Origin of the sequence: Mycobacterium sp., from assembly GCF_019247615.1 — a bacterium.
In the GTDB taxonomy this organism is placed as follows: domain Bacteria; phylum Actinomycetota; class Actinomycetes; order Mycobacteriales; family Mycobacteriaceae; genus Mycobacterium.
In genome coordinates this window covers 1-48,440 of sequence record NZ_JAFBAT010000112.1, presented here as the reverse complement: position 1 = coordinate 48,440, position 48,440 = coordinate 1, and the positions used below count along the sequence as shown (strand labels likewise).

Annotated in this window: 50 protein-coding genes; 26 read left to right on the top strand and 24 right to left on the bottom strand. The window is 67.4% G+C overall.

Annotated features, from left to right (window positions below):
• The coding region (locus tag JO059_RS07845) for an NAD(P)/FAD-dependent oxidoreductase (protein WP_293315522.1) at positions 1-1,005 on the bottom strand (1,005 nt) is incomplete at its 3' end.
• A 179-nt stretch (positions 1,006-1,184) separates the two neighbouring features.
• Positions 1,185-1,862 (bottom strand): SDR family oxidoreductase, encoded by a 678-nt coding sequence (locus tag JO059_RS07840; protein WP_293315529.1) that lies wholly within the window; start codon positions 1,860-1,862, stop codon positions 1,185-1,187.
• A gap of 201 nt (positions 1,863-2,063) precedes the next feature.
• Between JO059_RS07840 and modA the strand changes: the two genes are divergently transcribed.
• From modA to JO059_RS07810, 6 genes are all read left to right on the top strand, one after another.
• Complete coding sequence (gene modA / locus JO059_RS07835; protein ID WP_293315521.1) at positions 2,064-2,840, top strand: molybdate ABC transporter substrate-binding protein; 777 nt, start codon at positions 2,064-2,066, stop codon at positions 2,838-2,840.
• A gap of 137 nt (positions 2,841-2,977) precedes the next feature.
• The gene (locus tag JO059_RS07830) at positions 2,978-3,769 is read left to right on the top strand and encodes an ABC transporter permease (RefSeq protein WP_293315528.1); all 792 of its coding nucleotides are present in this window, start codon (positions 2,978-2,980) and stop codon (positions 3,767-3,769) included.
• 1 nt (position 3,770) lies between these two features.
• Positions 3,771-4,868, top strand: coding sequence for an ATP-binding cassette domain-containing protein (locus JO059_RS07825; RefSeq protein WP_293315520.1), 1,098 nt, complete (start codon positions 3,771-3,773; stop codon positions 4,866-4,868).
• Between the two features lie 108 nt (positions 4,869-4,976).
• Entirely contained in the window at positions 4,977-6,176 is a 1,200-nt protein-coding gene (locus tag JO059_RS07820; RefSeq protein ID WP_293315519.1) for an alanine and proline-rich secreted protein Apa, read from the top strand.
• A 144-nt stretch (positions 6,177-6,320) separates the two neighbouring features.
• Complete coding sequence (locus JO059_RS07815; protein WP_293315518.1) at positions 6,321-6,620, top strand: GlsB/YeaQ/YmgE family stress response membrane protein; 300 nt, start codon at positions 6,321-6,323, stop codon at positions 6,618-6,620.
• Positions 6,621-6,663: 43 nt separating this feature from the next.
• Positions 6,664-7,689 carry a zinc-binding alcohol dehydrogenase family protein gene (locus tag JO059_RS07810; protein WP_293315517.1) on the top strand — a complete coding sequence of 342 codons (1,026 nt, stop codon included), beginning with the start codon at positions 6,664-6,666 and terminating at the stop codon, positions 7,687-7,689.
• Positions 7,690-7,691: 2 nt separating this feature from the next.
• Here JO059_RS07810 and JO059_RS07805 read toward each other — a convergent pair whose 3' ends face one another.
• The gene (locus JO059_RS07805) at positions 7,692-8,432 is read right to left on the bottom strand and encodes a CPBP family intramembrane glutamic endopeptidase (protein WP_293315516.1); all 741 of its coding nucleotides are present in this window, start codon (positions 8,430-8,432) and stop codon (positions 7,692-7,694) included.
• Between the two features lie 44 nt (positions 8,433-8,476).
• The gene (locus tag JO059_RS07800; RefSeq protein WP_293315515.1) at positions 8,477-9,034 is read right to left on the bottom strand and encodes a CGNR zinc finger domain-containing protein; all 558 of its coding nucleotides are present in this window, start codon (positions 9,032-9,034) and stop codon (positions 8,477-8,479) included.
• Between the two features lie 90 nt (positions 9,035-9,124).
• Here JO059_RS07800 and JO059_RS07795 point away from each other — a divergent pair, with 90 nt between their 5' ends.
• On the top strand, positions 9,125-9,292 hold the full coding sequence (locus JO059_RS07795) for a hypothetical protein (protein ID WP_293315514.1): 168 nt from the start codon (positions 9,125-9,127) through the stop codon (positions 9,290-9,292).
• A 131-nt stretch (positions 9,293-9,423) separates the two neighbouring features.
• Here JO059_RS07795 and JO059_RS07790 read toward each other — a convergent pair whose 3' ends face one another.
• Together JO059_RS07790 and JO059_RS07785 are read right to left on the bottom strand one after the other, a co-directional pair.
• Complete coding sequence (locus tag JO059_RS07790; protein WP_293315513.1) at positions 9,424-11,832, bottom strand: phosphoketolase; 2,409 nt, start codon at positions 11,830-11,832, stop codon at positions 9,424-9,426.
• Between the two features lie 45 nt (positions 11,833-11,877).
• Positions 11,878-12,726: an SDR family oxidoreductase gene (locus tag JO059_RS07785; RefSeq protein ID WP_293315512.1), complete on the bottom strand. Its 849-nt coding sequence runs from the start codon at positions 12,724-12,726 to the stop codon at positions 11,878-11,880.
• A 276-nt stretch (positions 12,727-13,002) separates the two neighbouring features.
• Here JO059_RS07785 and JO059_RS07780 point away from each other — a divergent pair, with 276 nt between their 5' ends.
• A complete protein-coding gene (locus tag JO059_RS07780; RefSeq protein WP_293315527.1) occupies positions 13,003-13,482 on the top strand; it encodes a CAP domain-containing protein in 480 nt (159 codons plus the stop codon).
• Positions 13,483-13,623: 141 nt separating this feature from the next.
• Here the strand turns inward: JO059_RS07780 and JO059_RS07775 are convergent, their stop codons facing one another.
• Complete coding sequence (locus JO059_RS07775; protein WP_293315511.1) at positions 13,624-14,532, bottom strand: undecaprenyl-diphosphate phosphatase; 909 nt, start codon at positions 14,530-14,532, stop codon at positions 13,624-13,626.
• A 174-nt stretch (positions 14,533-14,706) separates the two neighbouring features.
• On the opposite strand from JO059_RS07775, the gene JO059_RS07770 reads away from it, so the two are divergent.
• The 3 genes from JO059_RS07770 to JO059_RS07760 all read left to right on the top strand — a co-directional run bounded on the left by JO059_RS07770 (position 14,707) and on the right by JO059_RS07760 (position 20,840).
• On the top strand, positions 14,707-17,100 hold the full coding sequence (locus JO059_RS07770; protein WP_293315510.1) for a CoA transferase: 2,394 nt from the start codon (positions 14,707-14,709) through the stop codon (positions 17,098-17,100).
• A 41-nt stretch (positions 17,101-17,141) separates the two neighbouring features.
• On the top strand, positions 17,142-18,626 hold the full coding sequence (locus JO059_RS07765; protein WP_293315509.1) for an acetyl-CoA acetyltransferase: 1,485 nt from the start codon (positions 17,142-17,144) through the stop codon (positions 18,624-18,626).
• Positions 18,627-18,734: 108 nt separating this feature from the next.
• Positions 18,735-20,840, top strand: a complete 2,106-nt coding sequence (locus JO059_RS07760) for an NAD-dependent epimerase/dehydratase family protein (RefSeq protein ID WP_293315508.1) — start codon at positions 18,735-18,737, stop codon at positions 20,838-20,840.
• Here the strand turns inward: JO059_RS07760 and JO059_RS07755 are convergent.
• From JO059_RS07755 to JO059_RS07740, 4 genes are all read right to left on the bottom strand, one after another.
• A complete protein-coding gene (locus JO059_RS07755; protein ID WP_293315507.1) occupies positions 20,837-21,562 on the bottom strand; it encodes a DUF72 domain-containing protein in 726 nt (241 codons plus the stop codon). The two genes, JO059_RS07760 and JO059_RS07755, sit on opposite strands and share 4 nt — an antisense overlap.
• Positions 21,563-21,659: 97 nt before the next feature.
• Positions 21,660-21,992, bottom strand: a complete 333-nt coding sequence (locus tag JO059_RS07750; protein WP_293315506.1) for a TfoX/Sxy family protein — start codon at positions 21,990-21,992, stop codon at positions 21,660-21,662.
• A gap of 236 nt (positions 21,993-22,228) precedes the next feature.
• Complete coding sequence (gene lon, locus JO059_RS07745) at positions 22,229-24,562, bottom strand: endopeptidase La (RefSeq protein ID WP_293315505.1); 2,334 nt, start codon at positions 24,560-24,562, stop codon at positions 22,229-22,231.
• Positions 24,563-24,646: 84 nt separating this feature from the next.
• Positions 24,647-25,891 (bottom strand): alpha-hydroxy acid oxidase, encoded by a 1,245-nt coding sequence (locus JO059_RS07740; RefSeq protein ID WP_293315504.1) that lies wholly within the window; start codon positions 25,889-25,891, stop codon positions 24,647-24,649.
• Between the two features lie 18 nt (positions 25,892-25,909).
• On the opposite strand from JO059_RS07740, the gene JO059_RS07735 reads away from it, so the two are divergent.
• Positions 25,910-26,350, top strand: a complete 441-nt coding sequence (locus JO059_RS07735) for a DUF1810 domain-containing protein (protein ID WP_293315503.1) — start codon at positions 25,910-25,912, stop codon at positions 26,348-26,350.
• On the opposite strand, the gene JO059_RS07730 is transcribed toward JO059_RS07735, so the two are convergent.
• From JO059_RS07730 to JO059_RS07720, 3 genes are read right to left on the bottom strand one after another with little or no spacing between them, the layout of a single operon-like run.
• Positions 26,337-27,611: an alpha-amylase family glycosyl hydrolase gene (locus JO059_RS07730; RefSeq protein ID WP_293315502.1), complete on the bottom strand. Its 1,275-nt coding sequence runs from the start codon at positions 27,609-27,611 to the stop codon at positions 26,337-26,339. The genes JO059_RS07735 and JO059_RS07730 overlap by 14 nt on opposite strands.
• A gap of 3 nt (positions 27,612-27,614) precedes the next feature.
• Positions 27,615-28,151, bottom strand: coding sequence for an alkyl hydroperoxide reductase (locus tag JO059_RS07725; RefSeq protein ID WP_293315501.1), 537 nt, complete (start codon positions 28,149-28,151; stop codon positions 27,615-27,617).
• Between the two features lie 14 nt (positions 28,152-28,165).
• Entirely contained in the window at positions 28,166-28,753 is a 588-nt protein-coding gene (locus tag JO059_RS07720; protein ID WP_293315500.1) for a peroxiredoxin, read from the bottom strand.
• Positions 28,754-28,856: 103 nt separating this feature from the next.
• Between JO059_RS07720 and JO059_RS07715 the strand changes: the two genes are divergently transcribed.
• From JO059_RS07715 to JO059_RS07700, 4 genes are read left to right on the top strand one after another with little or no spacing between them, the layout of a single operon-like run.
• Positions 28,857-29,792 carry a hydrogen peroxide-inducible genes activator gene (locus JO059_RS07715; protein WP_293315499.1) on the top strand — a complete coding sequence of 312 codons (936 nt, stop codon included), beginning with the start codon at positions 28,857-28,859 and terminating at the stop codon, positions 29,790-29,792.
• A gap of 27 nt (positions 29,793-29,819) precedes the next feature.
• Positions 29,820-30,521: an EthD domain-containing protein gene (locus tag JO059_RS07710; RefSeq protein WP_293315498.1), complete on the top strand. Its 702-nt coding sequence runs from the start codon at positions 29,820-29,822 to the stop codon at positions 30,519-30,521.
• A gap of 13 nt (positions 30,522-30,534) precedes the next feature.
• Positions 30,535-30,975 (top strand): TIGR03618 family F420-dependent PPOX class oxidoreductase, encoded by a 441-nt coding sequence (locus JO059_RS07705; RefSeq protein ID WP_293315497.1) that lies wholly within the window; start codon positions 30,535-30,537, stop codon positions 30,973-30,975.
• 27 nt (positions 30,976-31,002) lie between these two features.
• Positions 31,003-31,755, top strand: coding sequence for an enoyl-CoA hydratase-related protein (locus JO059_RS07700; protein ID WP_293315496.1), 753 nt, complete (start codon positions 31,003-31,005; stop codon positions 31,753-31,755).
• Positions 31,756-31,811: 56 nt separating this feature from the next.
• Here JO059_RS07700 and JO059_RS07695 read toward each other — a convergent pair whose 3' ends face one another.
• Entirely contained in the window at positions 31,812-31,997 is a 186-nt protein-coding gene (locus JO059_RS07695; RefSeq protein ID WP_293315495.1) for a (2Fe-2S)-binding protein, read from the bottom strand.
• A gap of 245 nt (positions 31,998-32,242) precedes the next feature.
• Between JO059_RS07695 and bfr the strand changes: the two genes are divergently transcribed.
• The 7 genes from bfr (at position 32,243) to JO059_RS07660 (ending at position 39,275) form a co-directional block, all read left to right on the top strand.
• Complete coding sequence (gene bfr / locus JO059_RS07690; RefSeq protein ID WP_293315494.1) at positions 32,243-32,722, top strand: bacterioferritin; 480 nt, start codon at positions 32,243-32,245, stop codon at positions 32,720-32,722.
• A gap of 162 nt (positions 32,723-32,884) precedes the next feature.
• Complete coding sequence (locus JO059_RS07685) at positions 32,885-35,017, top strand: MDR family MFS transporter (RefSeq protein WP_293315493.1); 2,133 nt, start codon at positions 32,885-32,887, stop codon at positions 35,015-35,017.
• Positions 34,992-35,486, top strand: coding sequence for a carboxymuconolactone decarboxylase family protein (locus JO059_RS07680; protein WP_293315492.1), 495 nt, complete (start codon positions 34,992-34,994; stop codon positions 35,484-35,486). The genes JO059_RS07685 and JO059_RS07680 overlap by 26 nt, the downstream gene beginning before the upstream one ends.
• 7 nt (positions 35,487-35,493) lie before the next feature.
• Positions 35,494-36,858, top strand: coding sequence for a glutamine synthetase family protein (locus JO059_RS07675; protein WP_293315491.1), 1,365 nt, complete (start codon positions 35,494-35,496; stop codon positions 36,856-36,858).
• A gap of 62 nt (positions 36,859-36,920) precedes the next feature.
• Positions 36,921-37,976 carry an amidohydrolase family protein gene (locus JO059_RS07670; protein ID WP_293315526.1) on the top strand — a complete coding sequence of 352 codons (1,056 nt, stop codon included), beginning with the start codon at positions 36,921-36,923 and terminating at the stop codon, positions 37,974-37,976.
• Positions 37,977-38,007: 31 nt separating this feature from the next.
• The gene (locus JO059_RS07665) at positions 38,008-38,841 is read left to right on the top strand and encodes a lysophospholipid acyltransferase family protein (RefSeq protein ID WP_293315490.1); all 834 of its coding nucleotides are present in this window, start codon (positions 38,008-38,010) and stop codon (positions 38,839-38,841) included.
• Positions 38,841-39,275, top strand: coding sequence for an SRPBCC family protein (locus JO059_RS07660; protein ID WP_293315489.1), 435 nt, complete (start codon positions 38,841-38,843; stop codon positions 39,273-39,275). The genes JO059_RS07665 and JO059_RS07660 overlap by 1 nt, the downstream gene beginning before the upstream one ends.
• A gap of 173 nt (positions 39,276-39,448) precedes the next feature.
• On the opposite strand, the gene JO059_RS07655 is transcribed toward JO059_RS07660, so the two are convergent.
• Complete coding sequence (locus tag JO059_RS07655; protein ID WP_293315525.1) at positions 39,449-40,330, bottom strand: CoA ester lyase; 882 nt, start codon at positions 40,328-40,330, stop codon at positions 39,449-39,451.
• Positions 40,331-40,370: 40 nt separating this feature from the next.
• Positions 40,371-40,841 carry a nuclear transport factor 2 family protein gene (locus JO059_RS07650; RefSeq protein WP_293315488.1) on the bottom strand — a complete coding sequence of 157 codons (471 nt, stop codon included), beginning with the start codon at positions 40,839-40,841 and terminating at the stop codon, positions 40,371-40,373.
• A 208-nt stretch (positions 40,842-41,049) separates the two neighbouring features.
• Here JO059_RS07650 and JO059_RS07645 point away from each other — a divergent pair, with 208 nt between their 5' ends.
• Positions 41,050-41,238, top strand: coding sequence for a hypothetical protein (locus JO059_RS07645; RefSeq protein ID WP_293315487.1), 189 nt, complete (start codon positions 41,050-41,052; stop codon positions 41,236-41,238).
• Between the two features lie 20 nt (positions 41,239-41,258).
• Here the strand turns inward: JO059_RS07645 and JO059_RS07640 are convergent, their stop codons facing one another.
• The 6 genes from JO059_RS07640 to JO059_RS07615 form a co-directional block, all read right to left on the bottom strand.
• Positions 41,259-42,590: a cytochrome P450 gene (locus JO059_RS07640; RefSeq protein ID WP_293315486.1), complete on the bottom strand. Its 1,332-nt coding sequence runs from the start codon at positions 42,588-42,590 to the stop codon at positions 41,259-41,261.
• Between the two features lie 64 nt (positions 42,591-42,654).
• A complete protein-coding gene (locus JO059_RS07635) occupies positions 42,655-43,068 on the bottom strand; it encodes a lipoprotein LpqH (protein WP_293315524.1) in 414 nt (137 codons plus the stop codon).
• A 4-nt stretch (positions 43,069-43,072) separates the two neighbouring features.
• Entirely contained in the window at positions 43,073-43,195 is a 123-nt protein-coding gene (locus JO059_RS07630) for a hypothetical protein (protein ID WP_293315530.1), read from the bottom strand.
• A 27-nt stretch (positions 43,196-43,222) separates the two neighbouring features.
• Positions 43,223-43,705, bottom strand: a complete 483-nt coding sequence (locus JO059_RS07625; RefSeq protein WP_293315523.1) for an SRPBCC family protein — start codon at positions 43,703-43,705, stop codon at positions 43,223-43,225.
• 59 nt (positions 43,706-43,764) lie between these two features.
• Positions 43,765-44,178 (bottom strand): resuscitation-promoting factor RpfC, encoded by a 414-nt coding sequence (rpfC, locus tag JO059_RS07620; RefSeq protein ID WP_293315485.1) that lies wholly within the window; start codon positions 44,176-44,178, stop codon positions 43,765-43,767.
• A 130-nt stretch (positions 44,179-44,308) separates the two neighbouring features.
• Positions 44,309-44,911: a chorismate mutase gene (locus JO059_RS07615; RefSeq protein WP_293315484.1), complete on the bottom strand. Its 603-nt coding sequence runs from the start codon at positions 44,909-44,911 to the stop codon at positions 44,309-44,311.
• Between the two features lie 75 nt (positions 44,912-44,986).
• Between JO059_RS07615 and JO059_RS07610 the strand changes: the two genes are divergently transcribed.
• Positions 44,987-45,610 carry a hypothetical protein gene (locus tag JO059_RS07610; protein WP_293315483.1) on the top strand — a complete coding sequence of 208 codons (624 nt, stop codon included), beginning with the start codon at positions 44,987-44,989 and terminating at the stop codon, positions 45,608-45,610.
• Positions 45,611-45,668: 58 nt separating this feature from the next.
• Here JO059_RS07610 and ag85B read toward each other — a convergent pair whose 3' ends face one another.
• Positions 45,669-46,658: a diacylglycerol acyltransferase/mycolyltransferase Ag85B gene (ag85B, locus tag JO059_RS07605; protein WP_293315482.1), complete on the bottom strand. Its 990-nt coding sequence runs from the start codon at positions 46,656-46,658 to the stop codon at positions 45,669-45,671.
• A gap of 660 nt (positions 46,659-47,318) precedes the next feature.
• On the opposite strand from ag85B, the gene JO059_RS07600 reads away from it, so the two are divergent.
• Positions 47,319-48,434, top strand: a complete 1,116-nt coding sequence (locus tag JO059_RS07600) for a hypothetical protein (RefSeq protein ID WP_293315481.1) — start codon at positions 47,319-47,321, stop codon at positions 48,432-48,434.
• Positions 48,435-48,440: the final 6 nt, after the last annotated feature.

Here is a 48,440-nt window from a genome sequence, read left to right as displayed (position 1 = left end):
GCCCTGCGCCACCCCGGGCACGCCCTCGACGGCGGCCATGTCGCCGATCACGAAGACGTTCGGGTGGCCGGGTATCGACAGATCCGGCAGGACCTTGACCCGGCCCGCCCGGTCGAGTTCGACAGACGACTGTTGGGCGAGGTCCCGGCCCAATCCGCTGGCCTGGACGCCCGCGGACCACACCTTGCAGGCGGACTCGATGCGCCGCACTGTGCCGTCGGAGTCCTTCACCGTGATGCCGTTGCGGTCCACGTCGGTGACCATCGCGCCCAGCTGAATCTCCACGCCCAGCTTTTCCAGGCGGGCGGCCGCCCGCTGTCCCAGTTTGTCGCCAAACGGCGGCAGCACCGCGGGCGCGGCGTCGAGCAGGATCACGCGGGCCTTGGTCGAGTCGATGTGCCGGAATGCGCCCTTCAGGGTGTATTCGGCGAGCTCCGCGATCTGTCCGGCCATTTCGACGCCCGTGGGCCCGGCGCCCACCACCGTGAACGTGAGCAGCTTGCGTCGGCGCTCGGGATCGCTGGACCGCTCGGCCTGCTCGAAGGCACTCAAGATCCGGCCACGCAACTCCAGCGCATCGTCGATCGACTTCATGCCCGGCGCGAACTCGGCGAAGTGGTCGTTGCCGAAATAGGACTGGCCGGCGCCGGCGGCGACGATCAGGGTGTCGTAGCGCGTTTCGTAGGTGTGCCCGAGCAGCTCCGACACGACGGTGCGGCCGGCGAGGTCGATGTGGGTGACGTTGCCGAGCAGCACCTGAACGTTGCGCTGTTTGCGCAGCACCACTCGGGTGGGTGGGGCGATCTCGCCCTCGGAGATGATCCCGGTGGCGACCTGATACAGCAACGGCTGGAACAAGTGGTGTGTGGTGCGGGCGATCAGCTTGATGTCGACGTCGGCATGCTTGAGTTTCTTTGCCGCGTTGAGTCCGCCGAAGCCCGACCCGATGATGACGACTTGATGTCGACGCCGCGGCCGAGCTGTGGTTTCTGGCAGGTGGGTCATGTTTTCGGCTGCTCCTGATCGGGGCTCTGGTCGCGCGCAGTCGGTTAGCTACCACGCTACTAGGTCCAGTACCCGCAAACCCACGTCGTCAGGGTGTGTAATCAAGCACACCGTGGCATAACCCCTGGTCACGCAGCGTGATACGCGTCATGCCTGGCGTTCGAGTGGGCGAACCGCGCTCAGGCGAAGTGCGCGAGCGCCCCGTGGCTGACGTGCAGCGTTTGGCCGGTGATGTGGCGAGCCGCCGGGGTGGTGAGAAACAGCGCCAGCCGGGCGACCTCCGCTGCGACCGGCGCCGGCGTGCGCGACAGACCGTCGTAGCCCGCCTGCACACTGCGTCCGGTGGCCACCGCGTTGACCGTGATTCCGCGAGTGCCGAAAATGCCCGCCTGCCCTGCTATCCAATTCGAGAGGGCGGCTTTGATGGCCGCGTCGATGCTTCCGGCCGGCGGATTCTCGGCCACCACACCGATGACGGAGCCACCGGAGCACAAATGGTCACCAACGGCCTGCACCGTGAGCACCGCCGACAGCACCGTGGCGTCCAACGCATTGCGCCAGGCGGTGGCGGTGTCGGACAGGGAGTACATCCGGGGATCGCCGGCGTCCCACGACGGGGCCGGCACGTTGACGATGGTGTCGAGGTGGTGTGGGAAGGCGCCGCGAGCTTCCCAAACGCTGGCCGGGTCGGTGGTGTCGCAGACGATTGCGTCGACGTCGAGCTCCTTGGCGGCGACCTCCAGATCGCTGCGGCGCGCGCCCACGAGGGTCACTTTGTGACCGTCATCGCGAAAACGTTCGGCTACCGTACGCCCAAGCTCGGTGTCTCCTCCGGTGACCAGCACCTCCACTGCTATGACCTCCCTCGTGCCGGGCAACGCCTGGGATCTCAGCGTCTCCTGGCGTCAATTTCGGTTGATGTTACTGGACGGTAGCTAGTCGGCGAAATTCCGCCTGACACGACGCGCGGATCATTTGCATAACTATTCGGCGGTCACTTTTTTGCGGCGCTTCAGCCGCCCAACGGTCCGCAGACGCGGCCGGGTTATGGTTCAGCCATGCGTCGGATCGCGTTCCTGGCCGGTGTGGTCTCGACGATGATGGCGGTGGTTGCGACCGGATGCACTGCGAGAACGCCGCCGGGGCCCGCCGATTCCGCCTCCGGAAAGATTGTCGTGTTCGCCGCGGCGTCGCTGAAGCCCGCGTTCACACAGATCGGTGAACGATTCCAGGCCGAAAACCCCGGCGCGAGCGTCGAGTTCGACTTCGCCGGTTCCTCGGAGCTGGCAACCCAGTTGACCCAGGGCGCGACGGCCGACGTGTTCGCATCGGCGGACGTCGCGCAGATGGACAAGGTCGCCACGGCGGGTTTACTGGCAGGCGATCCGCGAAATTTCGCATCCAACACCTTGGTCATCGTCGCCGCACCCGGCAACCCGAAGAAGATCGGCTCATTCGCCGACCTGGCCAAGCCAGGCATCACCGTCGTGATCTGTCAGCAGCCGGTGCCCTGCGGATCGGCGACGCAACGAATCGAAGACAGCGCACGGGTGCACCTCAACCCGGTAAGTGAGGAACTCAGCGTCACCGATGTCCTCAACAAGGTCACGACCGGGCAGGCCGATGCCGGCCTGGTGTATGTCACCGATGCTCGCAGCGCCGGAAGCAAGGTGAGCACGGTCAACTTTCCCGAGGCCGGCGGCGCGGTGAACGTCTATCCCATTGCGGTGTTGAGGAAGGCGGCGCAACCAGCGCTCGCGCGCAAGTTCGTGGCCGTGGTCACCGGCGGCGACGGTCAGAACATTTTGGCCGAGTTGGGTTTCGCCAAGCCTTGACACGCACTTCATTGGAGCCTGGTCGACTTGGTCGGAGCCGTAGGTGCGCGAGCGATTCGTAAGCCTCCTCGCCGAGGACACCGCGGTTAGGTTGAGGCGGTGTGAAACTCCCGATCATGGTTAGGGGACGTATCAGCATGCGTCGCACCCATCTCCCGCGCTGGGTGTATCTGCCGGCAGGCGTGGGGGCGGCGTTCGTCGTGCTGCCGCTAGTGGCGATCGCCATGAAGGTTGACTGGGCCCACTTTTGGCCGCTGATCGGCAGCCCATCGTCGCGGACGGCGTTATTCCTGAGCCTGAAGACCGCCGCCGCCAGCACCGTTCTGTGTGTGCTGCTGGGAGTGCCGATGGCGCTGGTGCTTGCCCGCAACGAGGGACGGCTGGTCCGCGTGCTGCGGCCGCTCATTCTGCTGCCCTTGGTGCTGCCGCCGGTGGTGGGTGGGATCGCCTTGCTCTACGCGTTCGGCCGGCTTGGACTGGTCGGGCGATATCTGGAGGCCGCCGGCATCAGCGTCGCGTTCAGCACCACCGCCGTGGTGCTGGCGCAGACCTTCGTCTCGCTGCCGTTTCTGGTGATTTCCCTCGAGGGTGCCGCCCGCACCGCGGGCACCGACTACGAGGTGGTGGCAGCGACGCTCGGGGCACGACCCAGCACGGTCTGGTGGCGGGTGAGCCTGCCGCTGCTGCTGCCGGGAATGACGTCCGGGGCGGTGTTGGCGTTCGCGCGATCACTGGGGGAGTTCGGCGCGACGCTGACGTTCGCAGGTTCCCGGCAGGGGGTCACCCGCACTCTGCCGCTCGAGATCTACCTGCAGCGGGTGAGCGACGCACACGCCGCCGTGGCGCTGTCGATCCTGCTGGTGGCGGTGGCCGCGTTGGTGGTCGTCGGGCTGGGCGCACGCCGGCTCACCGGGCTGGACGCGAATTAGCGTGAGCGAGTTACAATTCCGCGCCGTTGTCGAGGAACGCCAGCTGGACCTGGAATTCTCGGTTTCCGCGGGCGAGGTTCTCGCCGTGCTCGGACCCAACGGCGCCGGAAAGTCGACCGCGCTGCACGTCATCGCCGGGCTCGTTTGCCCGGACGAAGGGCTGGTGCGGCTGGGCGATCGGGTGCTCACCGATACCGCGGGCGGGGTCCACGTGCCCACCCATGACCGGCGGGTGGGGCTGCTCCAGCAAGACCCGTTGCTGTTCCCGCACATGACCGTCGCCGCCAACGTCGTCTTCGGATCGCAGCGCCGCTTCGGATTGTCCGGCGCGAGCAGGGAAGCGACTGCATTGCGCTGGCTGCAGGAGGTCGACGCCGAGCGCTTGGCCGACCGAAAACCGCGGCAGCTGTCGGGCGGCCAAGCCCAGCGGGTGGCGATCGCGCGCGCGTTGGCGGCCGACCCCGATGTCTTGCTGCTCGACGAGCCACTCAGCGGGCTCGACGTCGCCGCGGCCGCGGGCGTCCGCACCTTGCTGCGCACCATGGTCACCGGAACGGGCCGCGCGGTAATTCTGATCACCCACGACCTGCTGGACGTGTTCACGCTGGCCGATCGTGTCCTGGTGCTCGAATCGGGCAGGCTCGCCGAGATCGGCCCCGTGCCGGATGTGCTCACCGCGCCACGCAGTCATTTCGGTGCGCGCATCGCCGGCGTCAACCTGGTGAACGGGACGATTGCGCCGGACGGGTCGCTGTGCGCCGCCGCGGGTGCTCGCTGGCACGCGGCTCCGGCGCGGCAGCGCGGTGACCAGCCCACGCCCGGGGCTGACGCCGTCGCGGTGTTTCCGCCCACGGCTGTAGCCGTTTACCGGGAACAACCACACGGCAGCCCCCGCAATACGGTCGAGGTTACGGTGGCACAGCTCGATGTCCGCGGGTCCGCCGTTCTGGTGCGCGGGCGCGAACAGCCCGACGGCGCCCCGGGTCTCGCCGCCGAGATCACCGCCGAAGCCGCCGCGGAGCTGCGGCTGATGCCCGGGGACCGGGCGTGGTTTGCCGTCAAAGCCCACGAAGTCACGTTCTACCCCGCGCCTCGATGACCTGGGTCGACACGAGACAGGTTGCGCACCGGCAACATCCGAAAAACTGCATGGCATCGGCCGCACGGCATCCTTGCGTCACAGCGGTAACGGGGTAGGTTCGTCGCCATGGATCAGGTGGACCCGAAGTTGAGGCGTCGCGAAGGGCCGCGGGCGGCGCTGACAATTGCCGCGGTGACCAGTGCCTTCGCCGTCGCCATCGCATTACCGGCGACGTCCAAGGCGGATCCGCAGCCCGTCCCCCCTGCGCCCACGACGACCGCCGCACCGGCCGCACCGCAGGGTCAGCCGGGCGCTCAGCCGGGCGCGCAGGGTCAGCCGGCCGCGCCGCAGGGTCAGCCGGGCGCGCCGCAGGGTCAGCCGGGCGCGCCGGGTCAGCCGGCCGCTCAGCCGGGCGCGCCGCAGGCCCAGCCCGGCGACCCCAACGCGGCCCCGCCGCCACCGGCCGATCCGAACGCACCCCCGCCGCCGACCGTCGACCCGAACGCGGGCCGAGTCAACAATGCGGTCGGAGGGTTCAGCTTCGTGCTGCCCGCCGGCTGGGTGGAGTCGGACACGTCGCACCTCGACTACGGGTCGGAGTTGCTCAGCAAGACCACCGGCCAGCCGCCGGCGCCCGGGCAGCCGCCGCCCGTCGCCAACGACACCCGAATCGTGATGGGCCGGCTGGACCAGAAGCTCTACGCGAGTGCCGAGGCCAACAATGCGCAGGCCGCGGTCCGCTTGGGTTCGGACATGGGTGAGTTTTTCATGCCCTATCCCGGCACCCGGATCAACCAGGAGACAATTCCGCTGACCGCCACCAACGGAATCACCGGAAGCGCGTCGTATTACGAGGTGAAATTCAGCGATCCCGCCAAGCCGAACGGCCAGATCTGGACGGGCGTCGTCGGCTCGTCGGCGACGAACGCCGGACCGCCGCACCGGTGGTTCGTGGTGTGGCTCGGTACGTCCAACGACCCGGTGGACAAGGGGGCGGCCAAGGCGCTCGCGGAATCTATCCAGCCCTGGGCGCCGCCGCCCAACCCCGCTTCGGGTCCCGACGCCTCCGCGCCGGCTGCGGGGGCGCCTGGTGCGGGGGCGCCTTATCCGGCGGCGCCGGCCCCGGGAGCTCCTTCGCCTACCCCGGCGGCGCCGGCCCCGGGAGCCGCGTCGCCGGCGCCGGCGGCACCGGCGCCGGGAGCCCCATCGCCCACCCCGGCACCGGCTCCTGGAGCCGCATCGCCCTCCCCGTCACCCAGCCAGGCGCCCGCGGGAGACGTCGCCCCGGCGCCGACCACGGCGCCACAGCGGACGGCACCCGCCTGACACCGGAAGAGCACTCGGCCGGAGATCGCCGTGCGTTAACCCCGGCGTGGCCCACTGGGCATCCGACGCGGCCGTCAAAGCGGGTATAGGGTGTCCGGGCCCGGCGCGCGCTGGGCCTTGACCTGCGACTGCAAGGAGACCCGTATGAACCTCATGGCGGCAACCGAGTACCTGGCCCGCTCCACGACTTTGACGAGCGTCGGTTGGATCGGCTACATCATCATCGGCGGTCTGGCGGGCGCACTGGCCAGCAGGATCATCAAGGGCAGCGGCGCCGGCATCCTGATGGACATCGTGATCGGTATTGTGGGCGCGTTGATCGGCGGCTTCATCCTGAGCTTCTTCGTCAACACTGCGGGTGGCGGCTACATCTTCACCTTCTTCACGGCGCTGCTCGGCTCTCTGCTCCTGCTCTGGGTCATCGGCATGCTCCGACGCACCTAGTCGGTGACCGTCGCCACCCAGCACATACCGGCAAAATGGACTGATGGCCTCACCGGCGACCACAACCATGCGCGCCTGGCGAGTGCGCCGGCCCGGCCCGATGGATACCGGACCGCTCGAGCAGGTCACCGCTGAAGTACCACGGCCGGCCCCGTCGGAGTTGCTCGTTGGCGTGCGCGCGTGCGGCGTATGCCGCACCGACCTGCACGTCACCGAAGGCGATCTCCCCGTGCGCCACAACCGGGTGACGCCCGGCCACGAGGTGGTGGGTGAGGTCGTCGAATTGGGAACCGAGGCAGGTGACGAGTTCAAGGTCGGGGATCGGGTGGGCATCGCCTGGCTCCGCCATACCTGCGGCGTGTGCAAATACTGCCGTCGATGCGACGAGAACCTGTGCCCCGACTCTCGCTACACCGGCTGGGACGCCGACGGCGGGTACGCCGAATTCGCCACCGTCCCAGCCGCGTTCGCGCATCACCTGCCGAGCGGTTACAGCGATAGCGAGCTGGCGCCGTTGCTGTGCGCCGGCATCATCGGGTACCGCTCGCTGCTGCGCGCCGACCTGCCCCCGGGCGGGCGACTGGGCCTTTACGGCTTCGGCGGTAGCGCCCACATCACCGCGCAGGTCGCGTTGGCGCAGGGCGCCGAGGTGCATGTGATGACGCGTGGAGCCCAGGCGCGCAAGCTCGCGCTGGACCTGGGGGCCTCGTCGGCTCAGGGCGCCGCCGACCCACCGCCTGTGCCGCTGGATGCCGCGATTCTGTTTGCGCCCGTTGGGAAGCTGGTGCTGCCGGCGCTCGAGGCGTTGGACCGCGGCGGCACCCTGGCGATCGCGGGCATTTACCTGTCTGACATCCCGCCCCTGAACTACCAGCGCCACCTGTTTGAGGAGCGCCAGGTCCGCTCGGTGACGTCGAACACCCGGGCCGACGCGCGTGCCTTCCTCGACTTCGCCGGCAAGCATCGCATCGAGGTGACCACGCCGGAATACCCGCTTGCCCGGGCCGATGAGGCCCTGACCGATCTGAGCGCCGGTCGTATCGCCGGTGCCGCGGTGCTGCTGGTCTAGTCTCAGGTCGACAGGTGCCAGACCAGCGCGGCGGCCAGGGCGCCGAGCCCGTTCAGTGACCAGTGCAGCGCGATCGGCGCGATCAGGCTGCCGCTTCGCCGGCGCAGCCAGCTGAAGACGAAGCCGGCAGCGCCGGTGGCCAGGACCGCCAACGTCACCCCGGCAAGCATTCCGGCGAACCCGCCGCCGAGCAGCCGGGTGAAGCCGACGTTGTTACTGGTGAGCCCCAGCGACGTGGCGACGTGCCACAGGCCGAACAGCAGCGACCCGCCCAGCGCCACCCCGCGAAAGCCCCAGGCCCGGTTCAGCGCCCCATGTAGCACCCCGCGGAATGCGAGCTCCTCGGGGATCACGGTCTGCAGCGGGATGACGACCATCGAGGCGATCAGGGCGCCGGAGATCGTGGCGTAGTGGTTGTTCATGAACATCGGCCGGGTCACCGGCAGCAGGATCCCGATCGCGATCACCGACGCCACGACGGCCACGGCGCCCAGCGCGTAGGCCAGGCCCGGCCGCCAGTGTTCGCGGCCCAGGCCGAGGTCGGCCCAGCCCAGCCCCCGGTAGCGCATCAGGGCGACTAGCCCGACGGCGGCGGCGGGAACGGTCGCGATGCTCGCCCACGGCGCGGTGAAGTGCGCGACCAGGTTGGTCAGCACCAGTACGACGACCACCGCTGCGATGTCGAGGTGGATATGCAACCGGTGTAGCGCCGACGGCTGTGCGGCAGCGATGGCGTCGGGCATCCGGCAAGCTTACCCGTGGGCCGGGTTCTCGCAGTTCAGCCCGCTCAGGAAGGCGGAACCGCGGCGGCTTGCCGGCGGGCGCGGAAGGCTTGGACCTTCGCGCGGTTGCCGCACGTGCGCATCCCGCACCAGTGCCGGTTCTGGGCTCGCGATGCGTCGACATAGAGCCGCGTGCAGCCAGGATGGGAGCACTTCTTGACCTTATCGATGTCGGGGCCGGCATAAAGGTCGAGTAGATCGGCGGCCAGCCCGGCGAGCAGCTGCCGCATGGTACCGCCGCGGCTGACCGACCCGTCCGGGTGCAATACCGGCGTGAGCTGGGGTTCGGACGCGTGCGCATTCAGAAGATCAACATCGGCGACGTCGAGTCGGCCGCCGTGGAGCCGCGCGAGAACGACCCGGTAGACGGCTTCGCGCACCGCGATTGCCGCCGCCAGTTCATCGTCGGTCGTCTCGAGCGGCGTATCGACCAGCCCGGCGCCAACCGCCCAGTCCGACACCCGCTGCGGGTCGGTCAACAATTCCTCGCGAGCCGAGTCCCGATATTTGAGCGTGCCCACGAAGTCCAGGCACGGCCGCCCGCTCATGTAGACGAACTTCATGTAACCACCTTGACAGGTTTCCCAATAACAGGCAAGGTGTAACTATCTAAGGTGGTTACACCCAGGACGGATCAAATAGAGGAGGAACTCATGGCTACGACGGTGTGGACGTTGCTCTCAATCCTCGTGATTGCACCCTTGGCCGCTCTTGCCGTTGACCGGCCCCTCCACGGCAATTGGATCTGGCACATCGACGCCGACATGCCGAGGGACTACGGCGAGCCTTCCGGCGGCACCGGCAAACCCCATGCCGTGTAGCCGGGTTCATCGCACATCCGGACATGATGCGGCTCTCACTAACTAAGTGCGGCTCCGCTCAGTTCTTCTCCCAGGTCGGATCGGTCGTCTCGCTCCCGTCACTCACTGGCTCGATTGTCGCCTCGCTCCCGTCACTCACTGCGTTCGTTCCGCTCGCTCAACTCCCAGGTCCACCCCGAAATCGCCGGGTCGTCTTCGCCGTGCTCGCGGGTGTAGGCGCGGGCGGCCAGGCGGGCGTCGACCATGCGCTGACGCAGCAACGCGGCCTGGCTGGCCAGCCCGTCCACCCGGTCGATCACATCCATCACCAGATGGAAGCGATCGAGGTCGTTGAGCATCACCATGTCGAACGGCGTCGTCGTGGTGCCCCGCTCCTTGAAACCGCGCACATGGATGTGGGGGTGGTTGGTGCGTCGATAGGTGAGCCGGTGAATCAGCCACGGGTAGCCGTGGTAGGCGAAGATGACCGGCTTGTCGCGGGTGAACAACGCGTCAAACTCCCTGTCCGGCAAGCCATGTGGGTGCTCGGATTCCGGTTGCAGGCGCATCAGGTCGACGACGTTGACCACCCGGACGGCCAAGCCGGGCAGCTCGCGCCGCAGGATGTCGGCCGCCGCCAGCACCTCCAGCGTCGGGATGTCCCCGGCGCAGGCCAGCACGACGTCGGGGTCGGCGACCGACGATCCAGCTGTGCTCGCCCACGACCAGATGCCCAGGCCGCGCGCGCAATGGGCGATGGCCTGATCCATGTCCAGGTAGGCCAGCGCCGGCTGCTTGCCGGCGACGATGACGTTGATGTAGTCGCGGCTGCGCAGGCAATGGTCCGCCACCGACAGCAGCGTGTTGCCGTCCGGCGGCAGGTACACCCGCGTCAGCTCGGCCCGCTTGTTCGCGACCAGGTCGATGAACCCGGGGTCCTGATGCGAGGCGCCGTTGTGGTCTTGGCGCCACACGTGGGAGGTCAGCAGGTAGTTCAGCGACGCTATCGGCCGCCGCCACGGAAGCTCGCGGCTGGTGGCCAGCCATTTCGCGTGCTGGTTGAGCATCGAGTCCACGATGTGGACGAAGGCCTCGTAGCAGTTGAACAGGCCGTGCCGGCCGGTCAGCAGATAGCCCTCCAGCCAGCCTTGGCACAGATGCTCGGACAGCACCTCCATTACCCGACCTTCCGGTGCGAGGTGCTCGTCATCCGGCTGTATCTCGGAAAGCCACACCTTGGCAGTTGCCCCGTACACGGCATCGAGCCGGTTGGAGGCGGTCTCGTCGGGGCCCATCAGGCGGAACCGGTCGGGGTTGCGGGCGATCACGTCGCGCAGGAAGGTGCCCAGCACCCGGGTGGCCTCGTGCGTCTCGGCGGCCGGTCGCGACACCGCGACCGCGTAGTCGCGGAAGTCCGGCAGGTCGAGGTCGTGCAGCAGAAGCCCGCCGTTGGCATGCGGGTTGGCGCTCATCCGACGGTCACCGCGTGGCGCCAGCGCCCGCAGCTCGGGCCGCAGGGTGCCATTGCCGTCGAACAACTCCTCGGGACGATAGCTGCGCAACCAGTCCACGAGCTGGGCGCGGTGTTCCGGATTGTCGTGGGTTTCGGCCAGCGGAACCTGGTGCGATCGCCACGTCCCCTCGACCTTCTTGCCGTCGACGACCTTCGGGCCGGTCCAGCCCTTCGGGGTACGGAGCACGATCATCGGCCATACCGGTCGCTGGGCCCGATCGCCGCTGCGGGCCGCGCTCTGGATAGCCGCGATGTCGTCGAACGCCTCGTCGAGGGCGGCCGCCAGTTGGTGGTGCACGTTGGCCGGGTCGTCCCCGGCGACCGTGATGGGCCGGTAGCCGTAGCCGCGCAGCAGCGATTCCAGCTCGGCGTGGGGGATGCGCGCCAGCACGGTCGGGTTGGCGATCTTGTAGCCGTTGAGCTGCAGAATGGGCAGCACGGCACCGTCGTTGACCGGGTCGAGGAACTTGTTGGAGTGCCAGCTGGCCGCCAGCGGACCCGTTTCGGCCTCGCCGTCGCCGACCACGCAGGCCACAATCAGATCGGGGTTGTCGAAAGCGGCGCCGTACGCGTGCACCAGCGCGTAGCCGAGCTCGCCGCCCTCGTGAATCGAACCCGGCGTCTGCGCCGCCACGTGGCTGGGGATTCCGCCGGGAAACGAGAACTGCCGGAACAACTTTCGCAGTCCCTCGGTGTCTTCCTCGATGCCGGTGTACACCTCGCTGTAGGTGCCTTCCAGGTAGGCGTTGGCGACCAGCCCGGGACCGCCATGACCCGGTCCGGTGACGTAGATGATGTTGGCGTCGCGCTTCCGGATGATCCGGTTCAGATGCGCATGGATCAGGTTGAGCCCGGGCGTGGTGCCCCAGTGGCCCAGCAGCCGGGGTTTGACGTGCTCAGCCGACAGCGGTTCGCTTAGCAGCGGATTGTCCAGCAGGTAGATCTGGCCGACCGAGAGGTAGTTGGCGGCGCGCCAGTACTTGTCGAGGAGGCTCAATTCGTCGGCGGAGAGAACTTCGGGCGTGCTTGTTGCGGTGTCTAGGCTCACCCGGCCGATTGTGCGCGCCTCGGATGAACAGCGCGTCTCGGGCGCCTATTCTTCGCCGCGCGCCCGTGCCTCGTAGGCCTTGCGTTTCGCGACGTCGACGGCGTCGGTGAAGACGTGTTCGCCACCGAGGGCCCGATTGATCCCCTCGGCCACCACTCGGGGCATGAACTTGGCCGAAGCAACCAGCGCACCAATCGCTTTCGTGACCCGAACCCGTGGTCTTGGCTTCGCCACCAGTTCCACGATCGCGTTTGCGATCTCGGCCGGCTCGGCATTCTTGAAGCCCTTGACCCCGGGGGTGCCCGCGATGAGCTCGGTGTTGACGAAGGTCGGCAACACCATCGAGAACTTCACGCCCGTCTTCCGGTATTCGAGCCTTGCGGTGTCGGTGAATCCGACCACCGCGTGCTTGCTCGCGCAGTACGTGGCTGCGCCGGGTATGTAGCCCTCCCCGGCGAGCGAGGCCACGTTGATCACCTGGCCGGACGCGCGGGGGACCATGCGCTCGAGCGCCAGCTTGCTGCCCAGGATGACCCCATAGACGTTGATGTCCAGGACGCGACGAGTGACCGCGTCCGGCTCGTCGACCACCCGGCCAAGGGGCATGACCCCGGCGTTGTTGACCAGTACGTCGATGGGGCCGAGCTGGCGCTCCACCTGATCGAGGAAGCCCGAAAACGATTGCCGGTCGGTGACATCGAGCCTGCCGTAAACATCGAGGCCCAGCGCGGCGCCCGACTCCTTCACCCGCACCTCGTCGATGTCGCCGATCGCGACCTTGGCGCCCAAGTTGTGCAGCGCTGTCGCGGTGGCCAACCCGATTCCGCGTGCGCCGCCGGTGATCACGATGACCCGATCGCGGACCTTGAGGCCGATGGATGCCGAATCTGCCATGTTCGTCCTTCGCTCGAAGTTGACGGGTGTCAGGTAAGCGATTCGGTAAGCACAGCACTCGACCCGTGCGCCGCGCAAATAGCCGATGGCGGGAGCCGGGGAAAGTGGCCGGCCCCTCGTCTCCTGTCCGATGACCCAATCCGGTGTCAACCGGGGTCGGGCTCGGCGGACGGAGTCGGGTGACGGCCATAGCGTGTGCGCAACCCGCCGCGATTATCACCGAAACTGGGTAGCATCTTCTTTGCCAAAGCAGCAGTGCATGTCAACGAGGCGAGCATGACGAGAAATGTCGCGATGGTAGCCGTCATCTCGATCTGCACTGCCTTCCTCACGGCACTGGGCACCATCGCGGGTTTTGCTGCGCGAGCTGACAATTCGGGGTCCGCGGTCTACAGCGGCGTCAGCCGGCTTCGCCAGACATGTGGGACCTTCGGCGACGACCCCCGATTAACCGCAGCCGCGCAGCGCCACGCCGACGACATGCTGAAAAACAGTGTGGACGGCCACATCGGTTCCGACGGCTCTTCACCGCAGGCACGGATCACGGATGCGGGCTACACCAGGACCAGCTACACCGGTGAAATCGTTTATTGGGGCTCCGGATCGGCTGCCACTCCGGGCGTGGCAATTGACATGTGGATGGGAAGTCCCGCCCACCGGGCGATCATCTTGAATTGCGCATTCACCGCCGCCGGCTTCGCCACCGCAGCGGACGGCAACAAGTTGACAGCCGTGGGTGACTTTGCGGCTCCGTGAGACTTGCACCGCCTCCCGGTCGAGCCCGTCTGGGTGACCGTGACGACCGGTGGGAACCCGCCGCTTACGGTGCCGCTGCCGGGGATCGATGTCGGCGGTCTCATTTCCGGCTTGGAAACCCTTGGTCCCGCAGTGCTCCTCTCACTGGAGCGTGAGCCACAGCAGGCTGCCCGCCCCGGCCACGGCGCAGTAAATGGCGAACGGTGTGAGGGTGCGGGTCTGGAAATAGCGCGTGAGAAAACGCACGGAAAGATAGGCGCACACGAAGGAAGCGACGCTGCCGGCCAGTACCTGGCCTGCGATTCCCGCACCGAGCGGACCGAACAGCTCCGGAATCTTATACAGCCCGGCGGCCAGAATGATGGGAGTCGCCAGCAAGAAGGAGAAGCGGGCGGCGTCCTCGTGCGACAGGCCGCGCCACAGCCCCGCCACCATCGCGATGCCGGAGCGGCTGATGCCCGGCAACAGGGCCAGGATTTGCGAGGACCCGATCACCAACCCGCGGCGCATCGGTAGCTGCGCCAGCCGGTTGTCGATCGCCTCGCCCGTGTGCGGTTCATCGCGCTCGTCCGCGTCGGCCGTGGGCGAGACACGGCGGCGCAACACCTCTCCGGCATAGAGGGCAATCCCGTTAAGCAGCAGAAAAGCCGCCGCCGGAATGGGTTTGCCGAGCGTCGTGCGAAAGAGATGCTCGAGGGCCACCCCGGCAAGGCCCACCGGGATGGTCGCCACCACGATCAGCCAGGCCAGCCGCTCATCTGGAGTCCGGATGCGGCGATACCGCACGGACGAGAAGAAGCCGCCAACGATGCGCAGCCAATCGCGCCAGAAGAACACCAAGAGCGCCGCGGCAGTGGCGACATGCAGGCCGACGAGGAACGCCAGGTAGGGAGAATCGGGGGTGGACACACTGAGATCCCGCGCCCACTGCCCACCTATCAGCGCCGGCACCAACACCGAGTGCCCGAGGCTGGAGACGGGGAAAAGTTCGGTCACGCCTTGGAACGCGCCGACCACCACGGCCTCGACGTAGCTCAAATGCGCGCTCACGGGTTGGTGCCTCCTCGGTTGTCTCGCGGTCTGCGACGATAGCCGACCCGACCTTCACCCAGATCCCCGCCCGGGGATTGGATCCAATCAGCCTGCGCTGCTTGATGTTTGCGCCGCGGCATCGGACAGGACGCGTCCATGGCACACCCAACGCTGTCCAGGTACCGTGAGCGGATGGTCGACAGGTTGCTCGACGCCGTGCGCGTCCTGGACCTGTCGAGCGGCAGCGCCGACGAGGTGACCCGCCTGCTCGCGGACCTCGGCGCCGATGTCCTCAAGGTGGAACCTCCGGGCGGAAACCTGGCACGCGACGAGTTGCCGACGCTGGCGGGCGCGAGCATCCCGTTCGCGGTGCATAACGCCAACAAGCGCAGCACGGTCCTCGACCCGCTCGACGATGACGACTGCGGCCGATTCCTCGACCTGGCGGCGTATGCCGACATCGTCGTCGACAGCGGCCTCGACGGTCTGGCCGCCGCCTTCGGAACGTCCGGTGCGGAGTTGGCCACCCAGTACACGCACCTGGTCGTGCTGTCGATCACCGACTTCGGTGCGACCGGTCCGCGGTCGTCGTGGCGTGCCACGGATCCCGTGTTGTACGCGATGTGTGGCTCGTTGTCGCGATCCGGTCCCGCCACCGGGACCCCGGTGTTGCCGCCCGACGGGATCGCCTCGGCAACCGCGGCCGTGCAGGCGGCCTGGGCGGCGCTCGCCGCCTACTACAATCGATTACGTTGCGGCACAGGTGATTACATCGACTTCTCGCGATTCGACGCGGTCGTCATGGCGCTCGACCCGGTGTTCGGCGCGCACGGGCAGGCTGCCGCCGGCATCCGCCGCACCGGGCAGTGGCGGGGGAGACCGAAGAATCAGGACGCTTACCCCATTTATCCGTGCAAGGACGGGTACGTCCGGCTATGCGTGCTGTCGCCGCGGCAATGGCGCGGGCTGCGACGCTGGCTGGGTGAGCCGGAAGCCTTTCAGGACCCGAAATTCGACGCGCTCGGCGCCCGCTTCGCGGCGTGGGACGAGATCAGCGTGCTGATCGGGGCGATGTTCGCCGACCGCACGATGAAAGACCTGGTGGCCGCCGGGCAGGGTCACGGGGTGCCGATCGCCGCCGTGCTGACCCCATCGCAGATCCTGGCCTCCGAACATTTCCAGGCCGTCGGCGCCATCATCGATGCCGAGTTGGTTCCGGGGGTGCGCACCAGCGTCCCCAGCGGATATTTCGTCGTGGACGGGCAGCGCTCGGGTTTTCGCACGCCGGCCCCGGCGCCGGGGCAAGACGAACCCTGCTGGCTCGCCCCTCCGCCGGTGGCTCCATCACCGCCGGGGAAGCCCGGCGACTACCCGTTTGCCGGGCTGCGGATCCTCGACCTGGGAATCATCGTCGCCGGCGGCGAATTGAGCCGCCTGTTCGGCGATCTGGGTGCCGAGGTGATCAAAGTGGAAAGTGCCGACTATCCGGACGGGTTGCGGCAGGCCCGGCCCGGCGATGCCATGAGCGAGACGTTCGCTTGGACACATCGCAACCACCTCGGATTCGGCGTCGACCTGCGCACCGCCGAGGGCAAGGCGATCTTCGGCCGGCTGGTCGCGGAGGCCGACGCCGTATTCGCCAACTTCAAGCCGGGAACCCTTGCTTCGCTTGGCTTTTCCTACGATGAGTTGCGCGCAATCAACCCGCGGATCGTGCTCGCCGGCAGCAGCGCATTCGGCGATACGGGGCCATGGTGCGCCCGGATGGGCTACGGTCCATTGGTCCGCGCCGCGACCGGCGTCACCCGGCTTTGGACGTCCGACGATCCGGATTGCCGGCCGGACGCCGGTCGGCATTCCTTCTACGACGCGACGACGATCTTCCCCGATCACGTGGTCGGACGGGTCGTCGCGATCGCGGCGCTGGCGGCGCTGATCCGCCGCGATCACACCGGCCGCGCAGCCCACGTCCACGTCTCTCAGGCCGAAGCCGTCGTCAACCAGTTGGACACCTTGTATGTCACCCAGGCCGCGCACGCCGCGGGCCACGCCCGGATCCGTGATGCCACCGGCGTGCACGCTGTCTACCCGTGCGCGGGCGATGACGAATGGTGCGTCATATCATTTGACACCGACGATGAATGGCGCCGCGCTACTTGGCTTTTCGACCATCAAGAGTGGGCCGAGGACCCGCGGTTCGCGACGGGCGAGTCGCGGCTGGCCAACCGGCGCGAGCTGGTGCAGCTGGTGTCGGCCTGGACGCGCATGCGCACCCCGTTGCGGGCCGCCGAACTGCTGCAGTCGGCCGGAATCGCGGCCGGACCGATGAACCGTCCGCCGGACATACTGGAGGATCCGCAGCTGATCGCGCGAAAGCGCTACCGCGACATGGTGCATCCACTCATTGACCGTCCCCTGCCCGCCGAGACTGGGCCCGCGCCGTTTCAGCACATCCCCGCGGCCCCGCACCGCCCGGCGCCCCTGCCCGGTGAGCACACCCGCGAGATCTGCCGCCACCTGCTCGGGATGAGCGCCGGAGAGACCGAGCGGCTGATCAACGAGCACGTCCTCTTCGGACCGCCGTAACCCCGTCGAGCCACAGATCGCGTTCACGATAGGTTCCCTATATGACCGTCGATCCCAGGACACCCGTGTTGATCGGCTGGGGCCAGGTCAACCATCGCGGCGAAATCGACCCCGCGGTGCGGTCTGTCGAACCGATTGACCTGATGGTCGCCGCGGCCCGTCAAGCCGCGGATCCGCGAGTGATCGGGGCCGTCGACGCCATCCGCGTGGTGAGCGTGTTGTCGGCGCACTATCGCGATCCCGGGCTGCTGCTCGGCCAGCGGATCGGTGCGGCGGACTTCCGGACCGCCTACAGCCCCGTCGGCGGAAACGTGCCGCAATCGCTGGTCAATCAGGCCTGCTTGGACATCAGGGATGGCCGGACCGGCGTCGTGCTGCTCGCCGGTGCCGAAACGTGGCGAACCAGAAGGGGGCTGAAAGCCAAGGGCGGCAAACTCGTCTGGACGGTTCAGGACGAGTCGGTGCCGATGGCTGACGTCGGCGGCGACGACGTGCCAATGGCAGGTGACGCGGAGATCCGGATCGGGCTGGACCGGCCGGCGTACGTCTATCCGCTGTTCGAACAGGCGCTCCGCATCGCCAATGGCGAAAAGATCGAGGAGCACCTCAAGCGCGTCGGTGAGCTCTGGGCGCGCTTCAACGCGGTGGCAGTCGACAATCCGCACGCATGGATCCGCAAACCCATGCCCGCCGAGGAGATCTGGCGACCCGGTCCGCAGAATCGGATGATCAGCTGGCCCTACCCCAAGCTGATGAACTCCAACAACATGGTCGACCAGGGCGCCGCGCTGATACTGGCCTCGGTCGAGCAGGCAACCCGCCTGAAGGTTCCCGAGGAGCGTTGGGTTTACCCGCAGGCGGGCGCCGACGCGCATGACACCCCGGCCGTCGCCGAGCGGGCCGAGCTACACCGGTCCGCGGCGATCCGGATCGCCGGCGCGCGGGCCCTGGAACTTGCCGGTGTGGGTGTCGACGACGTCGACTACGTCGACCTGTACTCCTGCTTTCCCTCCGCCGTTCAGGTCGCGGCGCGCGAACTGGGGCTCAGCGTCGACGATTCCGCGCGTCCCCTCACCGTCACCGGCGGGCTGACGTTCGCGGGCGGCCCGTGGAGCAATTACGTGATGCATTCCATCGCGGCCATGGCCGAATTGCTGGTGATTAACCCCGGGCGGCTCGGCCTCGTCACCGCCAACGGCGGATTCCTGACCAAACACAGCTTCGGCGTCTACGGCACCGCGCCGCCGGCCGAATTCCGTTGGGAGAACGCGCAATCGGCAGTGGACCGCGAGCCCACCCGGGACGGGTTGGTCGCTTGGGAAGGCGTCGGCACCGTCGAAGCGTGGACGACACCGTTCGACCGCGACGGCCGACCGGAGAAGGCCTTCCTGGCCGTGCGGACGCCCGACGGGTCCCGCACGTTGGCCGTCGTCGCCGACCCAGCCGCGGCGGAAGTGACCGTCCGGGAGGACATCGCTGGCGCCAAGGTTGCCGTCAGCGCCGACGGCGCCGCTGTGCTGGACTAATCGGCAGAATCGGCATTGCTCCGGGGCGGGCTTCTTCGCCGGTAACGGTCGCGCAACTAACGCGGCTTTGCCTATTGTCGACACGGGGACGTTGGGAAGGGAGCCCAGGTGCAGATCCTGGTTACCGACGCCACCGGCACAGTCGGGCGGCTGGTAGCACGGCAGCTGATCGCGGCTGGGCACACGGTCCGCGGCATCGCTGAGCGTCCCCACCCCTACCTGGAGGCGTCCGTTGAGTTGGCGTGCGCGTCGCTCACCGATCCGATCTTGCAAGACCTCGCCGACGATGCCGACGCGGTAATCCATTTGGCGGCGGTCGACGCCACCGCACCCGGCGGCACAGACGTCGACGGCGTCGCATATGTGACTCAGGCCGCGGCCCGCGCAGGTGCGCGCCTGCTGTTCGTGTCGCAAGCCGCGGGCGAGCCCGACGACTACGGGCCGGCCGAGGAGCTGGTCGCCACGAGCTTCGGGCCTAGTCTGGTCGTCCGGATCGCCCCGCCGGTGGGCCGCCAGCTCGACTGGATGGTGTGCCGTAGCGTAGCAACGCTGCTGCGCGCCAAGGCATCCGCGCAGCCGATCCGCGTGCTGCATGTCGACGACCTGGTGCGATTCATCGTTTTTTCGCTGAACAGCGAGCGCACCGGCGTCGTGGACCTGGCCACCCCGGACACCACCAACGTGATCACCGCGTGGCGGCTGCTGCGCTCGGCGGACGCACGTTCCCGGCTGGTCGGCGTCTCCACCTGGCCACAGCTCGTGCCAGACGTGGATATCACTGCGGTGCAAGAAGATTGGGCCTTCGAGTTCGGCTGGCAGGCGCTCGAGGCCGTCGCCGACACCGCACGGGGACTCGTCGGGCGGCGGGTTTACGCCGCGGGCGCCGCAACCAACGGGCGTCAATTGGCCATCCCGGTGGAGGTTCCGCCGCGGCATCGGCCGTCGGACGAGCTGCGCAGCGCGGCCCCGGAGGGGGCGGAGGGTGAGTTCGACGACCGGATAGACCCTCGGTTTCCCGTCTTCAGCGCCGCGCGCCTCGCCGAGGCGCTGCCCGGGCCGCTGACTCCGATAACGCTGGATGTCCAATTGAGCGGGCTGCGAACGGCCGGCCGGGCGATGGGTCAAGTGCTCGCCCTCGGCGGCGTGGTGAGCGACGAGTGGGACAGCCGGGCGATAGCGGTCTTCGGCCACCGCGCCTACATCGGGGTGTCCGCGAACGTCGTCGCGGCCGCCCAGCTGCCGGGCTGGGATCAGCACGCCGTCGCACGGCAGGCCCTCGGCGACGATGCTCAGATGGCGGACGTGCTGCCGTTCGGCGAACCGCCCCTGGCCGCGGGAGCGCTCGGCTCGATCGCCAAAGCGGTCGTGGCGCGGCGATCGCTGGCGCTCTTGCGCCGTCTCAGATCCAACACCCGGGCCTACCGTGCCGCCGCGGAGGCGGAACACCTGGCCTCCACACAGCTGGCCGCGGTACCGGCTTCCGGGCTCGAGGTTCGGGTTCGGCTGCTGCGGGACCGGATCCATCAGGGCTGGATTCTTACGGCGATGTGGCTGATCGACGCCGGCCTTGCCGCGGCACTGGGCCGCGCGCGCGAGATGTCCAGCGTTTCGGGATTGCACATGATCCTGGAAAGCGGAGAAAACGGTCTCGTCGCCGCCGAGACCGCCGACCTGGCGGCGGTGCTTCGAAGCGACCCGCCCTTGCTGGCGCTCGCCCGGGAAGGCAACGTCGGCAGCGTCCGGGCCTTGTCCTCGAGCATGGCCGGCGCGCTGGATGCCGCCGTTGCACGGATCGGGCATCGCGGGCCGGGGGAGGCCGAGCTGGCCGGCGACGTATTCAGCGACGACCCGGCGAAGCTGCTCATCGCGGCCGCCCAAGCCGCCGAAGCCGATGCCCGGCCTCCCCGGCGGTCGGGCGGCGGCGCGCGCGGTTCCCGAGAGCTGGCCCACGACGCCACCATGCGATTCACTCACGAACTGCGAATGACCCTGCGGGAACTGGGATCTCGACGAGTGACGGCCGACCTGATCGACGTCGCGGATGACGTCTACTACCTGACCTGCGACGAACTGGTAACCATGCCGGCCGATGCCAGGCTGCGCATCAAGCGCCGCCGCGCCGAACGGGAACGCTTTCAAGCGCAACACCCGCCCGTCATCATCGACCATACGTGGGCGCCCGTCGATCGAGCACCCGCCCAGGAGATGGCCTAGCTCAAGAACTCCCGCAGGGTCAGTGCATTTCGGACGGCATGGCCGCCCAGGTCGTTGTTGAAGTACATCCAGACGTCTTTGCCGTTGGCATCCCATTGCCCGACGCGGTCGGCCCAGATTCGCAAGTCGTCGTCGGAGTAGCTGCCGGCGTAGATCGCATTCTGATCGGGACCGTGCATCCTGATGTACACCAGATCGGAAGTGGCGCACGGGACGCAGGCCAGGCCGGCGCCACTCATCACCACATAGGCGGCGCGGCGGCGTTCCAGCAGCTCGTACACGGCCGGGTCGTTCCATGACGGATGCCGCAGTTCCATGGCCACGCGGATCGTCTTCGGCACGCTTTTGAGGAAGAAATCCAATCGCTCGTCGTCGCGCTGTTGCTCGGGGTGCAATTGGACCAGCAACACACCGCGGCGGTCACCCAGCAGTTGCCAGCAGCGCTCGAACCGTTCGATCCAGGGCTCCGGGGACGAAAGCCGGCGGTAATGGGTCAATCCTCGATGCGCCTTGACCGACATCCTGAACCCGTCCGGCAGTTGGTCGCGCCATCCGGCGAATGTCGAATCCTTCGGCCAGCGATAGAAACTCGCGTTCAGTTCGACGGTGTCGAAAACCTCGACGTAACGGGCCAACCGGCGCCCAGCGGGCAAACCTGCGGGGTAGAGCACGTCCGCCCAGTGGTTGTAGGACCACCCGGATGTACCGATGCGGACAGTCAACGCCGCCTCAACCTGCCACCTGCTGACGCATCCGGTCGTCCAGCCGCGGCGGTGTCCGCATCACGTACCCGCAGCGCTCTCCAGCAAACCGGACCGGTCATTTGGGCGGCAAGCCCCGGGCGTAGCCCACGCCCCGTGCGACCCAATCCTGCAGCTGCCGTTTGGTTTTCACACCCTCGGCATCGACGCGTAACCAGCCGCGCGCTTCCCGGCCGGCCATCACCATCGGGCTGATGTGGGCCCGCCGCAGCAGCTTGTCGGTGTCGCCCGGCGGCACCCGCACCAACAGGCCGCCCTGGCCGCTGGCCGCCACGGACATGTTGCCGTTGACCAGGAACGCCAGGCCGCCGAACATGCGCTTTTCCTCGACACCACGTTCGGAGCCGAGCAGTTCGCGGATCCGGTTGGCCAGATGTTCGTCGTAGGCCATTGGCCGACCTTAGCGTCAGCGATGCCCAGGCGCCCAGCCTGTAATTTTGCAGGCCCTTACTCGTGCTTCTCCTGCGGATCTACAGGTTCGGCGACTAATCGCCGCCGATGTCAGTCCAAATCCACTCGAATGGTCAGCAGGTCGCATCACCCGCACGACCGCACTGTTGAGCCACGGCAGCTGCCCAGCCGCCGCACGCTGGCGGCGGCTGTCTCGTTCTGCCCGCGAGGTCGTCGTCAGGCCGCGGCCATCGCCGTCGGCGCCGCCGGTTCCAGCGCTTGCGCGACGATCTCCGCGACGTCGGTCATCGGCCGCACGTCCAGTGCCTCGAGCACCTCGGCGGGCACCCCTCCATGCTCCGGGTGCAGATCCGGCTCGTTGCGCTGTGGGATGAAAACCGTTGACAGACCGGCACGTTGGGCGGCCAGCAGCTTCTGCTTCACCCCGCCGATGGGCAGCACCCGGCCGTTCAGCGTGACCTCGCCGGTCATGCCGACGTCGGAGCGGACCCGGCGCCCGGTGGCCATCGACACCAGCGCGGTCACCATCGTGACACCGGCCGACGGACCGTCCTTGGGCACCGCGCCGGCGGGCACGTGCACGTGGATGCGCCGGTCGAGCGCTTTCGGGTCGACACCCAACTCCGAAGCGTGTGAGCGCACGTAGGAGAGCGCGATCTGCGCCGATTCCTTCATGACGTCACCCAACTGGCCGGTCAGCTGCAACCCCGGCTCGCCTTCGGTGGCCCCGGCCTCGACGTAGAGCACATCGCCGCCCAGGCCGGTGACGGCCAGTCCGGTCGCCACGCCCGGCACCGCAGTGCGTTCGGCCGACTCCGGCGTGAATCGCGGCCGGCCCAGGTAGGCAACCAGATCCGGCTCGTCGATGGTGATCGGCTCGGGATTCTCCGCCAGCTTCATGGTCACCTTGCGCAGCGCCTTGGCCAGTAGCCGCTCGAACTGGCGCACGCCGGGCTCACGGGTGTAGTCGGCTGCGATCTTGCGCAGCGCGGCGTCGGTGACGGTGACCTCGTCCTTGGTCAGCGCCGCCCGCTCGCGCTGCCGGGGCAGCAGGTAGTCGCGAGCGATGGCGACCTTGTCGTCCTCGGTGTAGCCGTCGATCGTCACCAGCTCCATGCGGTCCAACAGCGCCGACGGGATGTTTTCGATCACGTTGGCGGTGGCCAGGAACACCACATCGGATAAGTCAAGGTCCAGGTCCAGGTAGTGGTCGCGGAAGGTGTGGTTCTGCGCCGGGTCGAGGACCTCGAGCAGCGCCGCGCTCGGGTCGCCGCGATAGTCGGAACCGACCTTGTCGATTTCGTCAAGCAGCACAACGGGATTCATCGATCCCGCCTCGCCGATCGCGCGCACGATCCGGCCCGGCAGCGCGCCCACGTAGGTGCGCCGGTGCCCGCGGATCTCGGCCTCGTCGCGCACACCGCCCAGGGCGACGCGCACAAACCTGCGGCCCAAAGCCCGGGCCACGCTTTCGCCCAACGACGTTTTGCCCACGCCCGGCGGACCGGCCAGCACCATCACCGCACCGGATCCGCGGCCCCCGACGACCTGCAACCCGCGCTGCGCGCGGCGGGTACGCACGGCCAGGTATTCCACGATGCGATCCTTGACGTCGGCCAACCCGTGGTGGTCGGCGTCCAGGATCTGCCGCGCGGCCGTCAGGTCGGTCGAGTCCTCGGTCCGCACGTTCCACGGCAGGTCGAGCACGGTGTCGAGCCAGGTGCGGATCCAGCCGCTCTCCGGGCTCTGGTCGCTGGCCCGTTCCAGCTTGCCGACCTCGCGCAGCGCGGCGTCCCGCACCTTTTCGGGCAGGTCGGCAGCCTCGACGCGAGCGCGATAGTCATCAGACCCGTCCGGCTCGCCCTCGCCCAACTCCTTGCGGATGGCCGCCAGTTGCTGGCGCAGCAAAAACTCCTTCTGGGTCTTCTCCATGCCCTCGCGCACGTCCTCGGCGATCTTGTCGTTGACCTCGACCTCCGCGAGGTGCGCGCTGGTCCAGTCGATGAGCAAACGGAGCCGCTCACCCACATCCTCGGTCTCGACCAGTTGCCGCTTCTGCTCGTTGGACAGGTACGACGCGTACCCGGAAGTGTCGGCCAGCGCCGACGGGTCGATCAGCCGGTTGACGTAGTCGACGATCTCCCAGGCCTCGCGCCGCTGCAGCATGGCCAGCAGCAGCTTCCGGTACTCGGCCGTCACCGCCTTGATTTCGTCCGTCATCTCGGCCCCGGCAACCTCGGTCACTTCGACCCATAGCGCCGCGCCGGGCCCGGAGGCGCCGGCACCGATCTGCGCCCTGCGCTCGCCGCGCACGACGGCGGCGACGCCACCGCCCGCGATCCGTCCCACCTGCAGGATCTTCGCTATCACACCGTGGGTCGGGTACCTGTCGTCCAGCCGGGGCGCGATCAGCAGCTGCCCTGACTCGCTGGCCTGCGCGGCATCGATCGCCGCCCGCGCAGCGTCGTCGAGCGCGATCGGCACAACCATTCCCGGCAACACGATGGTGTCGGTGACAAACAGCACCGGCACCGATTTGGCTTCAGCCATCAAATCCTCCACAAACTGAGTCTGATGCGCTCAACCCAGCCCGGCGCCGGTTTGTTCCCGGCCGGCGCGGCCGTCACGCGGGCGTTACGCGTCCGGCGAAATCGGCCCGAGCCGGCGCAGCTGCGTCACATGCTTGGGCGAAAGCTCCTCGAGGCAGGTGACACCCAGTAGCCGCATCGTGCGGATGAGCCCCTCCTGCAGGATCTGGATCGCGCGGGCGACGCCCGGCTCGCCACCGGCCATCAGCCCGTACAGGTATGCCCGCCCGACCAGCGTGCAGCGCGCGCCCAGCGCGATCGCCGCGACGATGTCGGCGCCCGACATGATCCCGGTGTCCACCAGGATCTCGGTGTGCCGACCCAGCTCGCGCGCGACCACCGGCAGCAGGTGGAATGGCACGGGGGCCCGGTCCAGTTGGCGCCCGCCGTGGTTGGACAGCACGATGCCGTCGACGCCGCGCTCGACGACGGCCCGCGCATCGTCGAGCGTCTGAATTCCCTTGACCACGAGTTTCCCCGGCCACTGCGCCTTGATCCACTCCAGGTCGTCGAAGGTGAGGCTTGGGTCGAACATCGTGCTCAGGTACTCGCCGACGGTGCCCGGCCAGCGGTCCAGCGACGCGAATGCCAGCGGCTCGGTGGTCAACAGGTCGAACCACCACTTGGGGTGCGGAACCGCGTCGAGCACGGTCCGCAGGGTCAGCGTCGGCGGAATCGTCATGCCGTTGCGGTTGTCGCGCAGCCGCGCGCCGGCGGCCGGAACGTCGACGGTGGCCAGCAGCGTATCGAACCCGGCGTCAGCCGCGCGCTGCACCAGGGCCATCGAGCGTTCCCGGTCACGCCACATGTACAGCTGAAACCATTTGCGGCCCTGCGGAACAGCGGTCACCAGGTCTTCGATGGCGGTGGTGCCCAGCGTGGACAGCGAGAACGGGATACCGGCCCCGGCGGCCGCCCGCGCGCCGGCGATCTCACCCTCGGTGTGCATCAATCTGGTGAATCCGGTGGGCGCGATGCCGAACGGCAGCACGACGGGTTGGCCCAGCACGTCCCATCCGGCGGTCACGTTGGTGACGTCGCGCAGGATCGCCGGGTGAAACTCGATGTCCCGGAATGCTTGTCGCGCCCGCCCGAGGGAAATCTCGTCCTCGGCGGCGCCGTCGGCGTAGTCGAACGCCGCCCTGGGCGTGCGTCGCTTGGCGATGCGTCGCAGGTCCTCGATGGTGAAGGCGCCGTCGAGGCGGCGCCGCGTCGCGTTGAGCCGGGGTCGTTTGAACTGGATGAGCGGCGCCAGGTCGCGCACTTTGGGCACTCGCCGATTGACCGCCACGTGTGCAACCGTAGTCACATGCCGCCGGCGAGTGACCCCTTCGACCTGAAGCGCTTCGTGGATGCGCAGGACCGGGTCTATGACGATGTGGTCGACGAGCTGCGTGCAGGACGGAAACGCAGCCACTGGATGTGGTTCGTCTTCCCGCAGCTGCGGGGACTGGGCAGCAGCCCGATGGCGGACCGCTATGGCATCGCCTCGGTCGACGAGGCCCGCGCGTACCTGCGGCACGACCTCCTCGGGCCGCGCCTGCGCGAGTGCACCCGGCTGGTCAACGAGGTCCAGGGCCGTTCCGCCAAGCAGATTTTCGGGTCGCCCGACGACCTTAAGCTGCGCTCATCGATGACGCTGTTCGCCCGCGCCGCCGAGGACAACGCCGACTTCGTTGCGCTGCTGGACACGTACTACGGCGGCGAGGAGGACCCGGTGACAGCGGCGCGACTCGCTAGGCGGGACTGAGGATCCGCCAGCCGTGCGGTTCGACGACCAGCGCGTCCACCACCTCCCGGGGCGGGGCAGCCGATCCGCCGACCACCTCGGCGCGCGCGGCGCCCAGTTCCGGCAGCGCGAGGCGCAGGGGCTGGTCGTCGATGTTGAGGGCGACCAGCAGCGCGTCGTCGCCGCGGCGGGTCTCGTAGACGTAGTGCCGGTTGTCCAGCCGCTTGGCGGTGGTCGTCGCCGCGTGCAGCCAGGAGTGCCGGCGCCGTAGCCCAACCAGGTACTGGTGTAGTGCCCACATTCGGGCGCCGAAGGGATCCAATTCCATTGGGGGAGAGGTGAACTCGGGGCGCACCGCGTCGTCGCCGCCGTACCGTTCCTCCTTGATGCCGCGGAATCCGAGTTCGTCACCCGCATACACGCTGGGCACGCCGCCGACGGTCAGCAGGAGGACCAGGGCGTGGGCCACGTGCTCGGGGCGTTCGAGCTTGCTCGCGATGCGGGTGACGTCGTGATTGCCGATGAACGTCAGCGGGACGAAGCTTCGCAGAAAATCGTTGTGCCGCTGCATCGCCCAGTCCAGCTCGAAGAAGTTGCCGTCGTTCAGGCTGCTCCAGATCGCCTTCCACAACTCGTACTGGGTGGCCGAATCGAAGGTGGCCGCCTCGACCACCCCGGCATAGTCGCCGTGGATGAGCTCGCCCACGAACCAGGCATCCGGAAACTGCTCGCGGACCCTCGGCAGGGTCGTGGCCCAAAAGTGTTCCGGCACAATGTATGCGGCGTCCAGGCGCCAGCCGTCCGCGCCTCGGCCCAACCAGTGGGTCATAACGTCGACGGTGTAGTCGATGACCTCGGGGTTGTCGTGGTTGAGCGTGACGAGTTCCGAGTGTCCCTCGAAGGTGTCTCCGGTGAACCAGCCGGGCGCGGCCTCCCGGTAACGGGGGAAGTCGAGGCCGACGTGATTGAAGACGCCGTCTAGCAGAACGCGCAGCCCGCGGCGACGGGCCTCCGCGAGGAGGTGGTCGAAGTCGGCGTCGTCGCCGAGCCGCGGATCGATGCGGTAGTGATCGGTGGTGTCGTAACCGTGTGTGCGGGAGGCGAAGATCGGTCCCAGCGCGATCCCCGAGGCCCCGAGCGCGATGGCGTGGTCGAACCAGTCGACGAGCCGGCGCAGCCGGTGTTCGCCCGGCTGCGGCGGCCGATCCGCTGGAAACGCCCCGACAAAGCCCAGGGGATAAACCTGCCACCAAATGGCATGTTCCACCCAGGACGCGGTCACGTGTCAGCCGACGGTGGCCGGCGTCTGCGAGGCGGTGAGCGCCTGCGCCACGCCGGATACGATCGCGGCGGCCTTCAACGCCTCCTGGATGGTCTCGCGACTGGTACCGGCTTCGCGGAGCGTGCGCTCGTGGGCGGCCACGCAGTCCGGGCACCCATTGATGGCAGACACCGCGAAGCACCACAGCTCGAAGTTCGCCTTCTCCACACCGGGATTGGCGATGATGTTCATCCGCAATCCCGCCCGCAGATCGTCGTACTTACCCTCGAGGAAACCCCGGCCACGGTAGAACACGTTGTTCATGGCCATGATCGACGCGGCTCCCAGTGCCGCCTGGTATGCCTCGGCGGACAGTTTTTCGGCCGCTTCCGCGCCAATCTCGGCCAGCACCCGCGTGTTTCGCGTTGCGGCGGCACTCGCCAGCAGGGTGCCCCAGAGCTGCTCCGCGCTCAGCTCGGTGCCGCGCGTGATCGATCCTAGGTTGAGCTTCAGGTCCTTGGCGTATTCGGGCAGCGCATCTTTGAGGTTTTCGACGCTCATGTCGCCCTCCTGACCTACGCCGAAGCCTTGAGCAGTTCGCCGGCGTCCAGCGTCGGGTCGCCCTTGCGCCAGTTGCACGCGCACAACTCGTCGGACTGCAACGCGTCCAGTACCCGCAGCACCTCATCGACGTTACGCCCCACGGATCCGGCGGTCGCGGACACAAACTGAATCTCGTTGTTCGGGTCCACGATGAAGGTCACGCGGTCCGCGACGCCCTCGTCGTTGAGCACGCCGGTGGCCAACGAGAGCTCCCGCTTGATGTCCGAAAGCATCGGGAACGGCAGCTTCTTGAGGTCTTCATGCTGCGCGCGCCACTGGAAGTGCACGAACTCGCTGTCGATCGAGACGCCCAGGACCTGCGTGTCGCGGTCGGCGAACTCGTCATTCAGCTTGCCGAATGCCGCGATCTCGGTTGGGCAGACGAATGTGAAGTCCTTCGGCCAGAAAAACACCACGCGCCACATACCGGGGTGGTCCTCGCTGGTGATGGTGGTGAAGTAGTCGCCGGGCTCCTTCGCGTCGACCTTCGACAGGTCGCCGCCGATCAGAGCGGTCAACTCGTAGGCGGGGAACTGATCGCCGATGGTAAGCAGGGACATACCGTCTCCTTATCTGGATCTAATCAAGATTAGCTGTTCGTCCTCCATGATGCCGCGAAGTCGTTCTGAAGTAAAAGTGATATATCACACTATAGTTATAGGCATGACCGATAAGAATTATCAGCCCACCCTCGCCGGACTTCGCGCGTTCGTCGCGGTGGCGGAAAAGCAGCAGTTCAGCAGCGCCGCAACAACTCTCGGCGTGAATCAGTCCACGTTGTCGCAGGCGCTCGCGGCCCTCGAGACCGGCCTGGGCACCAGGCTCGTCGAGCGGTCCACGCGCCGAGTCTTTTTGACCACCGAGGGCAAGCAGCTACTGCCGCACGCCCTGCGCGTCGTCGAGGCGGTCGACCGATTCACCGCCGCGGCCTCGGGGGCATCCGATCCGCTGCGCGCCGGCGTGCGGCTGGGGTTGATTCCCACCGTCGCGCCATACGTGCTGCCGGCCCTATTGGCCGGGCTATCCCGGGAGCTCCCGTCGCTGACCCTGCGAGTGATCGAGGACCAGACCGAACGGCTGCTGACGCTACTGCGCGAAGGGGCGCTGGATGCGGCGCTGGTCGCCTTGCCCATCGAGGCGGCGGGGCTGACCGCGGTCCCGATTTACGACGAAGATTTCGTGCTCGCACTGCCACCCGGGCATCCGCTGTCCGGCAAACGCCGGGTACCCGCGACGGCGTTGGCCGAGCTGCCGCTGCTGTTGCTGGACGACGGCCACTGCCTGCGCGACCAGGCCCTCGACGTCTGCCATAAGGCGGGCGTGCGCGCGGAACTGGCCAACACCCGCGCGGCGTCACTGGCGACCGCGGTGCAGTGCGTGACCGGGGGGTTGGGGGTCACGCTGATTCCGCAGAGCGCGGTTCCGGTCGAGGCCGCCAGAAGCCGCCTCGGCCTGGCGCAGTTTGCCGCCCCGCGCCCGGGACGACGGATCGGCCTGGTGTTCCGCTCATCGAGCGGCCGCGACGAGCCCTACCGTGAGCTGGCCGCTGTGATCGGAAAACTGATCGGGCAGGAACACGAGGTCCGCCCGGTCAAATAGCGCCTGGTCAACGGTAGGTTCACTGCTATGGAGAAGGTCATCGCGGTGCTGATGCGCACCGACTCGCATGAGGACTGGTGCACCCGGCAACGAGGCCCGATCGCCGAGGCGCTGTTGGACCTGGGTGTGCCCGGGTTGTCGGTCAATGTCCGCGACGACGCGGTACGCCACTCCTTGATGACGCTGACGACTCTGGACCCGCCCGTCGCCGCCGTGGTCAGCCTGTGGACCCAGCAGTGTTACGGCGAGCAGCTGGCGGCCGCGCTCGACCTGCTCGAGAACGAATGCGATCAACTCGCTGCGTACCTGGTCACCGAGTCGGTCCCGCTGCCCGCCCAGATGACCGAACCGGGTTGCCGTACAACGGGATTGGCCAACATAGCACTGCTACGCCGCCCCGCGGCTCTTGACCAGGCGACCTGGCTGACGAGGTGGCAGCGTGACCATACGCCCGTGGCCATCGCGACGCAGTCCACCTTCGGCTACACCCAGAACTGGGTGGTACGAACACTGACTCCGGGCGCGCCGGGAATCGCGGGCATCGTCGAGGAGTTGTTTCCCGCGGAGGCGATCACCGATCTGAAGGCGTTCTTCGGTGCCGTCGACGACGAGGACCTGCAGAACCGAATAAGCCAGATGGTCGCCAGTACCACTGCGTTCGGCGCCAACGAAAACATCGACACCGTGCCGACCAGCCGTTACGTCTTCACGAGGCCGTTCATAGAGTGAGGAACTTTTCAAGATGACGACATTGAACGACGCCGTGGCCCTGGCCGCGCCGGAGAACGGGCTGGCCGTGGTTTCCACCGTGCGCGCCGACGCTACGGTGCAGGCTTCGCTGGTCAACGTGGGCCTGTTGCCCCACCCGGCGACCGGCGAGCCGGTCTTGGGTTTCACCACCTACGGCAAGGTCAAACTGGCCAACCTGCGCGCACGCCCGCAGCTGGCGGTCACCTTCCGCCACGGGTGGCAGTGGGCCACCGTCGAGGGCACCGCCGAGCTGGCCGGCCCGGACGACGCCCAGCCTTGGCTGACGGATGATCGGTTGCGGCTCTTGCTCCGTGAGGTGTTCACTGCCGCAGGTGGCACCCACGACAACTGGGATGAGTACGACCACGTGATGGCCAAAGAGCGGCGTGCGGTCGTGTTGATGGCGCCCACCCGCGTCTACAGCAACGGCTGAGCCGGCACGACCCGTTAGGCTGCAGCCGTGATTCTGCAGATAGACGATGCCCAGCGGGTGCGCACCCTCACGCTGAACCGGCCGGAAGCTCTCAACGCGTTCAACGAGGCGCTCTACGACGCCGCGACGGAAGCGCTTTTGGCCGCCGCCGACGATCCAGCGGTCGCGGTCGTCCTGCTGACGGGCGCCGGCCGGGGTTTTTGCGCCGGCACCGATCTCGCCGAGATGCAGGCGCGCATCACCGATCTCGACTTCACCCCGGGAAAACACGGCTTCACCGGCCTGATCAATGCGCTCAGCGCGTTTCCCAAGCCCCTGATCTGTGCCGTGAATGGCGTCGGGGTAGGGATCGGCGCCACCATCCTCGGCTACGCCGATCTGGCGTTCATGTCCTCAACGGCTCGGCTGAAGTGCCCGTTCACCAGCCTGGGTGTGGCGCCGGAGGCGGCGTCGTCATACCTGATGCCGCAACTGGTGGGGCGGCAAAACGCCGCCTGGCTGTTGATGTCCTCGGAATGGGTCAGCGCCGACGAGGCATTGCGGATGGGGCTCGTCTGGCGGGTCTGCGATCCGGACAAGTTGCTGCCCGAAGCTCGGCGGCATGCCGAAACCCTTGCGGCACGGCCGATCTCGAGCCTCATGGCCGTCAAGCACACGATGATGGAACCGATACGTCCCGGGATCGCCGCGGCCAGCGCGCGGGAAAACGCCCACTTCGCCGAGCTGATGGGCGGCCAGGCCAATGCTGCGGCCCTGGCCGATTTCAACGAACGACGCTGATGCCACAAACGGCCCCATTCCGCAAACGGCGCCATTCCGCAAACGGCGGAGAGCCGCTAACGCGACCGAGCGGGTTCGCATGCGCGGGTCGCCGCAACGATCGCGCGCAGCGTGCGCCTGCAACGCCCGCAGTCGCCGCCGGCCCCGCATGCGGCGGCAATCTCTTTGGACGTGGACGCCCCCCGCGCGACGGCTTCCGACACGGTCTGATTGGTGGCGCCCACACATAGGCATACGTACATCAGCGCACCCCCCGCACGTGACCGTAAGCCGACACCCGCCGCATATTAGTGGAGTCTAACCTAAGTTCGTTAGCAGAGTCTAACCTAACCGCCAGTGACATGGCGCGTCTTGGAGCTCATCGGACGCAACACGCCAAGCCCAGCCATACCTTGCTGGAAGATTCCAAACTCGCGTGGCAAAGTGCTGGTACAGGTCGGCCGGTCTGCGTCCACACGGCGCAGCCTTTACACGCCTAGGAGTTGTCGTGCAGGGTGATCCGGACGTTTTGCGCCTGCTCAACGAGCAGTTGACCAGCGAGCTCACCGCCATCAACCAGTACTTCCTGCATTCGAAGATGCAGGAGAATTGGGGCTTCACCGAGTTGGCGGCGCACACCCGCGCGGAGTCGTTCGACGAAATGCGGCACGCCGAGGAGATCACCGACCGCATCCTGCTGCTCGACGGGTTGCCCAACTTCCAGCGCCTCTTCTCGCTGCGCATCGGCCAGACGCTTCGCGAGCAATTCGAGGCCGACCTCGCGATCGAATACGAGGTGATGGACCGGCTCAAGCCGGGCATCATCATGTGCCGGGAGAAGCAGGACACCACCAGCGCCAACCTGCTCGAGAAGATCGTCGGCGACGAGGAACTGCACATCGACTACCTGGAGACCCAGCTCGAGCTGATGGAGAAGTTGGGCGAGGAACTGTACTCGGCACAGTGCGTGTCCCGCCCACCCAAGTGATGATCGCCTAACGAGGCGCCGCACGCGCGGCCCCGCGAACGTAACGGCGCTGCGAAAACCCAAGCCATTTTTCGCACTGACGTCGCGCCGGCGGGGCGCCAGTTTGGTTGCTGCCACCTAACCCTGGGCACTCATAAGCATCGACGCCCAGGGAAGGCAGGCATGACGAGCGCGACACCCACAGCGGTCCCGGCCGGCGAGGCTGCCGAGTCCGCAACCAGCGACACCGCGGTCTACCCCAAGCGACGAAATTTCATCTTCGTCGCAGTCTTGCTCGGCATGCTGATGGCCGCGCTGGACCAGACCATCGTCGCGACGGCGCTGCCGACCATCGTCGCCAATCTCGGCGGGGCGGGGCACCAGTCGTGGGTGGTCACCAGCTACCTGCTGGCCTCGACGATCACCACCGCGCTCGTCGGGAAGTTCGGGGACCTTTTCGGCCGCAAGCGGGTCTTTCAGGCGGCCGTCGTGTTCTTTGTCGCCGGGTCGGTGCTGTGCGGCCTTTCGGGTTCGATGGGCATGCTGGTGGCATCGCGGGCGCTGCAGGGCATCGGCGGGGGCGGACTCATGGTGACTGCGATGGCGCTGATCGGTGAGGTGATTCCGCTGCGCGACCGCGGCCGCTACCAGGGGGCCATGGGCGCGGTGTTCGGCGTGACCACGGTGATCGGGCCGTTGCTCGGCGGTTACTTCACCGACCACCTGACGTGGCGCTGGGCGTTCTGGATCAACATGCCGGTTTCTGTCGTGGTCTTCTTCGTGGCAGCCGCGGCTATCCCAGCCATTTCCGCCCGGACGAAACCCGTCATCGACTACGCCGGCATCCTCTTCGTCGGGCTGGGTGCCGCCGGCCTGACGCTGGCCACCAGCTGGGGCGGCACCACCTATCCGTGGGGCTCGCCGACGATTGTCGGGCTTTTCGGCGGGTCCGCGGTGGCGCTGGCCATCTTCGCCTGGGTGGAAAGCCGCGCCGCCTCGCCGATCCTGCCCACGCGGCTGTTCGCCAGCCCGGTGTTCACCGTGTGCTGCGTGCTGTCCTCCGTGGTCGGCTTCGCCATGCTGGGCGCCCTGACCTTCCTGCCGACCTACATGCAGTTCGTCGACGGCGTCTCCGCGACCACATCGGGTCTGCGCACGCTACCCATGGTGGTCGGGATGCTGACCACCTCGATGGGCAGCGGTGTGCTGGTGGGCCGGACGGGCAGATACAAGGTCTTTCCCGTCGCCGGCACGGCGGTGATGGCGTTGGCGTTCTTCCTGATGTCGCGAATGGATCAGTCGACACCGGCTCTTGTCCAGTCGCTGTTTTTGGCCATTCTCGGCGCGGGGATCGGGATGTGCATGCAGACCCTCATCCTCATCGTGCAGAACACCTCGAGCTTCGACGACCTCGGCGTCGCGACCTCGGGGGTGACCTTCTTCCGGACGATCGGCAGTTCATTCGGCGCCGCGATCTTCGGTTCGCTGTTCACGAACTTCCTGCACAGTCGCATCGGTCCTGCCATGGTCGCCAGCCGCGCGCCCGCCGCGGCGGCCGCGTCCCCGGAGGCCCTGCACCGGCTGCCGCACAACGTGGCCGCCCCGATCGTCGCCGCCTATGCCGACTCGCTCACCAGGGTGTTCCTCTGGGCGGTGCCGGTGGCCATGGTCGGGTTCGGCCTTGCGCTGTTTCTGCGCGAGGTGCCCCTGCGCGGCATCGGCAACAACCGCGGCGACATCGGCGAGGCGTTTGCCGTGCCGACGAGCCGCTCGCCCGACGAGATGCTGGAGGTCGCGATTGGCCGCCTGCTGCAGGGGGCTCCCGGCATGCGGCTGCGCAGCATCGCGATGCGACCCGACTGCCGGCTCGACGTGGCGCAGCTGTGGGCCCTGCTACAGATTCACCGAAACGCGCAGGTGTTCGGGCAGGCCCGGCTGTCGAAAATCGGCGACCAATTCGGCTTGCCGTACGAGGTCCTCCAGCCGACCTTCGATCGCCTCGTCTACGACGGCTACGCGATGCGCGACGTCGACGATCTGTGGCTCACCCCGCAGGGCATGCGGGAGGTCAACTTCGTCACCACGTTGATTCGCGAATGGATCATCGACAAGCTGACCCGATCGCCGAGCTTTGCGGGACGGCCCGACCGCGCCCAGGTCCAGGCCGCCCTCGACCGCGTCGCCCACCGAATCGTCGCCCAACGCGACTGGCGCGAAGACCCCCGAGAGCTGGCCGGCCTTGAGACCCAGAGGATTCCAGCAGCCGTGCCGGCCGGCGTACCATCACGCCATGAGCCGAATCGGAACCTTCGCTGACGACGACCTCTACAGCTGGGCCGCGAAGTCCCCCGACCTCGGCGGCGCGATCGCCAAATTCAGCGAGGCGGTCTACACCAAGAACCGGCTGCCGATGCGCACCCGCGAGCTGGCCCGGGCGGTGATCGCCCACGACAACGAATGCACAGTGTGCATGAACACCCGCGACGCCGACGGGCCCGCCGCAGGCGTCGACGAGGAACTCTATGAGCACGCGCTGGAGTGGCGCACCTGGCCGGGATACAGCGAACAGGAGCGCCTCGCGGCGGAGTTTGCGCATCGCTTCGGCACCGAGCACACCACGTTGCGCGACGACGAAGACTTCTGGAGTAGGTGCAAGGAGCACTTCTCCGAAGAGCTGCTCGCCGACCTGGCAATGTCCTGCGCCCTGTGGGTGGGCATGGGGCGGATGCTGCGGACCCTGGACATCGGCCAGGCCTGCAAGCTGACCTTGCCCAGCCGCGCATAAGCGCGGCATGACAGCCACCCCGCTCGCTGCCGCTGCAATCGCGCAACTGGAGGCCGAGGGCGTCGACACGGTGATCGGCACCTCGGTGAACCCCGCCGGTTTGACCCAGGCCAAGACGGTCCCGATCCGGCGGACCAACACGTTCGCGGAGCCCGGCCTCGGCGCCAGTCCCTCGTGGCATGCGTTCGCCATCGACCAGAGCGGGATCGCATTCACCGACGACGTGGGGGTGGTCGGGGATCAGCGCCTCCGCATAGATTTGTCGGGTCTGCGCATCGTCGGCGACGGCCTGGCATGGGCGCCTGCCGCATTTTTCGAACAGGACGGAACGCCCGTCCCAGCATGCGCCCGCGGAACGCTGGGCCGCATCGAGGCGGCCCTCAAGGCGGCCGGCCTCGAGGCGGCGGTCGGCCACGAGATCGAATTTTTGCTGGTCGGCCCAGACGGTAGCCGGCTGCCGGCGACGCTGTGGGCGCAGTACGGCCTGGCGGGCGTACTCGAACACGAGGCGTTCGTCCGCGACGTCAATGCCGCCGCGACCGTGGCCGGCGTCGGGATCGAGCAGCTTCATCCGGAATACGGGCCCAATCAATTCGAGATCTCGCTGTCGCCGTTGTCGCCGGTGGCCGCGGCCGACCAGCTGGTGCTGACGCGGCTGATCATCGGCCGGGCCGCCCGCCGCCACGGGCTTCGCGTCAGCCTGTCACCGGTGCCTTTTGCCGGCAGCGTCGGATCCGGTGCCCACCAACACTTCTCGCTGACCAAGACGGAAGGGGAGCCCGAAGGGCCACTGTTTACCGACGGAACGGGTGTCGCGGGCATGACCCCGGAGGGGGAGAGCACGGTTGCCGGGATACTGGGTGGGCTGCTCGAAGCCCAAGGCATTCTGTGCGGCTCCATCGTGTCCGGGTTGCGGATGCGGCCGGGTAACTGGGCCGGGGCCTACGCGTGCTGGGGCATCGAGAACCGCGAGGCCGCAGTGCGATTCGTCGAAGGCGGTCCGGGCAGTGCGCACGGCGGGAATGTCGAGGTGAAGGTCGTCGATCCCTCGGCCAACCCATACCTGGCCTCGGCGGCGATTCTGGGACTGGCGCTGGAGGGAATCAAGCGCCAAGCGGCGCTGCCGCCCCAAACGGCGTCCGACCCGGCAAGCCTCTCCGAATCCGAGCGCGAGCGCGCCGGCATCGCGCGGCTGCCCGAAGACCAAACCGAAGCCATTGATGCGCTTGACAATTCGACGCTGTTGCGGAGCCTCCTGGGCGACCCCGCCGTGGACATGGTGGTCGCCGTCCGCCGCATGGAGCACGAGCGTTACGGAAGCCTTGGGCCGGAGCAACTGGCGGACAGGTTCCGGATGGCGTGGAGCCTGTGACGCTGCCCGGCCATTCGGACCTGGCAGGGCACATCGACGGCGCGGCGTTGATCGATCAGCACATGCACGGATGCTGGCTGACGTCGGGTGAGCGCGCTCGGTTCGAGAACGCGCTCAACGAGGCCAACACCGGACCGATCGTATATTCGGGCTTCGACTCCCAGCTCGGCTTCGCCGTGCGCGCCCACTGCGCACCTCTGCTCGGCCTCCCCAAACACGCGGAGCCGCAAGCATATTGGGAGCGCCGCCGACAATACGACGACACCGAGCTGGCCCGCCTGTTCTTGTCGGCCGCCAATGTGAGTGACTGGCTGGTGGACACGGGGATCGGTGGTGACCCGGAAGGCCTGGCGGGCCTGGCCGATCTGGCCGGGTTGTCGGGCGCGCGCGCCCACGAGGTCGTCCGTCTCGAACAGGTGGCCGAGGAGGCCGCGCAGGCGCCGGGCGACTACGCCGCTGCCTTCGAGGAGATCCTCCACCGCCGCGCGGCGACGGCGGTGGGCACCAAGTCCATCTTGGCCTACCGAGGCGGGTTCGACGGTGCTCTCACCGAGCCGTCGGCGCCAGAGGTCGCCGAGGCTGCCGGCCGGTGGCGCGACCGTGGCGGTACCCGGCTGCAGGATCGCGTCCTGCTGCGTTTCGGGCTACATCAGGCCTTGCGGCTCGGCAAGCCGTTGCAATTCCACGTCGGCTTCGGCGACCGGGAGAGCGATCTGCACAAGACCAACCCGCTTCTCCTGCTCGATTTTTTGCGCGCGGCCGCGGAAACGCCCATCGTGCTGTTGCACTGTTATCCGTACGAGCGCGAAGCCGGCTACCTGGCGCAGGCGTTCGACCACGTCTACCTCGACGGCGGCTTGAGCGTGAACCACCTCGGGGCGAGCGGACCGGCGTTCGTCGCGCGACTGCTGGAAATGGCGCCCTTCGGCAGGATTGTGTACTCGTCCGACGGATTCGGCCCGCCGGAATTGCATTTCCTCGGAGCGGCCCTGTGGCGCAAGGGCATTCACCACGTGTTAAGCGGATTTGTCGCCGAGGGCGACTGGAGCGAGGGCGATGCCATCCGGGTGGTCGACCTGATTGCGCGCGACAACGCAGCCCGGCTCTATCGCGTTTGACCGACGTCGGTAGCGGGGTATACAGCGCGCTATGGCTTCCGTGGGAGGCGCCTTGGAATGGATCCGCGACCAAGTGGCGACGCGGGTGCCCAAGGCCGACCTCGACCAGCGGGACCCCGATTACATTCGCGACCAGCTGCCGGGGACCTGGCTGCTGGCTTCGCTCTACTTCCGGGCCGACGTGCGGGGCCTGGATCGGATTCCGCCAGAAGGGCCGGTGCTTCTGGTCGGCAACCACAGTGGCGGCAACGTCCCTCCGGACACGTTCGTCTTCACCCTCGCGTTTTGCTCCTACTTCGGCGTCGAGCGGCCGTTCTACCAGTTGGCCCACAACCTCGTCGTCTCCGCGCCACCGCTGGGTTGGCTGCGAAAGTTCGGCACCGTCGCCGCCAACCCCGAAAATGCCCGCCTCGCATTGGAGACCGGAGCGGCGCTGCTGGTCTACCCCGGCGGAGACTACGAGGTCTTCCGTCCGTCATGGGAACGTCACAAGGTGGACTTCGGCGGCCGCATGGGTTACGTGCGGCTGGCCCGTGAGGCCGGCGTGCCGATCGTCCCCGTGGCCAGCGTGGGTGGACAGGAGGCCGCGCTGTTTCTCAGCCGCGGGCAGTGGCTGGCCAAGTTGCTGATGACGGATAAGTTGCTGCGGCTCAAGAGCATCCCCATATCGCTGGCGCTGCCGTGGGGCCTCAACATCAGCGACCTGGCGGGCCACATCCCGTTGCCGACGAAGATCGTCATCGAGGTGCAGGACCCGATCGAGGTCGACGGGGACGACCAGGCCGTGCACGACAAGGTGATCGCCAGCCTGCAGGGTGGCGTCGACCGCCTCGCCGCCGAACGTCGATTCCCGGTGATCGGCTGATGCGCGTCGAACGCCAATGTGTTTTGCAGGCAGATCGCGACGCGGTCTGGAAGGTGGTCAGCGACCCGGACTGCTACCCGTCGTTCATGACGAACCTCGAGCGCTGGGAGTCCTCGAATGACGTGGACCGCGGCGTGGGCGCGCGTTACACCGTCCACTGGAAGATCGGTTCGGTTCCGGTCGGAGGCCTGATCGAGGTCGTCGAGTTCGACGAAGGCCGCGACATCGCCTGGGCGGGTATCACGGGCGTCAGCCTGCGCGGCCGGTTCCGGCTGCGGGACTGCGGGGATGGTAAGACGAAGGTGACCTTCCGGCTGTCCTATCAGGCACCCGGCGGAATACTCGGTTACATCGCCGACCGCGTCGCCGTGCGCCAGGTGGGGCGCACGCTGGCCGCGGACCTGAAGTGCCTCAAGAGGCTCGTCGAGTCATAGCCGTAGCTGGGTGACGAGCGGCCCTGCCGCTGCCTTCGGCGCTTCGGAATTGGCAGGCAGAACCCAAGGATCGGAGCGGGCCGGCAGTCGTCGGAGCGGGTGGTGGCACCGACCCTGAACCTGACTTCGCGCCGGCACCTTGGGAGGCAGACCCGCGGGGCGTAGGGCAATGATCAGGTCGCCGACTGCAACTCGGCGATGAGATCGGCAAGGGCGAGGATCCGCTGGGCGTCCCGCACGTGCAGGCTTTCGACCATGCGGCCGTCAACCGTGATGACGCTGTGGCCGGCGGCCTGCGCCTGCTCATAAGCCGAGACGACTTTGCGCGCGCGTTCTAGCTCGTCTTGGGAGGGGCCGAAAAGCTCGTTGGCCGAAGCGATTTGGGATGGATGGATCAAGGTCTTGCCGTCGAAACCCATTTCGCGACCCTGTCGGGCCTCGGCTGCAAACCCGGCTTCGTCGGTGATGTCGTTGAATACGCCATCAAGGATCGCCTTTCCGGCGGCCCTGGCTGCCAGCACCGCCATCGACAGGGCAGCCGTCAGCGTCGCGCGCCCGGGCACGTGCAGGCCGTGCAGGTCGTTGACGAGGTCATTGGTGCCGACAACCAGGGCGGCCAGGCGCTCGTCGGCAGCGGCGATCTCCTCGGCTCGCAGGATGGCACGGGGCGTTTCCACCATCACCCACAGCCGTAGCGACTCCGGGGCGCCAAGCTGGTCGAGTGCGGCGGTTAGCGCCCGAACCTGTTGGCCGGTATCCACTTTCGGCACGAGCACGCCATCGGCGGTGCAACCGGCCACGGCGGCCAGGTCGGCGGTGTGCCAGTCGGTGCCCACGGCGTTGATGCGCACGACGATTTCGCGGGGCCGGTAGCCGCCTGAGGCGATCGCGTCGAATACCGCGACCCTGGAGTCGGCTTTGGCGTCGGGCCCGACGGCGTCCTCGAGGTCGAAAATCAGCACGTCGGCCGCCAGCCCCTTGGCCTTGTCCAGCGCCCTTGGCTTGTTGCCGGGCAGGTACAGGGCGGACCGACGCGGGCGGGGTGTCGCCTCCATGGACGCCTTCAACTCACCGTCGCTTGGCACTCGCGGTCCGTCAGACGAGGCCCGTCGCGTCGAAGATCCAGGACGTATCGCCGGTGGCAAGACCTTCGAAATGATTGGGAGGCGCGAAGCTGACGAGGCTGTTCATGTCCCAGTAGTCCTTCCACAGCGCGACCTTGGGCTCACCGTTTTGCATGACGACCTTGTGTACGGTGACAAATCTGAGTACGCCCCGTTCGCCCGTCGTGAAATTCCACGTCTCCGAATGCTCGTAGGTAACGTCGGTGCCGTTGGACAGCAGCAGACCGTCGTGGTTCTCATAACCCGCGAGCGGTTCCAGTCCCATCTTGAGCCGTTTCACGATGTTTTCCGGGCCGCGTGCCGCCAGCGCGGGGACCGGCATGTCGACGTAGAGGCAGTCATCCGCGAGGAACGTCTGGACCGCGTCCCAGTCCCGCCGCGACAGCGCGCGCCATAGCCCGATTACGACGTCCTCGACCGCGACCGCAGAGACCTCTGTCATAGCGGCCAATAAACTCGGTTGCGACCAGGGTGTCAACCACATCCAGACGGCAATGCGCCGCCCGGCGGACTCGCGTGGGCGCCCGTGCGCCACTGGCAGCTTCGGGGAGCCGCTCCGGCGACCGCCCCGGGGATCGGCTCGGACTAATCGGTTCGATGAATCGTGACTCGCGCGAGTCAAACTGCGGCTTTGCCGCATACTTGGCGACGTGAGATCTCAGCGCGATATCTCCGAGGAGATGGGAGCCGACCGGGCCGACGGCCTGATGACCCGCCGCGAGGCGATGCGACGACTGCTGCTCGTCGCGGTGACCGCCAGCCCCACCGCGCTCGTCGCGGCGTGTTCCGGCAGCAGATACTGGCCGAGCCGGCGGCGTCGGCGGCGCCGCCGCCGCTGACGGCTGTGCGCGACGGGTCCCTAGACGTCGACGTGAGCCATCGACCGTGCCGGCCCCAGGGCCACCGGCAGCGTCGACCATCCGCGCAGCACCCGTGTCTGCCGCCGGCTTCCGGTCCCCGCCGCGCGCGCCTCGGGGAACCGGTCGAAAAAGGTGCGCAGACCCACTTCGCCCTCGGCACGCGCAAGCGCAGCGCCAAGGCAGAAGTGCCGGCCCCCAGAGAACGCGAGATGCCTTCCCGCGTTTGGCCTTTCGATGTCGAACCGGTGGGGATCGGGGAACACCGACGGATCCCGATTCGCTGCGGCCAGATAAATGATCACCAGCTCGCCGCGTGTTATTCGCATGCCGCCCACCTCGACATCACGGAGCGCCACCCGCGCGGTGAGCTGCACCGGCGAGTCCAGCCGCAAGATCTCTTCGACGGCGTTGGGCCACAGTTCGGGACGTTGACGCAGCGTTTCCAGGTGTCCGGGCGTGTCCAGCAACATGCGAATGCCGTTGCCCAAAAGGTTGACCGTGGTCTCGAATCCGGCGGCCAATACCAGTCCGGCGATCGCCTGCAGTTCGCTCTCGTTCAGATGCGTTTCGGCGGAGCCGCTTTCGGCCATCTGGATCAACTGGCTCATCAAATTGTCGCTGGGGGCGCGCCGCAATTCCCCCAAGTGACCGGCGAGCCAGAAGTTGAAACCGGCGATCCCTTCCTGCACCTTCCGGTACTGCGGCCAGGGCAATCCGATGTCGAGGCTCGGCGCGGCCAGCTCGCCGAACTCCAGGACCCGCGGACGGTCTCGCTCGGGTACGCCCAGGATGTCGCTGATGATGGCGACCGGAAGCTGCGAGCAATAGCCCGCGACAATGTCGATGACTCGGGAGCCACCAGCCTGGCCGCACAGCCGATCGAGGAGACCATCCGCGGTCTGCTCCACCCGATCACGCAGCGTGGCGACCGCGCGGGGGGTGAACACTGCCGACACCGTCTTTCGGTAGCGGGTGTGCTCCGGCGGCTCGACGGCCAGCAATGACGGCTCGCGCAACGGGTGCAGAAGATCGTCGCGGGTGCGGCGCTCCAACCAGCGCAGCGGCGCGGGCAGATTCGAGCCCATGTTCACCACCCGGAAGTCGTCCGACCGCAGCAGCTCATGCGCCAGCGAGTGGTCAGTCGTCAGGTAGTTGACGCGGCCCTTCACCAGCGGGCCGAGGGCCCGTAATTGGTCGTAATACGGCACCGGATCGGCGGCAACCGTCGGATCGGCGATCAACCGCGCCTGCAGGTCACCCCGCCGCATGCCGGCGGCCGCGACGCCGCGGATGAAGCCGTGCATCGCCAGCCAGTGCAATCTCTGCTTCACCGGTCCTCCATCGCCTCGGGTCTCTTCACCAGCGTAGGTCGGAGGCCCGAAGGCCGGGAAAGTCTCAACACTCGGCGGTGATCTTGAAGTCGGTAGTCACCACTTTGTCGGGGTTGTTCCTGTTGATCCCATAAGCGCTGCCGGTGATCGTGTAGGCAGTGTTGGTGACGTCGGCGTGCGCGTCTCCCACCCCGCCTTGCCAGAAGCTGCCCGTGAACCCGTCGACGTCGCGGATCTTCACCCACTGCGGGATGGCCCGGTCGCCATTGAGTACCACGACCGCCTCGATGTGGCCACTGTGGTCGGGGATGTCGAGGGTGCGGTAGGCCTGGATTTGACTGCACGCGGCCGGGCGCGCGGTGTGAGTGGCGCCGTCGATGGTCACCCGGGCGGGCTTCAGCGGCGTCGTCTGCTTTTGTCCGCACCCCGCCACACCTGCGACGACGATGAAACCTATTGCAAGCAAACGGATTTGCACCACATCACCTCCTTGTACCGCCGTTCGGCATCAGCGCGGGCAGGGACTTGACGATGCGCCCGCGCACGAATTCCGGGCTCAATCCCTTGATCACGTCGATCAAGCGGATGCTCTCGCGCCATGGCACTGCCCGCACCGGCGATGACGACCGATTTCACGTCGCCCTTCCGGCCTCGACCACATCCTTGATGCGGTTCAGCGTCGTGGTCATGTCGCGGATGTTGCGTCGCTTGCGCAGAAATCCGCCGAGCAGCCAGTACACGCCCAGCCACGGCGCCGGGTTGAGCCGGAAGGACTCGGTGACGTCGGTGCCGCCACCGCTGGGCGCCAGCCGGTAATGCCAGTTGTTGACGGCCCTGTCGCCGAGCAGAACGGCGAACCCGAATTCACGGCCCGGCTCGCACGCGGTCACCTGGCAGGTCGTCCAATACACCGGTCCTATCTCGTTCCGCCGAACGTGACCGCGGAATTTAGCGCCGAGTGCCGGGCCCGTCGCACCACCCACCCACTCCGACTCGAATACCTCTGGGGAGAACCGTGGGGTGTTGCGGACATCTGCGATCAGATCCCAGATTTTGTCGGCAGGTGCCGCCATATGAACAGTCGCCGAACCTTCCATGGCCCGATCCAAACACAGCTTCCGGCTGGCTCATAGACCCAAAAGCATTCCCAAGAGCACGTGGACGAAGACGTTCGCTAATGCGGCGCAGCGGCATGAATGAGCCCGTTGATCATCTCCTTGATGCCCTGCGCGGAGTGCGAATACCACGCGACCGGAAGCCCGGAGGCGTCACCGCATTTGGGCCAGGGATCCAGCCCCTGCTGGGCGAAAACCCGGTTGGCGACGGCGATTTGCTGCTCTCTGGACGCGGCCGCCGGGTTCCCGACACCGCCGAATTCGGCCCAGGTGCCCGGCTTGAATTGCAGCCCACCGTATTCGCCGTTGCCGGTGTTGGCCTGCCAATTGCCGCCGGACTCGCACTGCGCCACCGCATCCCAGTTAGGAGACGGGGGAGCCGCGTTGGCCACGCCGCCGATCGACGTCAGCGATACCGCAGAGATCCCGGCCAGGGCGGCGGACTTGACGAGACGCATGCAGAGTTTGCTCATGTCAAACAAATCGCCGGGCGTATCCGAAGCGTTACCGATTCGAAAATCTCGCGAGATAAAGCCGCTATCAGCGGAAATCCGCTTCAGGGAAGCCGAATGGCAATTTAGAAGTTGATGAGAAATGGGTAAATCAGCCCTGGCAATAGGACTGGGTCGCCGACGACAGGGCTCGTTGGTAGAGCCCGTCGAGCCGGCGAAGCCGCATGACGTCGGTGCTGGCGGCGTCCAGCTGCTGCCGGCAAGCCGGCGAATGCAAGAGCGGCCAGTTGGCCACTATCAGAGTCAGCATCGTTTGGTTGAGACCATCGATGGTCGACCGCGACGCCGAGAGGTCCGGCGGTGCATCGGGAGCGATCGCCGGGTTGAGTTTCCAGTCGGCGAACCGGCTGTATTCGATTGCCTCGGTGGCTGTGATCTGATCGCCGAAGACGCGGGCCACGTAGCCAGGGTCGACGTGCGCCGCCTCCGCGTCGGCGCGCAACTTAACCAGCTCCTCCTGCACGCGGCCGGGATCCTCGATGGAAGCGTGCGAAGCCCATTTGAACGCCGCCACCGGCTCGGCGACGGCCAACCGCTGGGCTGCGGCGTCAACCAGCTCGCTCAGCGGGCTGCTCGGAGCGGCTCCGGCCCGTGATGCCAGCAGTGTCACGCCCAGCACGGCCAGCCCACCGGCCGTTGCGCACAACGCGACAACGGTGGCGTGACAGCGGGGGCGCCAATCGGTGCGGGCCATGATCGTCATTGTGGCCTGGACGGCCGGACCGGAAATACCCGCCGACGGCCAGTGCCGGAGTTAACCTAACCGCTGATGTCCGAGACCACCGATGATCCCCGCCGGGAAGCCGGTCGCAAACGCGGAAACTCGTTGCGCTCGAAGCAGATTCGGGCGCTGACCGCTGCCGCGCTGGGGGCCTCGCTGCTGCTGGGCGGCGCCTTCCTCTCGGTGGGCAAGCTGCACTCGACCCCGTCGGACCCGGTCGACCATCCGGCCAACCCCGTCACCGACGACCAGTCCGAGGCTCAGGTGCTCGACTCGGCCAAGGAAATCGTCGGCCTGACCGGTCTGCACACGGCCTCCGCCGGCTACACGTTGATGTCGTGCAAGGACCGGGATGACCCGCCGTATCAGGGCACGATCTACCTGACCTTCGCGCTACCCGCCGCCGCGCGGGCGGATACCTATTTCCCCGACCTCGCGACCACCCTGGTCACCCACGGCTGGACCGAGGGTCTGCCTCCCAACGACCACGTGTTTGCGAGGATCCTCTCGAAGGATGCCGTCACCGTGGTTGTGTATCGCCAAAGCGAGGATCCGAGCCTGGGCGTCGCGCGTGTCTACGGCCAATGCCGGAACGTCAACGACCATCGCAAGGACACGACGGCCTGGACCGATGTCACAGACCGGTTTCCCAGGCCCGGTAGCGGCCCCTAACGCGCTACGGCGCCCGACGGATTACCGTCAAGCGCCGCAGCGACGTCCGACAGGGGTGTTATCCGCCGCCGCCGGGGGTCGCTCCCAGGCTGCTCTGCAGGTCGGCCTTCATGGCGTTGAGCTGCGCTCCCCAGTACTCCCAGCTGTGGGTTCCGTAGGGCGGGAAGTTGAACACGGCGTTGTGGCCGCCCGCGGCGTTGTAGGCGTCTTGGAACTTCTTGTTGACGCCGATCATGAAGTTGCTCTCCAGGAACGTGGCCGGCAAATTCGCACCGCCCAGTTCGTTCGGAGTTCCGTTGCCGCAGTACACCCAGAGCCGGGTGTTATGTTCGACAAGCAGGTTGACGTTGACCAAGGGGTCGTTGCGCACCCAGGCCGGGTCGTTATCCGGCCCCCACATGTCTTCCTTCTTGTAGCCGCCGGCATCCCCCATCGCCAGACCTATCCAGCCCTGCCCGGTGGACGGGCTGAGGTAGCCGGACAGCGAACCGGCGTAGATGAACTGAGCAGGGTGGTAGTTCGCCAGATTCATCGCCGAGGCGCCCGCCATTGAGATCCCGACCGCGGCACTGCCGGTGGGCTTGACACTCCTGTTGGCCGACAGCCATTGCGGCAGCTCGCTGGTCAGGAACGTCTCCCACTTATAGGTCGAGCAGCCGGCCTTGCCGCAGGCTGGCCTGTACCAGTCGGTGTAGAAGCTGGACTGCCCACCGACCGGCATGATGATCGACAGGCCCGACTTGTAGTACCACTCGAAGGCGGGCGTGTTGATGTCCCAGCCGTTGTAGTCGTCCTGGGCCCGCAACCCGTCGAGCAGGTATACGGCCGGGGAGCCGTTTCCGCCGCTTTGGAATTGGACCTTGATGTTGCGGCCCATACTCGGGGACGGCACCTGCAGGTATTCGACCGGCAGGCCCGGGCGCGAGAACGCCCCCGCCGTCGCCGCTCCGCCCGCAAGAGTTACCAGGCCCGGCAGGGTGACAGCCGCTGCCGCACCGACCAACAGCCGGCGCCCCCAGGCCCGGATCTTCTCGCTCACGTCTGTCATACCTGCGCCCCTTATCGTTAGGTCGTCGTAACTCTCGGCAGGAATTTACCGTGCGAATACGTCATATGTCGATTGGGACGCGATGTTGTCTCGGTCCGGTATCGGTTTTCGCCCGGTATTTCGCCGCCGGGATAAGCGGCGGCGCCCCCGTTTGCTTGGCTTCGGCAAACGGGTTCAGCCGGGCTGTCGCAGCGTAAAACACCAGGAACCGGCATCGATGGGCGGGTCACCGCGACCGAATGTCGGAGCTACGACACACGGTACAAAGTGCCCACTAAACAATTCGAGCCGTCAATTTCGCTCGCCTGCGCAGCGATATCGCGGCGCAAGCGGAGCACCCGCGCCGGTCGCCCGAGCGTTCGATTCGCGCACGATGCGTTCCTGAGGCCACACTCGTCCGCGCCCTGACAGTCGGAGCGTTCCCGCCTGGCGCATGCGGCGGTGATTCGGCGCCCAATCTCGCTTGGCCTGCTAATTTGACACGAATTCAAGACCGGGCGAGCCGAACCCTGAAGGACCGCGTAGGCTCTGACGGAGCAAGCCGAGGGAGACCACGCTATCCCGGTCCGTTCCCCTCTCACGCCACCGCACCGGCGGAGTTTTTGGTGCGCGATTGTGCTGCTGAGGGCGTCGGAGGTGGGGACCGATTGAGGTGCGAATTTGGATACGGTATTAGGGCTGTCGGTAACACCGACCACCGTCGGATGGGTGCTCGCCGAAGGGCACGGCGCTGACGGCACCATCCTGGACCATCGAGAGCTGACGTTGCGCGCCGGAACCGGGGCGCGCGCCTTGAGTACCGCACAGCAGGTGGCAGACGAGGTGTTGCGGGTGACCGCGCTGGCAGCAGCCGGTGAGCAGCATGTCCGGGTCATCGGCCTGACCTGGACCGACGAGGCGTCCGCCCTGGCGGCGCTGCTGGTGGAAGCGCTGACCGACGCGGGTTTACACAACGTCGTGCCGGTCCGGTTGCTCCAGGCGGTCGAGGCCCTGGCCAGAGCCATTGCACCGGTCATCGGTTACCAGCAGACGGTGGTCTGCATCCTCGAGCATGAGTGGGCGACCGTCGTCATGGTCGACACCCACAACGGGGACACTCAGACGGCCGTCAAGCACGTTCGCGGCGGATTCGATGGGCTGAGCAGCTGGCTGCGGGGGATGTTCGACCGGCGAAGTGGCTGGCAGCCAGGCGGCGTGGTCGTCGTCGGCGCGGATGACGAAATCAACGGCTTCTCGTGGCAGCTCGAAAAGGCATTGCCGGTACCGGTATTCGCGCAAACCATGGCGCAGGTGACGGTGGCTCGCGGGGCGGCGCTGGCCGCGGCGCAAAGCACCGAATTCACCGACGAGGAGCTGCTGTCGGTCGTGCGCACCACTAAGCCCGTCGCCGCCCCGCACCCCCCACGCAAGCTGGCCTACACGGGGGCGCTGACGGCACTGGCTGCCGCGGCGATCACCTTTGTCACTTCGCTGTCGGTCGCAGTCGGTCTCGAACTCGCCCCAGGCAGCCAGGCCACGCCGGCGAGGCATGTGGTGAACACGCCGGCGCCGGAGGTCGCGGCCGCTGTCGCGCCGGTCGGTGCGCCGCCCGCGGAGGACAGGCCGTCCGCCACCAAGTCCGCGGCGCCCGTGGGCGAGCCGGCTCGGGAGGCCGGCGTGCCGGCGCAGCAGGACGGTGCTCCCGCCGAGCAGCAACCGAACTCCAACGCACGGCAGCCCTACCTGACCAGAATGCTTGAGCACATCCCCGGTGACACCGGGGAACCAGGGCAATGACCCTGC

Excerpts from the sequence above, each read along its gene's own strand:
- modA (WP_293315521.1), top strand. The coding sequence starts at position 2,064 with ATGCGTCGGATCGCGTTCCTGGCCGGTGTGGTCTCGACGATGATGGCG.
- JO059_RS07830 (WP_293315528.1), top strand. The coding sequence starts at position 2,978 with ATGCGTCGCACCCATCTCCCGCGCTGGGTGTATCTGCCGGCAGGCGTG.
- JO059_RS07820 (WP_293315519.1), top strand. The coding sequence starts at position 4,977 with ATGGATCAGGTGGACCCGAAGTTGAGGCGTCGCGAAGGGCCGCGGGCG.
- JO059_RS07815 (WP_293315518.1), top strand. The coding sequence starts at position 6,321 with ATGAACCTCATGGCGGCAACCGAGTACCTGGCCCGCTCCACGACTTTG.
- JO059_RS07810 (WP_293315517.1), top strand. The coding sequence starts at position 6,664 with ATGGCCTCACCGGCGACCACAACCATGCGCGCCTGGCGAGTGCGCCGG.
- JO059_RS07805 (WP_293315516.1), bottom strand. The coding sequence starts at position 8,432 with ATGCCCGACGCCATCGCTGCCGCACAGCCGTCGGCGCTACACCGGTTG.
- JO059_RS07800 (WP_293315515.1), bottom strand. The coding sequence starts at position 9,034 with ATGAAGTTCGTCTACATGAGCGGGCGGCCGTGCCTGGACTTCGTGGGC.
- JO059_RS07795 (WP_293315514.1), top strand. The coding sequence starts at position 9,125 with ATGGCTACGACGGTGTGGACGTTGCTCTCAATCCTCGTGATTGCACCC.
- JO059_RS07785 (WP_293315512.1), bottom strand. The coding sequence starts at position 12,726 with ATGGCAGATTCGGCATCCATCGGCCTCAAGGTCCGCGATCGGGTCATC.
- JO059_RS07780 (WP_293315527.1), top strand. The coding sequence starts at position 13,003 with ATGACGAGAAATGTCGCGATGGTAGCCGTCATCTCGATCTGCACTGCC.
- JO059_RS07770 (WP_293315510.1), top strand. The coding sequence starts at position 14,707 with ATGGTCGACAGGTTGCTCGACGCCGTGCGCGTCCTGGACCTGTCGAGC.
- JO059_RS07765 (WP_293315509.1), top strand. The coding sequence starts at position 17,142 with ATGACCGTCGATCCCAGGACACCCGTGTTGATCGGCTGGGGCCAGGTC.
- JO059_RS07750 (WP_293315506.1), bottom strand. The coding sequence starts at position 21,992 with ATGGCCTACGACGAACATCTGGCCAACCGGATCCGCGAACTGCTCGGC.
- lon (WP_293315505.1), bottom strand. The coding sequence starts at position 24,562 with ATGGCTGAAGCCAAATCGGTGCCGGTGCTGTTTGTCACCGACACCATC.
- JO059_RS07735 (WP_293315503.1), top strand. The coding sequence starts at position 25,910 with ATGCCGCCGGCGAGTGACCCCTTCGACCTGAAGCGCTTCGTGGATGCG.
- JO059_RS07725 (WP_293315501.1), bottom strand. The coding sequence starts at position 28,151 with ATGAGCGTCGAAAACCTCAAAGATGCGCTGCCCGAATACGCCAAGGAC.
- JO059_RS07720 (WP_293315500.1), bottom strand. The coding sequence starts at position 28,753 with ATGTCCCTGCTTACCATCGGCGATCAGTTCCCCGCCTACGAGTTGACC.
- JO059_RS07715 (WP_293315499.1), top strand. The coding sequence starts at position 28,857 with ATGACCGATAAGAATTATCAGCCCACCCTCGCCGGACTTCGCGCGTTC.
- JO059_RS07710 (WP_293315498.1), top strand. The coding sequence starts at position 29,820 with ATGGAGAAGGTCATCGCGGTGCTGATGCGCACCGACTCGCATGAGGAC.
- JO059_RS07705 (WP_293315497.1), top strand. The coding sequence starts at position 30,535 with ATGACGACATTGAACGACGCCGTGGCCCTGGCCGCGCCGGAGAACGGG.
- JO059_RS07695 (WP_293315495.1), bottom strand. The coding sequence starts at position 31,997 with ATGTACGTATGCCTATGTGTGGGCGCCACCAATCAGACCGTGTCGGAA.
- JO059_RS07685 (WP_293315493.1), top strand. The coding sequence starts at position 32,885 with ATGACGAGCGCGACACCCACAGCGGTCCCGGCCGGCGAGGCTGCCGAG.
- JO059_RS07680 (WP_293315492.1), top strand. The coding sequence starts at position 34,992 with ATGAGCCGAATCGGAACCTTCGCTGACGACGACCTCTACAGCTGGGCC.
- JO059_RS07675 (WP_293315491.1), top strand. The coding sequence starts at position 35,494 with ATGACAGCCACCCCGCTCGCTGCCGCTGCAATCGCGCAACTGGAGGCC.
- JO059_RS07670 (WP_293315526.1), top strand. The coding sequence starts at position 36,921 with ATGCACGGATGCTGGCTGACGTCGGGTGAGCGCGCTCGGTTCGAGAAC.
- JO059_RS07665 (WP_293315490.1), top strand. The coding sequence starts at position 38,008 with ATGGCTTCCGTGGGAGGCGCCTTGGAATGGATCCGCGACCAAGTGGCG.
- JO059_RS07660 (WP_293315489.1), top strand. The coding sequence starts at position 38,841 with ATGCGCGTCGAACGCCAATGTGTTTTGCAGGCAGATCGCGACGCGGTC.
- JO059_RS07655 (WP_293315525.1), bottom strand. The coding sequence starts at position 40,330 with ATGGAGGCGACACCCCGCCCGCGTCGGTCCGCCCTGTACCTGCCCGGC.
- JO059_RS07650 (WP_293315488.1), bottom strand. The coding sequence starts at position 40,841 with ATGACAGAGGTCTCTGCGGTCGCGGTCGAGGACGTCGTAATCGGGCTA.
- rpfC (WP_293315485.1), bottom strand. The coding sequence starts at position 44,178 with ATGAGCAAACTCTGCATGCGTCTCGTCAAGTCCGCCGCCCTGGCCGGG.
- JO059_RS07615 (WP_293315484.1), bottom strand. The coding sequence starts at position 44,911 with ATGGCCCGCACCGATTGGCGCCCCCGCTGTCACGCCACCGTTGTCGCG.
- JO059_RS07610 (WP_293315483.1), top strand. The coding sequence starts at position 44,987 with ATGTCCGAGACCACCGATGATCCCCGCCGGGAAGCCGGTCGCAAACGC.
- ag85B (WP_293315482.1), bottom strand. The coding sequence starts at position 46,658 with ATGACAGACGTGAGCGAGAAGATCCGGGCCTGGGGGCGCCGGCTGTTG.